This is a genomic window from Chitinophaga silvatica, from assembly GCF_003419895.1.
In the GTDB taxonomy this organism is placed as follows: Bacteria; Bacteroidota; Bacteroidia; order Chitinophagales; family Chitinophagaceae; genus Chitinophaga; species Chitinophaga silvatica.
Map to the genome: position 1 here is coordinate 172192 of NZ_QPMM01000009.1, position 57671 is coordinate 229862.

Here is a 57671-nt window from a genome sequence, read left to right on the forward strand (position 1 = left end):
GTAGTGCTATTAGGTCGTTTACTTTCCTTAAACCACCCGGGATTACTTAAAGCAATTTTATATTTTATTCTGTTGTTTTGTTTGATCATTTCCAAATCCGGAATGAGATAATTCATAATGTTTGGACATAAATAATACCTGAGGAAGTTTATTGGATATTTTTTAATCAGATAGCTGGCATATTCTTTATATATCGGAGCTACTACGCTTCTTGCGGTAAAATCATCTAACTGAAATTTTTGTGCATATAGGTCCTTTAATCCATTTAACGGACTATGAGGATCCCACATATAATAGGCCCCGGCAGCAGGTTTGGCATCCTTTATTTTGAAAAATTCGCTTCTGTAAAAATCATAGGCTAGTTTGTGAACCAGTTTACATTCCCTTGGAATACCTGTAGTATCGAAGGGTAAATATGGGAGCTGATACAAGGCATTATTAGCAAGTTGCCAGCTTCCGAATACAGAAAACTGTCTCACATTGGTTCTTTCATAAGTTTTGTTCACAGTAAACCGAATGAACATACCAATTAAAATAATCGGTAAGATTATTCCAATTATTTTAATCCACCACTTTGATGAGATCAATAGTATTGCAATTAATGAAACAACAGGATAGAATATTGCATTATACCTAATTGTAAATGCTAAAGATAAAACGAGTCCATGAATGAGAATCAGACTCAGAGAGGGCCTGTATAGTATCCATAGCAGTAATGTAAACCAAATGATACTTAAACCAATAAATAATGATTCGGTTATTATGTAATTGCTGATGAACAGAAATATTGGGTTTATAATCAGAAAGGGGAATAGGTATCGGTGAAGAAACATTTCTTCTTTAAGAATATACAGAAATGAGAAGAAGAATAAATAGGTGCTCAGCTCCAAAAAGCAATATTGGAAAGTAACTAACAGCGTTTCAGAATTCGAAAGATGATGGAAAAGCCCAAGGAATTTTGAATAGCCAATTGGCCAGAGATCTACATCAAATTTTGAAATGGCTGCAACAATGTAAGAATCACTGTCGGGGGTATAGTCGGCATGTGGGTAGAAATACTTGAATATGACAATTTTAACAATAATACTTAACAATGCAACTGCGGCCAACAACCTGTTACGATTATTGGCCAGCAGAAAGCAAAGAAAATTATTTTCATCTTTTAAGCGGAGTAGCGTCATGCAGTTATTTCTTCTCTTCGTGATATTCCTGTTCTGTATTGATAGACCAGATATTTGTTTTAGTTACAACTCCTGCAATTATATTATCAACAGCTACCATTGCGGTGAGCATAGAGTGATCTGAGTTATTGTATTTGTGCATACCGTTTCTACCAACCAGGAAAAGATTTTCGTAGGAATTAATGTAGTCCTTCAGTTCATCGAACCGGTTGTAGGTACCGAAGTATGCAGGATAGGTTTTTTCCATTCTTAATACTGTAGCATCAAGTACATCTGATTGCTGTGCCAGGCCTATTTTGCAAAGTTCTTCGATTGCTTTAATTCTGATTGTTTCATCGGATTGTTCCCAGAACTCATCACCTTTGTTGCAGAAGTATTCCATACCTACCCAGGTTGTATCGGGGTCTTTTACCATATATGGGCTCCAATTATTAAATAATTGTAACCTTCCAACTTTTACATCTTTTTCCTGAATGTAGATCCAGGTATCTTTAAGTGTGGCTGGTTTCTGTTCGCCTGTTTTTTTATCAGTAAGGCTTAGGTTTTTGAGCAGAATACCTATGGTTACGAAATCGCGGTACATGAGTCCGGCGGCTATTTCTTTTACATTAGCGGGAACATTCGCGTCTAAATCGGCAATCAGTTCCTGCATTGGCATGGTGGAGAAAAAGTAATCTCCTTCCAGCAGAACTGTTTCACCGGTTGTTTTATCTAAAGCGGTAACACCGGTAATCTGATTGTTTTGAGTATGAATTTTTACAACATCGTGTTGCATCAAAACTGTTCCACCTTTTTCAATAACCTGGCGGGCAACTTCTTCCCATAATTGTCCTGGTCCATGTTTGGGATACAGGAATTGTTCTATTAAGCTGGTTTCAACATTTTTTTGTTTTAAGTCTTTGGGTTTACCAGCATCAATAGTGGCTTTAATAGCATGTGCGATAGCTTTACCAATGGAGATACCTTTTATACGTTGAGCGCCCCATTCGGCAGAAATATCTTTACAGGCAACGCCCCAAACTTTTTCTGTATAATCCTTAAAAAAGAGATGATATAAAGTAGTTCCAAACCTGTTTATCATAAAGTCTTCCAGGCTTTTTTCCTCTTTTCTTGGAAATACCCTGGCATATAAATAGGAAAACATTATACTAACAGTGGTTACTAATCCTAATTTACTTAGTGTTTCAATAGAAAGTTGTATGGGATAGGTGAAGAACTGTTTTAAGAAGTATATGCGTGAGAGGCGTTGTCTGACCAACATTATCAGATCCGGGTCTTGTGCTACAAGGGTGTCGGAATCATTGTCTGCACGTTTAGGTTTAACCTCTCTGGTTTTGTTCTGATAGCTGATAGAGAAGATTTCAGAAGCTTCCTTATCTAATGGCATCATTGTCATCCACCAGTCCATAACGCGGTCCGATTTTGAGAAGAATCGGTGGCCACCAATATCAATACGATTACCTTTGTAATTAACAGTTTTAGAGATCCCACCAATATCTGTGCTTTTTTCCAAAACAATCGGGATAATATCTGTTCTTTGTAAGAGTTCATAGGCGGCTGTGAGTCCGGCAGGGCCTGCGCCTACGATGATAGCTTTCTTTTGCATGAGCGAATGAGGTTATTGATGAAAATGGTTTTCTGAGGTAAGTATCGAACTAAGATTTCTGTCACATTACCGGAGTGGCATTCCCCGCGTTCGAGAAAATCGGAACCTGTAAAGTAGTGGCATATCAAAATAGTTTTATTACGAATGCTCGATTAAAAACAGTCGCTTAACGGGTATATATAACGATGGGTTAGCAGCAGATAGTAATTGCTGCCTGCGTTACACAAGTATAGAAGGAGTTACTGAAATGGCATTTCAGCCAATATAATTGATGGAAATTGCAGTGTGTTATAAGGGGTTGTAAAGCATATCGAATGGTTTAAATTAAAACTTCCATTTATAATAATAGAGTGGGGCACCTTTACCTTCACTAATAGTAACATACCCGTCGTTATTGGGTAGAATACTGATCCCTTCTCCCTGTTTTTCTACCAAATAAGGAAGTTCTTTTGCAGGTTTTTTCATTGCTGCTTCTACTGACTCACCGGTTTCACGATGCCAATAATAGACATGTGTAAGCGTTTTAATTACAATATGGTGGCCATCTTTGGAAATATCGCCTGCTGTAACCCAGGTATAAGGGAGGCGAATAAGTGGTTGCAGGGTGGCAGTATCGCCATCTTTAAATAAAAGTTTTTTAGTCTTATATAGTGTTACTTCTTTTTCACGTTTGCTGACTATATAAATCTGCTTACTAATAGGGTCAATCATTAAACTCTCAGCGTCTTTTGCACCATCAGGATACTGAAGTTTAAGCTCATCAGCCTTCATTTTTATTTTGGTGTATGGCTCTATTTTATTGGGTTCAGGAAACCGATATATTTTGATATGTTTGCGTATTGCAAAGTTATCGCCAATATCTCCAACATATACGTAATGTTTACCTTTTTGAGGTCCAATGCCTTCGGCTATATCTTCCCAATCACGATTACTGGCATTGGTAAGATATACGGTTGCAATTAGTTTGGCCTGATCATCCAGCAAAAAAACTTCCGGGTCATTACCGCTATCATTATGCGTCCAATAGCAGTTTTTAAGTGGTATGCTGGAAGCAATACCAGAAGCTTCCCTGATATGTTTACTGTTCAGATAACCTAAAATCTGCGGATTGGTAGTTTGAGCAGCTACTTCCCCAATCAGCATACTTAAGACGATGTATAGAATCAGTTTACGCATCTTTGAAATTACTGAAAAGAGTTGAGATTGAATATATTAGAATTTTTTTTTGTTAATAAGCATTGTAGGTTACCATTAATTGAGATAAAAATATATCTTTAATATTAGTGGATTGACTTTTAAAGTTCAATCAGTTTTGTTAAGCCATTCCTGCATAGTGAAAGATAGCTATTGTGATAAAAGGCTATTTTAAAAAGTATGATGTTTGACCTTGATGAGTTGACCTGGCCAATATTGGAACTGAATTTTTTATTGACCCATAAAATAATTCAGTAAATACTTCATTGCGTTTTTAGTACCCTATTTCCCAATATTAAACAGTATTCTGTTAATTGTATCAATATGAAAACTAGTTTTCCCTATGCCAGACATGGTGCATTGTTTCTGGTTGGCCAGCTTATTATGTTGGTTGCTACAGCACAAAATATCCCTACTAATTCAACAAAGCCTTCTGCTATTCCTGCAACACCACCTGCCGGATATACGAATACAGCCATAAGTTTTATTCGTACCTGGGAACCTTCAATGCAAACATCCGACCCGGCTGCTGTTATGGGAGCTACAGATATTGGCGCTGTTAAGCAGAGCACTTATTATGTTGATGGGTTGGGGAGGCCTGTCCAAACTGTGAATAAAGGAATTAGTCCTTCAGGTAAGGATATAGTAACTCCATTTGTTTATGATGCTTTGGGCCGGGAGGAGTATAAATATCTCCCTTATACTGCACAAACAGGCAATAGTTCTGATGGAAAGTTTAAAACAGATCCTTTTAGTGCCCAACAATCATTTTATCAGAATACCGGTCTGAATCCCGGCATTAGTGGGGAAACAATTTTTTATCGCCAGTTAGAATACGATGCATCTCCTTTAAATCGAGTTCAGAAGTCCTATGCCCCTGGAAATAACTGGGCAAAAACAGGTGGCAATAAACCTATTATTCAAAGTCATCTTTTGAATACTGTTGCTGATGGAGTTAGAATATGGGTACTTCCTTCAAGTTCGATAATTCCTGTAAGTACACAAGTTTACGAGGGGGGGCAGCTTTTTAAAGAAATGACTATAGATGAACGTGGAAATAAGGTCATAGAATTTATAGATAAAGAAGGCCGTCCTATCCTGAAAAAGGAAGAATTGGTTTCCGGAGCAGCAGATGGACATAATAATTGGTTATGTACCTATTATGTATATGATAATGTTGGTAATGTCCGTTGTGTGATTCCGCCTAAAGCAGTAGAGCTAATTAAAAGTAACTGGACATTAACGTCTGATGTTTTGCAGGAGCTTTGTTATTTATATAGATATGATGGAAGAAACAGATTGATAGTAAAGAAAATACCGGGAGCTGATTCTACTGAATTTGTATATGATACAAGAGACAGGCTGGTATTTAGCCGGGATGGGAACTTGAAGTTGGGTACTACTCCCCAGTGGATGGTTACATATTATGATGTGATCAACAGACCTTCTATGACAGGATTCTATAAATCTAATGCTACAAGAGAAGTTCTGCAAACGACAATGAATGTAATTACTGCATCTAATCCGCAGCCTAATATTTCTACATCGGATCTTACTCCATTAACCTATACTTATTATGATAATTACAGTTATAGTGGAGCAATTAGTCCGGTAACCTCAGATTATTCCAAACCGCAGGCAGGAACAAATCTTTATGCCGAGCCTACTACGGCTGCCACCACCTTCACAAGAGGTTTAATTACTGGTTCTAAACAAAGAGTATTAGGAACTGAAACATGGTTGACAGCAAGTAATTATTATACAGATAAGGGTAGGCTGGTTCAAATGGTATCCAATAATATTAATAATGGGCAGGATGTTACAACAAATCTTTATGACTTCAATGGTAAATTGCTAAGTCAATATCAGAGACATAATAATATTAAAAGTACGCTTACTCCGCAGTCTACCTTGCTTACTTCCATGAACTATGATAAGGTGGGTCGATTAACTCAGGTCTCCAAACAGTTGAATGATAATGCAGCTACTCAAAGTATAATCGCAATGAATAATTATGATGAGTTGGGGCAGTTGAAAGATAAAAATCTGGGAGTAAAAAGTGGTGTGCCAATTGAAACATTGAATTTCGAATATAATATTCGTGGGTGGGTAAAATCGATCAATAAGAATTTTGTAAATACTTCAGGTAGTTCAAGCAATTGGTTCGGGCAGGATTTAAGTTATGACGAAGGGTTTCAGGCAAACCAATATAATGGTAATATCGCTGGAATAAAATGGAAAAGTAAAAGTGATGGAATTGCACGAGCTTATGGCTACAACTATGATCCAACCAACCGATTAATGAAGGCCGATTTTACACAGAATAACACAGGCAGCTGGAGCAACTCAGTTGTGGATTTCAGTGTGAAAATGGGTGATGGTATTGATCCTGCATCTGCATATGATGCAAACGGTAATATTCTTTCGATGATGCAGCGTGGATTAAAAGGAGGGGCAAGCACTACAATAGATCAGTTGACTTATAGTTATCTGCAGAATCAGGTAAGTAATCGCCTGCAAGGAGTAGCTGACGCCTTTAACGATCCTTCCTCTACATTGGGAGATTTCAAGGAAATAAATGGATCGGGCCTAAGTGATTATAGCTACGATTATAATGGAAATCTTACAAGTGATTTTAATAAAGGAATTAATACAATAACCTACAATCATTTAAATTTACCTAGTACCATCACCGTTACCGGAAAGGGAACCATCAGTTATCTTTATGATGCAGCAGGTAACAGGTATAGGAAGATTGTGACTGATAATACCGTTACTCCGGCAAAGGTTACAACTACTGACTATTTGGGAGCATTTATTTATCAGAATGACACACTGCAATTTGTTAGTCATGAAGAAGGCAGAATCAGGGCTATTTATAAATCGGGGCAACCAGTTGCCTATACAAACGATTATTTTATAAAAGATCATTTGGGAAATGTAAGAATGGTATTGACGGAGCAGAGCGATTTTAGTATGTATGCAGCTACAATGGAAACTGGTAACGCAATAAATGAAACTGCATTGTTTAGCAATATCGATGAAACCAGGGCAGCAAAACCTGTAGGATTCCCTTCAGAAAATGCTAAAACAAATCAGTCAGTAGCTAAGCTCAGCGCGGCAGCTAACGGAAAGAAAATTGGTCCGTCGCTGGTTTTGAGGGTAATGGCAGGAGATACTATACAGATAGGGACAAAAGCATTTTATAAATCTAACGGCCCTAATTCTGAAAACAATAAAATGGCTACTGCGGAGAACATGCTGGCAGATCTTATATCTGCATTTAACTCCGGAGCTAAACAGGGAGGAGATCATAATGTGTTGGCTGATAATAATTCAACTCCATTTACTGCCGGGTTCTATAATAACGATTACCAACGTTTGAAACAGAAGGAGAAAGATCAAGTGAAGGTTGACAGACCAAAAGCGTATTTAAATTTTGTGCTTTTTGATGATCAATTCAATTTAATTGAAGAAAATAGTGGTGTAAAACAGGTAAAGGCTGAACCAGATCAGCTTCAAATACTTGGCCAGGATAAAATGACCATGAAGAAATCAGGTTATCTTTATGTATATACCAGTAATGAGAGTGTTCAGGATGTTTATTTCGATGATCTGGCTATTCTGGCTACGCCAGGCCCTTTATTGGAGGAAACCCATTATTACCCGTTTGGACTGATAATGGCAGGGATAAGTTCAAGTGCGTTAAGAGGAAAGGCCTATCCTGAAAACAGAAAGAAGTTTAATGGCATAGAACACACAACGGAGTTCGATTTAAATACTTATGATGCATTTTACAGAACGCTTGATCCGCAGATCGGAAGGTTCTGGCAAATAGATCCTAAGCCTACAGGAAATATAAGTTTGTATGCAATGATGGATAATAATCCTATCAGTAAATCTGATCCACTGGGCGATTCTATCCCCAAAGCAGTTGATCAGAGAATTGCCGCAAGGATTGAGAAATCATTAAATACTCAAATGGACGAAAATAATCAATCGAGCCAGGACTCACAAACTAAAATAGCTAATAATAACAAGGAAATTGAACAGTTGAAAAATGATATTGGATCGGGTAAGATTGCTGGTAGGAAAGATGTTAAGAAAGCCAATAAAAGAATTACCAAATTAGAGAGGTCTACTAACTGGAATATTAATAATATAGTTGAAATGTGGACCAGAAATAACTTATTATCTCAGTCTTTAGCTGATATTAATTCACTGCGTACCGATGAAAATTACAATTATACATTTGAAAAGCCTGGTAATGGAAGTATTATGCATACAGTTTATAAACGTGAGGCAGAAAATGGAATTGAGAATAAAGATGTTGTGATTCAGGGTAGTAATGATGGATTATATATTCATGAAATAAGACATATAGGACAAAGTCTGGCTGCAGGTGGATTAAGCTTTTCGGAAAGCCCCAATACTAAGGGTAGGTTAAAATATGCAAGTGTAGGTAGAAGACAAGAATTAGAGGTAAATGCCTATCAAACACAGTTTTCTCTTGATCCACTTGGTTATCCGGCAACCAGAAGAGCTTTTATGTTAAGCGATATTAATATAGAATCATTAAAATCAATTCTTGGAGAAGATGGAAATGCGGCTTACTAAAAATCATTTTTTGAAAATTTTAGCTTTACTGCTGATGGGCATAATTCTTTTCTCCTGTGCCCATCAGCAGGTAATCTACGCATCAAAATTTGGAATAGAAGGAAAGTATCAGAAGGAAAATGGAAAGGAGCTATTAATTTTTAATGCCGATAAAACTTTTTATTGTCTGAGAAACTATATACCGGCAAATGATGTGCTTATTCCGATGTGTGATACTATAGCTAGTGGTATCTGGAACCAACGTGCCGGGTTTATAGAATTACACAATAAACCTGATTTTAATAAGATAAACTACTCAATTGTTGAAAGCCTGAGAGGTACTAAAGATTCTGTTTACTTCAGGATAATATTGCCGAAAGATGATGCATTGGATTATAAAAATTTTGTTTTCAATTTAATTCCCTATTCGAAATATGATCAGGTATTAAAAATTAACAAACCTGAATTTGCAATTCCAAATGTGAGAATACCGAGAATCAATTTTGGTTTGAGCCTCCAGAATATTGAGCCCAATGTAGATTTTGGAAAAGGAAATTTTCAACGCACCAATTTTATGATTTTTGAGAATTATCAGGCTAAAGATAATAATGCAAACTTCTTTACAATCACGCTCAATAACTTTAACCAATGTTTTTATGAGGCAATGGATATGGAAGGACAGATAATTGGAATTGAAGGGAAAAAGTTGGTCTGGAGAGGTAACAGGTATGAAAAAATTAATTAATTTTTTCATGAGTTGGATATAAAGAGAATAGTGATCATTAACTCTTCCTGAAATCTGAAGGCCTCGAATTGGTAAACTCATGAAAAGCATCACTAAAAGAACTAATAGATGTATATCCAACATTATAAGCAATCTCACTAATTGGCTTATTGCTTTTGAGTATCAATTCTATCGCCTTTACCATGCGTAGTGTTTTTAAATATTGCAGAAAGGAAATGTGAATTGATGATTGAAAAAGCCTTGATAATGATCGTTCACTGATATTGAATTTTTTGGAGACATCTTCTAATGTTAACTTTTCTCCAATATTTTTTTCCAGAAACCTGATAATCGGTTGCATTTGTTCATTATCTGTAGTTGGAAGAATAATGGGTAATGCCTTGTTGTTTAACTGCGGTAATAGCTTTTTTAAGGCTACGAGAAATTCAAAGTTATCATCCTTCGGTGTTACGTGCTTGCCATCCCAGCGCTCAGAATAATTGATCATTTGTATTAATAACTCACTGGCCGGATAAATTCCCAGCTTTTTATAAAAAGGGTTGCTTTCATCGTCATGGGCATAGAAGTAAAGCGACCTAAGCACTGTTGCAGAGTTGCCAATTCGTAAAATATGAGGCATACCCTGTGGAATCCAGAAATAATGTCTGGCAGGTACTACATATGTTTTATAGTCGATAGTAATGTAGGCAATTCCTCCTTCTACATAACTAAGCTGTCCTTTATTATGAGTATGTAAGGGAATTAGTTTCTCCGATTTTTCATGCATAACAAACACTGCGTTACGCTGCTTATTTATTTCCGGTAATGATGCTATCAGCCCCATGTTTTTAACTTTTTTTGACCTGAAATGCTTGCCAACAAAGGTATGGATAATTTTGGCCGGAATGATGAAAAGAATGACTATTTATCTGAAATGACAAATCAACGGGCGATTTAATTTTGCATCACAGATACTGAACTCAGGTTCCCAATTATATGAATTATAAAAATAGGATCGTTGTCATGTGTGTATTACTGGCAGTTTACCCGATCCAAATTTATGCGCAACAAGTAAATGATACACTCACCATTTCATTGGCGCAAACATGGCAAAAAGCTGAAATATACAGCCGGAAAATAGCCATCAGTAAAAAGGCAACAGCTATTGCCAGTACTGAAATCCTGGATGCCCAAAGAGAAAGGCTACCCGAACTGGAAGTAATGGGGAGCGCTGAAAAAGCAACCAATATTCCTATTTATGGCAATGGTGTCTTCACAAAACCTACTTCTCAACATGAGGTAATTCATAATTTATATAAAGTAGGGGCCGACCTCTACATGAATATTTACAATGGAAATAAGCTTAATCTTAAAATAGAGGAAGATAAAATCCTGCATCAACTGGCAGGTATACGCGAAGCCGAAACAATATCCGGTATCCGCTACCAGGTAGCGGCCCGGTACCTCGAATTGCAACAGGCACTGATCTTTAAAGAGCTTATATTAAAAGATATTGCAGATCAGGAGAAGCAGCTAAAGGAGATTCAATCGTTTTATCGAAACGGCACTGTTCTGAAAAGTGACGTGCTGCGGGTGGAACTGGATTTATCGAAACGCCAGCTTACACTGGTAAAAATTGAGAACGACATCCTTATAGCCAATCAGAAGCTGAATATTATTATTGGCGAGCCGGATGAAAAAGTAGTAAGACCGGAATTAACCCAATTGCCAGTTGATGTAGGTGTATATTCCGATTATCTTGCTCAGGCTTTACAACACTCTTATGCCTGGCATATTTCGGAATCAGAAACACATCTGGGTGAATTGCATGTTCAACAGGTAAAGTCGAATGTCAGGCCTAAAGTCGGGTGGTACGGTGATTTCTCCTATGCTAATCCACAAATCTTTTTATATCCATACAACCCTTCCTGGTACTCATTGGGAGTTACAGGAGTAAAGGTATCTTTCCCCATTTCATCACTTTATCATAATACCTATAAACTTCAATCTGCGAAATTAGAGCTGGAGAAGGAAGAAGAAGCGCATCACGATACTGAAGATAAGGTAAGGCAGCAGGTGAAAGAAGCATTTCTGCGTTATAAGGAAGCATTGGTGCAGATAGATGTAGCCGGAAAGAATGTGCAAAGGGCAGAAGAAAATGCCCGCATAATAAAAGTCTCCTATTTCAACCAGGCTTCTCTGGTAACAGATCTGCTGGATGCAGATGTTAAGTTGTTAGAATCCAGATTTGAACTTGCCGCCGCAAAAGTTCTTGCACAAAATAAATACTACTTACTCCAACATATTACAGGTATCCTTTAATAAAATGAAAAAGAAATATATCGTAACAGACAGACTGATTACAAAAATCACAGGCTGGATGGCAGGCCTTATTGTATTGGCATTAACCATTTGGGGCGGTGTTACAATCTGGCATTACTATAAGTATGAAGAAACCAACGATGCACAGGTACAGGAATATGTAAACCCGGTTATTTCCAGAGCAGGTGGATTTATCGTAGCTGTTAAATTTGAAGAGAACCAGCATGTGAAAAAAGGAGATACATTGCTGATCATAGATAACCGCGAATATATACTGCAACAAGAGCAAACAGCATCTGCTCTTCGCAAATCACAGGCCCAGTTGGAGGTATTGGAAAGTAACATTCATACATTGGAGAAAACTGCCGGTGCTGCAAATGCCCAGATAGCCGGGGCAAAAGCTAAAGTTTGGAAACAACAGCTCGAGTACGACCGTTATAAGCAGATGTATAAGGAAGAAGCAGCTACCAGGCAGCAATTGGAGAATATCGAAGCTTCACTGGATGTTAATAACAGCGAATACAAATCTGCTGAAGAAAATTATAGTGCTGCCAATTCTCGCATCACAGACGTGAAGGCTGAGAAAGAAGTAGTACAGGCAGAAATTCAACGCTTGCATGCCTTGCTCGACCGGCATAAACTGGATGTAAGTTATACCGTCATTACCGCTTCCTATGATGGACGGATGGGTAGAAGAACGATAGAAGCGGGGCAGATGATTGATGCCGGTGAAGTGCTGGCATATATCGTCAATAATGAAACAGATAAATGGGTGGTGGCGAATTTTAAAGAAACGCAGGTTGCCAATATGGAGATAGGTGATACTGTTGAAATTATTGCGGATGCATATCCCGACAGGAAGTTTAAAGGCACTATAATAAGTCTTTCTCCAGCTACCGGTTCCAGTTTCTCTTTATTACCTCCCGATAATTCAACAGGCAACTATGTGAAAATTGTACAGCGTATTCCGGTAAGAATACGTGTGGATGGGAGTCGTACGGCAACAGACAGATTAAAAGTAGGGATGAATGTAAATGTTTATCGCCCCAAAAAACAGTATCATGGATAGTGGAATTCCCATATTCAAACATTGGGCACCAGAGTGGTTGATAAGGGCCAGTCTTTTTCTGCTGATTCTGCCTAATATAGTTTTATTTTTTTTGCCGTTGGCCAACATCAATGCGGCTGCCGGTTTTTATGGCAGTGAGCCGGCCGATATTCAGTTTGCCGTTGCATTATTTTATGCCGGATATGTAGGTTTTTACAATTTGGAAAGACGGTTCTTTGTATTCCTGGCCACAAGGGAGTATTTTATTATTATTACCTTTCTTCAAATCCTTAGCTGCTTTATCTGTTATCAGGTTCATGAACTTTATATATTTTTTCCGATAAGATTCTTGCAGGGATTATTATTTGCATGCACTGTAAACCTATCTTTATCGCTGATGTTTACCCGCTTGCAAAGTGAAAGGGCAAGAGAAGTGGGCTTCTCGGTATTCTTTGGATTTTTGTTATGCGCAGTTCCGTTCAATAACTTCGTGACAGCAGATTTGATAGATGCTTACAATTTTGGAGTAGTTTATAAAGCTACCTTATTTGCCTATGCTCCCTGCCTGTTTCTGTTATTACTTACAATGAATAACGTCAGGCTAAATGTTCGTTTCCCTTTATGGAACCTCGACTGGCAAAGCTTTGCATTATATACAATAGTCCTGGTATTATTGGGGTATATCATGATTTACGGGCAGGAATATTATTGGTTACAGGACCTCCGAATTCGAAATAGTGTAATGGTGATCGGAGTATTGGCAGTGATATATCTTGTAAGACAATGGAAGATGAGGCGACCCTACCTGCATTTACAGGTATTCAGGTATAGGAATTTCAGAATGGGATTAGTCGTTTTATTTGTGATGTATATATGTCGGTTTGCTTCGGGGATTACCAACTCGTTTTATACTACAGTACTGGGGTTTGATCCGTTTCATGTTTCTTATATCAATTTGCTGAACATGGGAGGAATTGTTGTAGGAGTAATCATAGCATGTTGTATGGCCTTACAAAAAATGAGGATTCGCAGAATGTGGATTCCCGGTTTTGTTTGCCTGTTGGGGTTTCATGTTAGTATGTATTTTTTGTTTGATGTGCAGGCAGATGAATGGAAATACTTTATTCCCTTATTTGTCCAGGGCCTTGGGGTGGGTATGATCATGGTGCCAACAATTATATACATTATTTCCTCAGTGCCTGTAGCAATTGGAGGGTCGGCTGCCTCTATAGGGCTGTTGATCAGGTATCTTGGTTTCTGTGTAAGTATTGCATTGATCAATTATTTTGAATTATTAGGTAGAAGCAGGCATTATAATGCCTTTCAGGACCATCTTACGAAAATTGACCCGGTAGTACGGGCCACTTTGCATAAACAGGCTCATATCTTAGAAACTAAAGGAATGCCGGCCAGCCGGGCTATTAAAGGAGCCAATAAAATGCTGGTTGCCTCGCTCAATAAGCAGGATCAGATACGTTTTGCGATGGATTATTATGAATTGATCAGTTGCCTGATTGTTGCAACCCTACTATTAATAGCACTTTGGCCTTACCTGAATAGAACCGTAGTTTACCTGCGTTCCCGAAGATTAAGCCCGGCTTAATGAAAATATTTTGATACATGAATCTATTTCCTTTATTTTGCACTGCATTTTGCCCGATAGTATAATGGTAGTACGACAGACTCTGACTCTGTTTGTCTTGGTTCGAATCCAGGTCGGGCAACAAAAGAAGGATAAATCCTAGTATTACTGAATTGGGAGACTACATCTAAAAATGTAGTCTCTTTTTTGTTTCTCCATCAGATTAGTTCATTTAATCTAGACAAAGTCGGATATTTAAAAAGCTATGAATAATCAAAAAATACTTCTATTTTGGTTCCATAGTCTTTATTAGTACTGTAGTTAATTTACCCTAAAACGAAATTTAGACTATTTGTATTCCACGTAAAAAATTGGCCCTAATACTATTAATTATGATGTTTAAGCAAGTAATTGTTTGTGCAGCTTTATATGTGTCCATAAGTTTGTCTGTATCAGCACAAGTTGTATTTCATAAGCAACAGAGTGGCGCAGTAGGAAGCCCACCAGTAATGGCCGATCTGAATTTAGGCTCCACTGTAGATCAGGTCAATTATCAAACAGGTACAGTAAATATTAACATACCTATTTATGAAATCAAGACAAGAGGGCTGAGTATTCCAATATCCATTAGTTATCAATGTCAATCTTTCCGAGTCGGGGAAGAAAATGGGATGTTAGGGTTAGGTTGGTCATTAAATACGGGTGGTGGAATTACTCGTCAGGTAAATGGGTTGCCAGATGAGAGTATTACAGGTATCGCAAAGAATCCTTTCCCTAATTCAACTTTCAGTTTTTCCAACTTAGCCTGGCTTTCATATTTGTACAAAGTACTTAATGCAGAAACGGATGGATCCTGGGATATATTTAATTATAATCTGCCAAGCGGAAATGGTCAGTTTGTTTATGGGGGAATGACTTTTCCTTACGACCCGGCAACCAAAATATTTGCAGATATTCAGGGTAGCAGTTATCAACTGTATGTATACGGAAAAGATGGTTACGAATATAGTTTTAAAGAAGGAGTGAGAAAGAATATGCGCAAGAGGAAATGGTATAATGAAAATTCATCCGGAGCTCCTGACTGGAATATTAGCACAGATCCATATGAGGCGGGAATAGTGCATACTACGGACTGGGTTATCAATGGAATTAAGTCGAGAAAGTTTCCAAATGATGATATAACTTATAATTACTATACCGTTACAGATAATACTACGAGGTATTATACTTCAGAGACTTTGCCTTATTCTCACAAGGTACAGGTAGATCCAAGTGGAAATATAATTTATGATAATGGTTATCAGGTGGATCAACCAATACTTTCTAAAACCAAGACGATACAGGTTTCACACGAGCAATTAAGCACCATTAATTTTCCTGAAGGAAGACTTTATTTTGTGTATGATGGAGCTTTGTTGAGGGAAATACAGATTCAAAAAAAATTGTTTACCATCACAGGGAGTCCATTTTATGAAACGGTTAAGAAGTATGTTTTTGAATTAACTAAACCCAGTGGAAGTGCCTATTATCAGTTGTCTGCTGTTAAAGTGTTGGGGGGCGATGGTAAGGATTTATACTCATGGCTTTTTAACTATAATGAAAATCATTTTCTGCCTGATCCGCAATCAGATAGCAAAGCCCAGGATTGGTGGGGATATTATAATGGAGCAATAGGTAATAGAACTTTATTATCAAGTATTTTTAACCCCTTTTTATTAGCAAATTCGAATAGTTTACCATCATCTGATATCCCAATATTAAGAAGAGAAGCATATGAAGTATATGGTGAGACTTGGATTCAGGCCGGATATAATGGTATTCCTAAATATATCCCAATGGCCAACAGGGATTATAATTTTGATTATGCTACGTCACAGCTCCTGAATAAAGTAACCCTCCCAACGGGAGCACTTGTCTTATATGACTATGAACCGAATCAATATTCTCAAATCAGGCAAGGGTCTTCTAGTAGTAAGGTGAACGGAGCAGGTATACGGATTAAATCAGTTAAAACGTATGGAAGTAATGGTAATTTTATTAGCAGAAAGGATTATAGATATGGATATGGTGATCCAGAAGGGGCGCTCTACCAATATGTAGAATCAGGAGTAGGATTTATTACAGTTCCTGGCAATATAATGGGTGTTGATAGAAATTATATAGGGGTTGGTGGGCAAATCCAGTATACAATTCAGGATATAAATCTCCTATCCCATCCGGTTAATAATATTGTACGATACAATGGAAGCTGTGTGACCTATCAGGCAGTCACTGAATTAACAAGAGGATCTAATGATGAATATGGAGGGAAGAATGTTTATTGTTTTTTCCCTGCAACCAGTACACTGGAATGGAATGTTACCAGCAACAACCCAAATGGAAGACTACTGGTACCTTCTTTTTATATTAATTCCGGTATTAAAGACAATTTACTACTCAGTACTCCCAAAACGATTTATACTTATACGAGTAACTTGCTGAATGCCGAAGCGTATTCAATAATTAAGAAGGTAGAAAACCACTTTATTACATTCGATAATCCGAAAACCGATAAAGGTCCTGTTTCCTTCTTCGTTGCAATCCAGGCCATGCTTGCCGGAATGGAAAATATTGTAAGTCAGTATTGTTATTTCCCGCCGGGTGCAAATACCGATCTGGTATGCCATAATTATTATTTTATGCCAAATATGGATGATAATGGTGTGAGCCGGTACCTGGCAGAGAAAGATGCTAACAACCCAATGAATAAGTACTTTACAGGAAAGTATGGTGTATCAATAACTGGTTCTAATGAATTGGGGCTCGGATCTTATTGTAAATTATTAGATACCACTACTGTTACTGAATATGACAGGTATAGAACAGATGGTCCTGTCATCAAAAACATTATGAAGTATGAAAATAAGAGTCATCTTCTGCCTACATGGATTGGTACTATTAACTCTAATAAGGATACTCTTATTCAACATTTACGTTATCCATACGACTATCCTTTAGTAGGTGGACGAATTATCGGAAATGGAGTTAAGACAGATCCCATTGAAAAAATCCAGACTATCCACAGGCCTGGTTATGATGAACAGTTATTGGGTGGAGAATTACGCACTTATAAGCTGCATGCTGGAACAGGCATATGGAATATTGATAAGATCTTTACTTTAAATCTGCAAGAAACAAGCCCTCTGTTATCAGGTTATTTATATTATAACGGAGATACAACCAAAGATAGTCGTTATGAAATGAGGCAATATAACGAGGTGTTTGATGATTATGGTAATCTCACTCAGTTTATAGTGGATGGTAAACGAACGGCTATGTTATGGGGATATAATGACCAACAGGTTATAGCATCTGTATCCAATGCATATAGCAGTGAAATTGCATATACAGACTTTGAAACATCATCCAGAGTTGATGAAGGCTCCTGGGTAAGGTCTATGACCTCAGGTACTACTGGTACAGTACCGGGTGGAAAGATAGTAACCTTAAGTAGTTTGGCTAATGGTATACAGAAAGGAAATATCAACTCTTATAAGGAGTATATAGTTTCGTATTATTCAACAAGTACAACTCCATATAAAATTGCTGGTACTTTTAATGTAGATAAAACCCCAACCGGTGGGGGGTGGACTTATTACCGTCATATGATAAGAGGGGTTAATTCTATTAATATTCAAAGTCCTACAGGAGATACTAATTCACAAATTGGAGAATTAAGACTATACCCTGCAGGTAGTTTGATGATAACGGCTTCCTATTTACCATTGTTTGGAATACGTAGTACCGGAGATGCTACAGGGCGTATTAAACACTATGAGTTTGACAGCGGGGGTAGATTGGAAAAGGAAAGGGATGAGTATACTAATATCCTGAATTTTTATCAATATATGTTTAGAGTTACCCCTTGATTGTTAATCTGAAAATACCTGTACTGTTATGAAATTTAAGAGGAATATCTATAAGTTTAATATAGTTCTGATATATGCCTGTATGTTAATATGCAGTCAATTATTTGCACAGGTAAAGCCTGTACCTGAAGTATTGCCGGCACCTACACGAACAGAAGCTGTAACTGATGAACGTAATGTATTTAATTATATTCGGAACAATGCTTTTTTGCGCCCTGTTCATTATGAAGATAGTAATTTTATAAGGAGCGTAACTCCATCACCAAATGATGTTGTACAAACAACTCAATACTTCGATTATGGAGGCAGATTATTGCAAACAGTAAAGCGCCAGGCCACTCCTGGAGGAAAAGATATGGTTTCTACGCTTCATTATGATATGCATGGTTATCTGCAATACGAGTTTATGGAATATCCTACAGATTCAGAAAATGGTAAACCTGTTGTATACGGTTTCAGGGCTCAGCAAAAAAGTAAATTGCAATCTTTTTTTGGGAATCAGTTTTTTTACAAAGAAACAGTTTATGAGAACTCGCCGTTGGGAAAGCCTTTTAATGTTATGGCACCTGGTAATGCATGGGTAGGTTCTGAAAGAGGTGTTTCTACTGAATATGAGGCATCTAACAATTTCGATTCTGTATGTATTTGGCGAGTAAATATTAGTTCTGGAAGTCTGCCGGTGTTTGGAGGTTATTATGCTAATCGGGCATTATATAAGTATACAGTAAAGGATGAGAATGGTCAGAAAGTAGTTACGATTAAAGAAGCAACAAGCGGCAGGCTCATATTAAAACAGGTAATATTAAATCAGACCACCAGCGGACAAGCTTATGGAGGTAGATTATCTACTTATTATATTTATGATGATAGAGGACAACTCAGATGGGTATTACCTCCTATGGCCATAGAAAAAATAAAGAGTAACTGGCAATTAACTGATCAAACGGTAATAAAGGAATTATGTTTTAGATATGAATATGATGGGAGAGGAAGGAATATTGCTAAATATTTACCAGGGGCAGGCCCGGTGTATATGGTGTATGATATTCGTAATAGGTTGGTTTTTTCTCAGGATTCTACCCAGCGGAAAGATGGTAAATGGTTGGTAAACTATTATGATAGTGATGATCGGATTGTTAAAACAGGGTTATATAGTTCTATTTCTTCCAGGGAGCAATTACAGCAGCAAGCAAATAATTTTTCAATTCAACAGGTGAGCGTCGGATTACCTGAAAATCTGAGTGTAAATTATCGTGATTCATATACCTATTCCTATATTGCTTCAAATAGCATCGTATTTGAACCTGGTTTTGATAGTGGTACTCAGGATAGTTTTGATTCATATATTTGTCCTGACTGTACGGTATATAATAATATAGCCGGGAATAATCCTTTACCTAACCTTCCTGAAACATCTCTGACCTGGCTGACTTATAATTATTATGATAACTATGACTGGCCAGGACATCATGACTTTAATCTGGCTTATTATAATAAACTAACCAATGGGGGTAATAATAACGCTGAAATGCTGAATCCTAATGCTGGCCTTAATGATAAGAGTAGCAGCAGATCAAATGGATTGGTAACTGGAACCCGAATTCGTGTACTTAAAAGTGGTCCGGAACAATGGCTTGCTACTACTTCATATTATGACGAACGTGGTCGTGTTGTTCAGGCATTGACAGATAATGTAAATGGCGGTATAGACGTAGTTAGTAGTAAATACGATTTCTCAGGTAAACAGTTAAGTAATTACAATGTGATACATAACCCTCAAAGTCTTCTGCAGCCAGAGTTACGAGTTCTAACAGAAACATTGTACGATAATCGTGGCAGAGTATTACAAATTAATAAAACGTTGAATGATGTTGTAAATGATAAGAGAACACTGACAAAAAATTTCTACAATGAATTGGGGCAGTTAAAGTCTACTCATCTGGGCTTAGTGAATAATGTGCCTATTGATTCTTTGGTATATACTTATAATGTAAGAGGATGGCTAACAGGAATAAATAAGGATTATCTGGAGAATAATGTTATAAATCATTACTTTGGAATGTCTTTGGACTATGACACAGGATTTAATCAGGTTCAATACAACGGGAATATTGCAGGTGTAAAATGGAAGAGTAAAAGTAATAATAAGCTTTTTGCATATGGCTATACTTATGATAACTCTAACCGCCTGTTAAAAGCTGATTTTACACAATATACAGATGGAAGCTGGAATACAAGTCAGAATATTGATTTTAGTGTTGGGGGAAGTGCTACGGCATTGAGCCGGAACAATACTGTGAATAATGCAATAGGGTATGATGCAAATGGTAATTTGTTGAATATGCAACAACTAGGCCTTATTAATTTGACATCCGGAGTGGTGGATAATCTAATCTATAGTTATTTATCAAGCAGTAACAAATTATCTGCAGTCAGCGATAATGGGGGAACCCCGGTAGTACTAGGTGATTTCAAAGATGGTCATACAGGCCTGGGCGATTACGATTATGACGGGAATGGTAATTTAATAAAGGATTTAAATAAATCAATTACAAGTATAACTTATAATCATTTGAACCTCCCTGAGTTAATAACTATAACGGGTAAAGGAACTATTAAATATTTGTATGATGCAACCGGAGTAAAACATCAGAAAATAGTGACTGATCAAACGACTAATCCAGTAAGAACAATACGTACAACTTATATTGGAAATACAGTGTTTGAAACATCGGCTACATCTGATACGTTACGTCTTATAGGTACAGAAACAGGACGAATACGTTATTTACCATCCAGCAAAGGTTATGCTTATGATTATTTTGAAAAGGATCACTTAGGTAATACCCGTATAGTTATAAGTGACGAACAAAATTATGCAGTATATGCTGCAACGATGGAAGTACCAGTGGCAGCTACTGAGGAAGTTTTGTTTAGCAATTTGGAAAATACCCGTGTAGACAAACCAGTAGGTTATCCGGACGGTAACGTATCAAATAAACAGGTTGCCAGGCTAAATGGAGCGAATAAGCAAACGATGATAGGGCCTTCTCTGGTATTACGGGTTTCGCCAGGGGATTCTATCAGAATATCGGCAAAAGCATTTTACAAATCACAGTCTCCTGCTTCATCTCAGAAACAATCGTTACCAGAAGATATGGCCGTTGCATTAGCGGATGTGTTTTTAGGGAATCAGCCTTTAAATGGTGGACATGGACAAGGTCCTGAAAGAAGGGTATTTGGGAATGACTTTTACAACAACCAATACCGTCAGCTAAAGGAAAAAGATTCAGACAATAAAAAGGATGGTAAGCCTCACGCTTATATAAACTATGTATTATTTGATGATAATTTTAAAATGGTAACATCTAATAGTGGTGTAAAGCAAGTCAGTAATATTCCCGATGTAATACAAACATTAAATGTAGATGAGATGGAAATTAAATCGAGTGGCTTTTTATACATCTATACGAGCAATGAGAGTACGCAAGATATTTATTTTGATGATGTTTTAGTGGGGTTTGGCTCTGGGCATATGTTGGAGGAGACACATTATTATCCATTCGGGCTGACGATGCAAGGGATTAGTTCGAATGCATTAAAAGGTACAGGTTATCCTGCAAATAAGTACAAGTATAATGGCAAAGAAGAACAACTAAAAGAGTTCAGTGATGGGAGTGGATTGGATTGGTATGATTATGGGGCTAGGATGTATGATCAACAAATTGGGAGGTGGACAGCACTTGACCCGTTAACAGAAATGATGCGTCGATTCAGTCCTTACGTTTATGGTAACAATAATCCGATTAGAATGATTGACCCGGATGGGATGTTAGCGACGTATAATTGGGATACTAAAAAATATGAGGATGGTGATAATAAAGATGTTTCCTGGAGTGAGGTTCAAAAGCAGTATGGAATAGGTAACAAACCGGTACCTAAGCCTAATATTATCTCAAGAAAACAATGGGGGGCAAAAGATCCGATCTTAGCAACAGGACGTGAGTGGCAACCAATTTATGGCAACTTGTCTGTTTACTATGATGAAATAACAGTTCATCATTCCGGGAATCGTGATAATTATTTGACTATTCAGGAGTTACAAAAGAAAGAACAAGGGGATGTTTATGCAGATATTCCATATCATTTTGCAATTGATAAAGATGGTAATATTTATGAAGGCAGACCTATAAATATTGTAGGATCTCATGTATTAGGAGCTAACACTGGAAATATTGGAATCGTGCTTTTGGCAGATTTGGATTCAGAAAATAAAGGACTGACAATGCTACAATCATTAGTTGAAAGTATCACAGGCAATGGTAAGGCAACTGATCCGATGGTTGAATCATTGTTTAGGTTGACACAATATCTAAAATCCGAATATGGGATTAAATATTATGGAGGACATCAGGAGGTCCTAAATACTCGATTTTGTCCTGGAAACATCGGTATGGAGTGGGTAGAAAGAATTAGAAGAACATTTAAGTTCCAATCACCTTCAAGTAAAAAATTATGAAGATACTTTCATTTACGCTAAATATAATTATTGTAATAGTTATCGCTCTAACTCCAAGTGGATTTCATAATGATGATACGCGACATTTTGATTGGATAATACTTTTCTTTGTAGTAGTGAATAGTTATTTTTTGATAAAAAGTAATAAAGGAAAGATTATTAGAGGCTATTTATTATGTACGTTACTAGAATTAGTTTACTGTTTAGTAACTGTATCAGCAAATGATGAAATTGGGTATTACATACCAAGATTACGCGCTTTGGGTATAAAGGTTGAATTTATATCGAAAAGTAAACTCGATATACTTGAAGCAATATCAGTTATTATTATCCTGATATTAATTGTGTCGGAGTTAGTACTAATTTGGAGAACTATAAAAGATAAATAGACTTTAATAAGAAGGTCATCTATTAGTAATAAAATTTTCATTCTTAGCAACTTATAGCGGTGTAAGTTACCTGTCTATAGAATTGCCCAAACTTGTAATTATTCTCAAATATTATCACCAGATATTATTAAACGTTATAAAGGAAAAATATATATCAGATTCCCCGATGATAATTTTATGAAATCCATTCTATCTGTAAATCAAAAATACAGTTAGTATACCAAATAAAATAATAAAAGGTTAATTACATTTTTGTAATTAACCTTTTCACTTTTCTATCTGGGGTTACCATTAATTATTTATTCCAAAATACTTCAACACGGCATCATAATCATTGAAGTCTACTCCGGCCATTCTTGCCTTTACTCCACCAGGGATAAGGATATATCTATATTGGATGGATGTACTGAAGCCAAGAGATCCGCTGTTGTCATATGTGAATCTTGTTAAAATTAGCTTACCTGTTGCCGGAATAAAGTTGAGCGTATTTGCTTTACCGCCTGCATAAGAGGTATAAGGCAATGGATAAACAGTACTGATAAAATTCATATATACCAGTATGGTGCCGGATTGAACTATATCGCTGGTGAGTTTGGGCGCACTAATATAGCAGACTTTCAAATTTGAACCATCTATTGCGGAATCTTTGGCAGTAGTGGCAGATAGCCAATCTGAATAAATTACATTGGCAGTTCCTGTAGCGCCGGTTGCCCCAGTAGCCCCTGTGGCACCAGTAGCTCCGGTGGCACCATTCGTACCATTTGTGCCAGCTGCACCAGTGGCACCTGTAGGTCCTGCTGGCCCTTGAGGTCCTTCTTTCGAGCAAGAGGTAAAACTAATTAGGATTACTGTTAGCAGTGCAAGTGTATAGATTAGATGTTTTCTCATAATTATAAAATTGACAAGGGTAATAGTGAGACAACAAAAATCCAGAAAAATGTATCATTTGGTTTTATGAAATGATTGTTGGTTGAATTTTTTTCGTAAGTGGTATAATTAATTGAAAAATCGATTATACCTTAAGGCATTTTCTATTTAAAATCATTCGTTTTTTTACTATTTTTTACCTATGAAAGTCTCATTAAAGACAATTGTCATTCCTGTTATTATTGCACTTCTTTTTCGCTTCGCTTTTGGCATAAACTCATTAGACTCAATTTATTCTGTTATGTCTATTGCTTTCCTGGTTGGAGTACCAGTAGGGATTGGGGTGCTAACTGTTTATCTGTCGCCTTTGCATTTGGTAGAAAAACCTTATTATAAAATATTAATGCCCTGGATACCAATACTTTTATTTTGTTTGATAACGCTTTTGTTTTTTATTGAAGGATGGGGGTGTTGGATAATGATCTTACCTGTTTTTTTATTATTTGCCTCAATAGGTGGTTATATCGGTGGGAAATTGAAACTTAGAAAGAAGAAGAGAGAAGAAGATATTTTTGTTTCCCTGATTGTATTGTTGCCCCTTATTATTTCACCGCTTGAACAATGGATTGGTTCAATACCAGGTACTTATAAAGCATATACGTATATTGATATCAACGCGCCAGCCGATAAGATATGGTCTAATGTAACCAGGGTAGGTGAAATACCTGAATCAAAAAATAAGGCTTCCATTACTAAGTTTCTTCAATTTCCCAGACCTATAAAAGCAGAGCTGAATTATGAGGGTGTTGGAGCCTCCAGGTCCGCTATTTTTTCAGGCGGATTAGTTTTTCATGAAACGGTACTGGAGTATGAACATCAACATAAAATGACATTCAGCATAAAAGCATACCCTTATGAGATTCCTTCTACTACACTAGATAATCATATTGTTATCGGGGGGCAGTTCTTTGATGTGCTTAACGGAACATATGAACTAGAGAAGTTGAGTGAAGCTACATACAGGCTTCACCTTTATAGTTACTTTAAACTCAATACTACTTTTAATTTTTATGCAAGCTATTGGGCAAGATGGATTATGAAGGATATTCAGAATAATATTTTACAGATAGAAAAAGAAAGGGCGGAGAATATGGTGCAAAAATAAATCTGATTATCTTTGACACCAATTAAATATACAGTAAACCCGTTTTTACTATGAAATATATGTTATCCCTTTGCCTGCTTGCTGTACTGTTTGTAGTAGCTGCTTGTCAGAAGGAAATGTCTCATGCCGGAACTTCCAATCTTGGTTCTAATACTGGTACAGCTGTTGGAACTCTGAAAAATGATAATAATAATTGTTTACCTGCCAATGTAGTCGGTACTTTCACTACAGGAACCCCCGTAAGCAACGATTCTTATATTGAAGTTAGTGTAAATGTAGCTGCTACAGGAACCTATGTAATTTCTACAAACACTGTAAATGGTGTTTTTTTCTCAGCTAAAGGAACTTTTTATCAGACTGGTATTCAAAAGGTACGACTTATAGGAAGTGGTACTTTCATCGGCGTTGCAGAAGTTCCATTTACCTATACATTCAACAAAGCTTCCTGCACCATTGGTATTCCTGTTGCTCAGGGTAGCAATGGAAATGGTGGAGATCCTAGTCCAGGAGGCGGTACTAGTGTAGGGGCAGGGCAATGGTCTTTAACCATCGATGGAAAAACATATAGTGGTAATAACTTACAGTATACTACAGTACCAAATATGCCGGTTGCCAGCATAACTGGGATGTCGAGCGATAATAAGTATGTTCTTATACTTTCTATTCCTCTAAAAGATGGTAAAGCAGTAGTAGGAGAATATTCTACAAATTCCTCAGCAGCAGTTTTCGGATTCAGCGATGTAAGTGGCAAATTTAATTATACCAATGGAAGTGGAGAAAATCAGGAAATAAAAATCAAAATAACAAGTGTAAATGGTACTCAGGTTGCTGGTACTTTCTCAGGAGGAGCTGAGGATTTCATAAACGACAAGACGGTAACTGTTACCAATGGTCAGTTCAAAACAAAATAAATACTTGCCATAATAATTTTAAAAAAGCCGCCTTAGCTTAGTAGAGGGCGGCTTTTTTGTTAGCACCTAAAGAATTGTATATTTAGCCCGTTCAACTAATGATCTAAATCGCAAACTAGAGGTGTGGCTATGTCTTTTGACGCGGAAAACAAAAACTACTGGGAGAATCTGAGAAAAGGTGAAAAACAGGCACTGTTTGCACTGTACAATAACACCTATTCCCATTTATTGCGATTTGGATTGAAAACCTGTGCAAACGACGAATTGGTAAAAGATTGTATTACCCAGCTATTTCTACAGCTATGGAACAAGCACAAACAACTAAACCCCGTTACTAACGTTACTGCCTACCTGTTTACTGCCCTGAAACACCAACTATTAGACCAGCTGGAAATAGAACAAAAAATCCATAGTGCTATAGACAACCTGGCTGCCGAATCATTCGGTCAGGAATTATCGTATGAAGATATCATTATTCAGGGCCAGCACGATGAAGAACAAAAACATCGCTTACAACTGGCTATGAAAATGCTCACCCCCCGACAAATGGAAATCGTAAGGCTCAAGTTTTTCGAAGGACTGTCTTATGACCAGATTGCTGCCCAAACTTCTCAATCGGTTAAAACTACCTACAATACTATCTATGACGCAATCAAAATCCTGAGAAAACATCTCAAATAAAAAAAGTTTGTTTTTTCCTAGGAAAAAGTCCGGAATTTCCCGTCTGTATATTTAAAGGCTGTTTCCTGCATGAATTTTACCGATTATACAGTTGAAGACTTTGTATGTGACGAATCTTTCCAACGATTTTGCCTGGAAGATCCGGTTGCCGATTATCATTTCTGGAATAACTGGATTACTAGTCACCCTACCCGCAAAGAAACCATCGAAGCAGCAAAACAACTTGTACTGATCCTCTCTGCCCAGCAAGGCGGGAGACTAACACATTTACAGCACCTGAAAGATGGAGTTGAACGACATGATTTCCTCCAGGCTGCAATTGGTAATACTTCCTCCCGAACTGCCAGATGGAAATACTGGGCTGCAGCTGCTATACTGGGAATGCTTTTAGGAACCGCCTGGTTAATCAATCATACCACCACACCACTTACCCCACTTTCACAAGAAAAGAGCAACATTATCAGTTCCGGAGCTATTCCGCGCAAATCGATGGTATTACCCGATGGCACTACTGTTGTATTAAGGTCGAATAGCGCACTAACCTTAGCTCCTGAATTTAATAAGACTAACAGGCAGGTAACATTAACGGGAGAAGCATTTTTCGAAGTTTCCATGCATTCGGGATTTCCATTTACAGTTCATACCACTGCAATGGATATAAAGGTATTAGGCACTATTTTCAATATAAGTGCCTATCCTAATACCACAATTACTGAAGCATCCCTGTTTAAAGGCAAGATAGCTGTTCAGATAGCTGATCCTTCCACTCCACCTGTTATTTTAATGCCCAACCAAAAAATAGCCATTGGCAATATCAAACCATACTCAATTTCCACATTGGCGGCCGATCCTGTTAGCCATAAAGCTACTGAAATCGCGTGGGTACGTAACCGTCTGGAAATTGAAAATGAGCCACTGGCCACCATCGCTGTTAAGCTAGGGAAGTGGTACGGTATACCTATCCAATTTGCTGATTCCTCAGTAAAGCAATACCGTTACTCCGGTACCTTCGAAAGCGAAACCATATGGAAGGCATTAGATGCATTGCAATTATCTTATCCATTCAGTTTCAAAATGGTAGATAGCACAATAATCATAAGTAAGTAATCAATCAACCAAAATAAAAAGAGAGGTGCTGGCACACCTCTCCCGAAAATTGGCCTAGTAAACATCTGGAATGAATTATTAACTAAACCAAACCAAAGGTATGTTAAAACTTGTAATCCCGTCGAGGAAGGGGCATCCTGTTCCTGTCGGTAAACTGCTGCTAACTATGAAATTGACGGCCTTTCTTTTTTTACTCAGCTTACAGGTTCAGGCCACCTGCCTTGCACAGGAAACAATCACCGTGCAGGCAAAAGAAGTAAGCATCAGACAACTCCTCAAAACTGTGGAGCATCAATCTTCTTATCGGTTCGTATTTCATGATAAGACCTTGCCGGATAATAAAAAAGTAACTGTCACTGCTAAAGAAGCTTCCCTGGATGCTATTCTTTCCCAGGCTTTTGAAGGTACAAATCTGGCTTATTCTCTAAAAGATGATGGACTGGTTGTTGTATTTGCAGGGAAACCGATCGAACAAAGCAAAGCCGCTATTACCATAAAAGGGCTTGTTACAGGTGCAGGAAATTTACCTCTGCCTGGTGTAACAGTTCGTGCTTTAGGTACTACTATTGGTACCAGTACCAACAATGATGGTACTTACTCACTGGAGGTACCTGAAAGTACAGAATCTTTACAATTCTCGCTGGTTGGTTATATTACTCAGACGGTTGCCATACGCTCCCGCCAACTGATTAATATTTCCATGGAGGAGGATGTAAAAACACTGAATGCTATTACAGTTACCGGATATACCAACTATTCCAGAAATAAATCTGTAGCCGCTTCCGGAGTTGTAGGTGCTGAAAAAATTACGCAGGTACCTATGGCTTCCTTCGATCAGATTCTTCAGGGGCGCGTACCCGGAATGGTAGTTGCCGCAGGTTCCGGACAACCAGGTGCCAGCGCAGCTGTTACAATTCGTGGGGTGGGAACACTCGGAGGTAGTTCCAGCGTATTATATGTAATGGACGGAATTCCGATTGAAGCTCAACAATTTCAAAGTATTAACCCTTCTGATATTGCTTCCGTTACTGTGTTGAAGGATGCCAGTGCCAAAGCTCTTTATGGTTCACGAGGCTCCAATGGTGTAATCGTTATTACTACCAAAAAAGGAAAATCCGGAAAAGTAGCGGTAGACTATAAATCACAATATGGCTTTTCTAATATGACCACTCCTAAATTCAAAATGATGAACTCCGCACAACGGATGCAATTTGAGGAGGAAATAGGATTGGAAAGTGGCGAGGATATTGGCCCGGGTTGGACTTATTCCAAAAAAAATCCGGATTATGCTAATATGACACCTGAAGAACAAAGAGAGGCCGATCACATTATCGATAGCCTAACTAATCATAATACCGACTGGCGTAAGATATTTCTTCAGAATGGAAAATTTCAGGAGCATCAGCTTAGTGCAAGTGGTGGAAATGAATTCGTAAAATTCTATAGTGCTGTCAACTATTTTGATCAGCAAGGTATTGCCAGAACCACCGGATTAAAAAGATATAGCCTCAAGAATAATCTCGACTTTACTGCCGGTAAATTAACCGCGAATCTAAATGTAGGACTGGCTTACTCCCAATCTACCTATATAGAGAAAGAAGCTACCAGCAGAGGTACCAATCCACTCGCCGCTGTTTATTATGCACTCCCTTACGAGTATCCGTATGCAGCAGATGGAACATTGGTAACAGGCTATAATGACGACATCTACCCGGTACTCGATTATCGTGAAGGTAGTAATGCACTGGAAGCGATGCTGAATTCCTCCAATAAAATGGATCAGCTGAAAAGTATTATTGGGGGCTCATTAAACTACACTCTGGCAAAAGGACTAATCGCTAAAACCAGGGTAGGTATTGATTATGGACAGAATACAACTGTTCGTTTCGTGAACCCGGATTCTTATGCAGGATATAAAGAAATAGGTAAGAAAGGTAGTTATGCGGAAGGTGTAGCCAGCAATTTTTCAATTATCAGTACCTCCGGACTTACCTATTCCAATGTAATAGATAAGCATGATTTTGAAGTTTCTGCATACTATGAGTTTCTGAAGAAGAACTACCGCTCTTCTAAATTCACCGGTTATGATATTGATGCAAGGTTGCCAAATACTCCTGCGGGTATCAATCCCGGATCTTCATATCGTCCTGTAATTGGTGGTGGCCGTACTCAGAGTGCCCTGGCCAGCTATATGGGTGTTGGCCGGTATACCTACAATGAGAAATATACCTTCAATGCCAGCTATCGTTATGATGGTTCTTCAACGGTATCGCCGAATCACCGCTGGCATGGCTTCTATTCTGCCGGTCTGGGCTGGGAGGCTAAGAAAGAAGGTTTCCTTCAGGATGTTGGGTTTATTAATGATCTGCGTTTCAGAGCCAGCTATGGTACTTCTGCCAATCCTTTCTATGGAGATGGCCCTTATACTTATTTCGCTACTTATGTTGCCAGACAGTATGGTGGACAAGCATCTATTATTCCTGAAACTCCTGGAAATCCTAACTACGATTGGGAATATGCTAAAGAATTTAATGTCGGTTTCGACCTTGCCATCCTGAATAACAGAATTCGAATTGTAACGGATGTTTATAATAAGATTACTAACAACCTGTTTGTGAGTCAGCCTCTTTCTATTACCTCCGGTTTCTATACCCTGCCATTAAACACTGGCGCTATGCGTAACAGAGGTATTGAAATGGATGTACAGGCAGATGTATTAAAATTGCGCGACTTCACCTGGAACGTAGGATTCAACTTTGCCTATAATAAGAATGTGATCACCGATTTAGGGGATGCAGATGAATATCCACAGGGAACTACCCAGATTGTAAGAGTAGGACTACCTTATGGCTCCCACTACGCACCTAAATGGGCAGGAGTTGATCGCGAGAACGGAGATCCATTATACTACGACAGAAAAGGTAATAAAACCACAGAGTATAATGAAACAGAACTTAGCGTAGCTGAATTCGGAACATATATGCCTCCCTTTACAGGTGGATTTAATACCGGATTTACCTATAAAGGTATTTATCTGAATGCCTTCTTCACTTTCGTTGATAAAGCAATGCGTTATCTGAACGAAGATTATTTCAACGAAAACAATGACTTCGTTACCAGTAATCAAACTACCAGAATGTTATATAATCGTTGGAAAAAGAAAGATGATGATGCTTTGCTTCCACGTTATGGTACCGATAGAGGTTACAGTTCAAAGGATATACAAGATGCGTCTTATCTGCGCCTTAGAAATGTAAACATTGGATATAACTTCCCTAAATCTGTTATGTCGCGTATTCGTTGGGTACAGGGAATACAGGTATTTGCACAAGCTCAGAACCTGATTACATGGACTAAGTGGAAAAGCTTTGATCCGGAAGGGAACAATGGAGATGGCCGTTTCGATTACCCAAGCGCCCGTACCTATACATTTGGTTTAAATGTTAATTTCTAAAACTGACTGCAATGACTATTCGATATATAAAAAACAGCCTGATATTGGCAACATTGTTCCTGTCGGGTATTTTCGTTTCCTGTAATAAACAACTCGATTTATCACCAATTGATCAGATAGATCCTTCCAAAGCATTCAGAAATGTTGCTGATCTAAATGGTGGATTATTGGGTGCCTATGCGGGATTGAAAAATAACACTATTTATAACGTTTCATTAATTACAGATGAGTGCACCCGGCCCACCGAAAATAATACAGGTGGAGGTATTGCAACTTATCGCTGGCAGATCCATCCAAGTAATACTACTGTTACTTCTTCCTTTGATGAAAATTATATTGCAATAGACAGAGTAAACAGAGTGCTATCTGCTATTAATAAAGTAAAAGTAAAAGCCGATGAGGAAGAGCTGAGAAAGCAGTATCATGGCGAATTACTGGCACTTAGAGCTTATTGCCATCTCGAATTACTGCGTAGTTATGCCGAAACATATGAGCCACAAGCAATGGGCATTGCATATATGGATAGCTCCTACATTGGCAAGCCTTCACGCAACAGTGTTGCTGAAGTAATATCATTCATAGAGCGAGATCTGATTGCAGCAAAAAAATTAATTCCTGCATCATTTGATGATAATTCAAGAATTACATTAACTGCTGTATCGGCCATACAGGCTCGTGCAGCCTTGTATGCAAAAAAATGGAATGATGCCATTACATATGCTACCGAGGCAATAGATGCCATCCCATTAGCTACATCTGCTCAGTTTCCTGAGATATGGAAAGATAATTCACAAGCCGAAGTGATTTGGAAATTAAAGCAGGTAGCCGGTGATGATCTTATCGGAAACCTTTATACCAATTCTGGTGATGTTGTTTTGTATGCTCCTTCTTTTGAACTGATAAATCTGTTCGATAAAACCAATGACGTAAGATACAAGAGCTATATAAACGACGATCCTCGTGCTCCGGGTAAATCGCAGTACCGTGTTAACAAATATAAAGGAACTACACAGGCAAATCTTGCAGATATCAAATTATTCAGAACCGGTGAAATGTACCTGATTCGTGCTGAGGCTATGGCAGAGGCAACAGGTGTTTCTGCAGGTACTAATGATCTGAACGAATTAAGAGCTATTCGTATTAATGGTTATACCAATCAAACATTTGTTGATAAAGCAGCTTTAATCCTTGCGATATACGACGAACGCTTTAAAGAGCTTGCATTTGAGGGTCACCGGATGTTCGATTTACGCAGACGCAATCTTCCTGTTACCCGTAACCCGGAAGACGCTATTAACGCCTCCGGAGCGGTGCTTATGAACCCAGGCGATAAAGGCTACGCTTTCCCGATCCCGGATTGGGAAACCAAAGCCAATAAAAACATGAAACAAAATCCTGCTTATCTTAAATAGAACCACTTATGAGGAAAGTAATAATAGCGGCAGCCGGCTTATTGACAGCATTCTCCTGCCATCAGGCGCCGAAGGCTAAGATTGTGGCTGGTCGACCTGCTTCTATGGGATTTATTGGGGATACGGCGGATGTTGTAACTCCAACAAAAGGTGGAGTTGTATTGATTGGAGGAGGAGGAAATGTTGATGGTGCTTTTAGATGGATGATAGACAGGAGTGGGGGTGGAGATGTAGTTGTTTTAACTGCTTCCGGAAATGATGGATATAATATTGATATCGACTCACTCGGCAAGGTAAATTCTGTTGAAACGCTAAATATCACCAGTAGGGAATTAGCCAACAACGATACTGTTGCGCATATTATCAGAAATGCAGAAATGCTGTTTATTGCGGGTGGAGATCAGTCGAGGTACATGAACCAATGGAGAGGCACTAAAGTAAATGAGGCTATCAACTACTTACTCCGGGAAAAGAAGGTTCCTGTTGGTGGCACCAGTGCCGGATGTGCAATTCTAACTGGCTGGTATTATAGCGGCGAAAACGGCAGCGCAGTTTCCGATTCTGTACTGGCTAACCCGTATGCCGATTTAGTTACAGTTTACAATAATGATTTCCTTCACGCTCCATTTTTAGAAGGAGTGATCAGTGATCAGCATTACCTGAAAAGACATCGGGAAGGCCGCCATGTAACCTTTATGAGCCGTATCATTAAGGATGCAGGCATTTACCCTAAAGGGATTGCGCCCGATGAAAAAACGGCTGTTTGTATAGATGAAAATGGAATGGCAACTATTTACGGAGTGAGCAAAGCCGTGTTTCTGACAACCAGCAATGATAAGGCACCTGAATATTGCGAAAAGAACCGACCTTTGGAATGGAACCATGCCGGCACTGCTATTAAAGTTTATGAGATTCAGGGCAGTGCAGACGGTAACGGAACATTTTCAGTTGCAGATTTCGATCCGGCCAAAGCTACTGGTGGTAACTGGTATTGGTGGTGGATCGAAAACGGACAATTAATGAAGAAACAAGCGTTATAAATTTTATTTGATATGAAAGGTTTTGGTTTTTGTTTTCTAGCTATGCTGATGTTGCATTGCTTTATGCCTGCAACAGCTCAACAGTCCTCTTCTTATGTGTTAGTGGTTCATGGAGGTGCTGGTACTATTCTTAAAAAGAATATGACACCGGAAAAAGAAGCTGCTTATAAAGCTGCACTGACTAAAGCATTGCAAACCGGGTATAAAATTCTAAATAGCGGTGGTAGTAGTTTAGATGCTGTTGAAGCAACTGTAAGAGTACTGGAGGATGATTCTTTATTCAACGCAGGTAAAGGCGCTGTATTTACACATGAAGGTCGGAATGAACTGGATGCGGCAATAATGGATGGTAAAACCCGCTCTGCCGGAGCTGTTGCTGGTGTGACAACTGTACGTAATCCAATCAGTGCTGCCAGGGCTGTAATGGAAAAATCTGAGCACGTAATGATGGTGGGTCCTGGCGCCGATAAATTTGCTAAAGAAGCCGGACTCGAAATCGTTGATCCATCCTATTTCAGAACCGAAAGCAGATGGAGAGATCTTCAAAGAATACTAAGAGAGGATTCAATTAAAGCCGCTCATTCCAATGCTACAGTTCAGCCAGAAAAATTGGGCATCAAAAACAGAGATTACAAATTCGGAACTGTTGGTGCTGTAGCTTTAGATAAGAATGGAAACCTTGCTGCTGCTACCAGCACAGGAGGTATGACCGATAAGAAATTTGGCAGAATTGGGGATTCCCCTATCATTGGTGCAGGTACCTACGCTAACAACAATACTGTTGCAGTTTCCTGTACCGGTTGGGGCGAATTCTTTATCCGTAATGTTGTTGCTTACGATCTTTCGGCCATGATGGAATACAAAGGTCTGAGTGTTCAACAGGCAGGTAAAAATGTGATTAAGAAAGTTGGAGATATGGGTGGCGATGGAGGGTTAATTGCACTTGATAAGAAAGGTAATATGGCAATGCCTTTCAATACTGAAGGTATGTACCGTGGCGCAGTTACCAAAGATGGTAAGATAGAGATAGGTATTTATAAATAGTTGTACAACAATATTCAAAAGGGCTGATCGAATTTATTTTGATCGGCCCTTTCTGATTTTAGAGCTTTTACAACAGGTTATTTCTATTATGTTTTGGTTAAGGTCTTTTATGAAGTTTTAGAAATTTGTACTTTACCATCCCCACGTATAGTCATCAACGTTTTAATTTAACAGAACTATGAAAAAATGGATATCAATTTCCCTATCGTTATTGGTGGGCTTTTTCGCGCAGGCACAACTTCCAAAGCATGTAGTGTTGATAACTATCGATGGGTTCCGGCCCGATTTCTACAAAGATGCAGGCTGGGGAATGGTTAACCTCCGTTGGATGAAAGAAAATGGGGCATATGCAGAAGGTGTAAACAGCGTATTCCCTTCTGTAACCTACCCTAATCATACTTCCCTGATTACGGGAGTAAGACCTGGCAAACATGGTGTTTATAACAACACACCATTTGAAGAAAACGGGCAAACAGGCAAATGGTTTTTCTATTACGACAGTATTAAAGTGCCTACTTTGTTTGATGCGGTAAAGAAAGCCGGTAAAACATCTGCCAATGTTATATGGCCGGTTTCTGTAAATGCACCTATCGACTACAATATTCCTGATATGTGGGAGGTTGGAGTAAAAGACAGAAGAGCATTGATGAAACGTATTTGTAGTCCTGTTACCTTATGGGATGAGGTGGTAGCTAATGCAACCGGGCAGCTCAACTGGCAGGATTTTACAATGGAAGGAAATGAGCTGATCCTTGATGAAAATGTGGCCCGTATGGCAGCATATCTTATCAAAACATATAAACCTACTTTTACAACGTTGCATCTGCCATGTGTAGATCATTTTGAACATGAAGAAGGAAGAGACGGACTAATGGTAAGAAAAGCCGTAAGTGGAGCAGATAGGGCATTGGGAACTATTATTGAATCACTCAAAAGAGCCGGAATATTTGATAGCACCGCCATTATTATAACTGGCGATCATGGCTTTATAGATGTGAATACTACATTCTCTCCAAATGTTTTGTTGGCACAAGCCGGATTGTTTCATACAATGAAAGACTGGAAAGCAAGGTTCCATTCTTCGCTCGGTTCTACATTCCTCTATCTAAAAGATACTTCGGATAAAGAAACACTTAATAGTGTGGTAAGCATTTTAAAGAAACTTCCAGCTGCTCAGCAAAAGATGTTCAGGATTCTGGACCGTGATAAACTGAATGCAGTGAATACTAATACTTACGCAGTTTTGGCTCTGGCTGCCACTCCGGGTATTATTATAGATGATGCCACTTCAGGCCAGGTTGTAAGACCTGCTAAAGGCGGTACTCATGGCCAGTTCCCTGATACCAAAGAAATTCAGACAGGTTTTGTGGCCTATGGCGTTGGTATCAGTAAGGGTGGATATGTTAAGGAGATGGGTGTAATAGATGTAGCTCCAATAATAGCTAAACTATTAGGACTCTCATTTGAACAGGTAGAAGGAAAAGTACCTCCTGGTATTATTAAGTAAGTAAAGCAGGCAAACCTTCATATACTGCTGGTGCTATTACGCTGGAATCGTCGGGTTTTACTTTCCTGACAGAGTTAACAGGCCAGAAGTCGAGCAGTTGTGAAGGTTGTTCGTAATGCAGTACAGATAATATCTCTTCGTCTGTCAGATTAGGGTTCAGCCATTTTTCGGCCAACTCGTTGGTGAGCATCATTGGCATTCTTCCTGCATTATCACCACCATTATGTATTTGGGCCATTATATCGTTGGCTTTACGGGTAAGTATGGTGAAGGTAGGAATGCGATCTGGTTTATCGGCATCCCATGAATTGGAGAGCGCCCATAAACCGGCGATGAAGAAAATTTCCTGTTCTTTAGACTTGATGTAATACGCTACTTTATTTTTCCATCCTGGTATTTGTCGGTATTCAAAGAAACCGGTTGCGGGAACCAGGCAGCGCTGGTGTCTTATAGCATGCCATAAGGTGCCTGGTTCCAATACTTTCTCACTACGTGCGTTTAGAAACAACTGTCGCTGTTTTTTCACTTTCTCTATTGTATTCAACATTTTAGGAATTGGACCCCAAACAAATTTATTCAGTTGAAAACCATCCTGGTAGGTGATTACAGGCCATTGAGGGAACGACATCCCTATTTTATGCCAGGTTGCATCGAAATTGAGATTCAAATCTCCCGCTGCTTTTAGCTGGGGAAGATATTGATGTATGCTTTCTATATTGGCAGTAAAGGCAATGTCGTAACACATAGTAATTAGTATTTGTCGATCTCCGATAAAGGTACTTTTATTTCTTCATGCAGATATTGTAAGGTAACACACAAATCGCCATAGTGTAATATAAATCCTGTTTTTACATTATCCAGGCCTTCCTGCCCCCATTTCGTTCTGCGAAGTATATATGCCTTGATTTTAGGCTGCAACATATGCAGAATCTGATCTATAGGTTCCTGTATTACAGCTGCATATATTTTATATCCGGCTGGTTGTTCTGCTGCCACATAAAGTTTCTCTACTTCTTCAGGATGATGAGTCTGGTAGATATATTTTCTATTATCGAAACGGATATGTTGAAAATGCATATTAGCCTCACCTATATTGGTATAGGGAGTGATTAAAAATACTTCTCTTATGTTGGCATCTGCAAAGGTTCGCCCTGCGGGATAGCTTTGCCTTACGAATAAGGTAAAACCACTCTCCAGCATGGCTTTTAATATGGCCACTGATAATAGTGCTAACGGCTGGGTCATCTTTCTGTATTTTCTCTAAATGCTCACACTATTATTTACGGATATCTACAATTACAGCGGTTATTACACCCAATACCTGGAAGTCGGTGTCTTCTGTTACTACAATTGGTTTGTAAAATTCATTTTCAGGGTGTAAAACCCAGGTACGGCCGGATTTTACAAGTCGTTTTACCGTATAATCGCCATCCAGGGCAGCAACAATAATATCGCCGGTAGAAGGGCGTAAGGAGCGGTCTACAATAGCCAAACAGCCATCCGGAATATTAGCTCCAATCATACTATCTCCTTTTACCCTGATAATGATAGTATTGGTGGGGTTGGGTTGAAAAATGCGGGAAAGATCTATTTCATCTTCCTGATAATCAAGGGCGGGAGTGGGGTAACCTGCCGGAATACCGGTGTTAACAAATGGTAGGGTTACATTCAACTCACTCAACTTCAATGCTTCCATCTTTTTACTATATTTTTTGTGAATACTAATAATATTAGCAAAATAAAGCTAAAAATATTAGTTTGAAAAATACCTTAACAGATCATTTGCAAATGAATTGATTTGATCCCAAAAGTTGCGGTGATAAAGGACTTCAGATCAATAAATTGATTTTTCCCACTGTTAAACAGGCGCAGCAGAAAATTTTTAAAGAAATTTCAGCACTTGAAATTATTCTTATCTACCTATCAATTGAATATTTGCATCAATGTTGAATTATTATATTGTATAATAATCCTTAAACCAAAATGAGAATCAATTTACTGCTGGTATTAACCCTCTGTTTATTTACAACAGAAAAAACGCTTGCTCAAACCTGTGATTGCAAGGCTAATTTCGAATGGGTAAAGAAAACTTTTGAAGAAAATGATGCAGGTTTTCAATATGCCCTTAACATGAAAGGAAAAGATGCATTTGAAGCCCATAATCAAAAGATTGCTGAAAAAGTAAAAACAGCCAAAACCACAACAGAATGTGCCAATGTCTTAGATGAATGGTTGCGCTTTTTCAGAAACGGGCATAAATATCTGGTTGCCAAAAATCCTTCACCTGCGCCTATTCAAATAACCACAGGAACTATCCCAGCCAATTGGGAAACGCTGAATATTGATGTCAATGATTTTAAAAAAGAAATTGCAAAGAAAAAAGATCCTGAGTATGAAGGTATCTGGAAAACTCAGGGATATGAATTAGGTATTACCAAAAAGGGAAATGAATACATTGCTTTTGTAATCAATTCTGAAGCTCCCGGATGGACTTCGGGAAAATTAAAATTCAGAATCAATATTGCTACTAAAGATGCTACCTATTACAAATGGGGTTTTGATGAAGTGAAAACCCGCAATGTGGAGTTTCTGGGAAAAAATCATTTGATTGTTAACAACGTATCATTTAAAAGAGTATTCCCTGAAAACTTAAAAGATGAACCTAAATTTGAAGAGTTCGATAAGGCCATTAATGCATCTTCACCATACTTCGTAAAACGCAATGCTACTACCTGTTATCTGAGAATACCTTCTTTTCATGAAGAAAATATACCTATTATAGATAGTATTCTTAATGCGAATAAAAAGCTATTACTAAATACTAAAAATCTGATCATTGATGTTCGTAATAATGGAGGAGGAAGCGATTTTACTTATAACAGCATTATTCCATATCTCTATACCAATCCGATCAGAAGAATGGGTATAGAATTTTTTTCTACCAAACTAAATAACCAGAGAATGCTGAAGTTAATTGAGAATGAGTATTTCTCGGCAAGTGAAAAAGAAAGATTTAAAAGGTATTATGAAGTGTTGGAAAAACATATAGGGGAGTTTGTGAATCTTGATAACAAAGTTGTAAATATAGATACGCTTAAAACTCAATATAAATATCCGCAGAATGTAGGAATAATTATCAATGGAGGCTGTGGAAGTGCAACAGAACAGTTTTTGCTCGAAGCTAAACAAAGCAAAAAAGTGAAACTCTTTGGTGTAACTACCTTTGGCTCTCTTGATATTTCCAATATGAATATGGTAGTATCGCCTGATGGGGAATTTGAATTGGGTTATTGCTTAAGCCGTAGCCTGAGAATTCCCGGTTTTGCGATAGACGGAAAAGGGTTGCAGCCCGACTATTTTATGGATGATGTCATTGAGGAGCCGGATTGGATAGATTTCGTCAATGACACATTAAATAAATAATAAGACAAAGATTAATTTATTGTAATCTTGTTAAAGATTCTGGAAAAAAACTTTGATTTATCATTTTACTTAGTATTTTTGCACTCGAAATTATGATTAACAACATACATATACATCATCACCATCATATCTTACCGAAGCGGTAGGCAGGGGATGATTTGTGTATCCAACATATTACATCATCACAAGGGCTTACCGAAGAGGTAAGCCCTTTTTTATTTTAATCCGGGATGAAACTCAAGATCGCAATCCAGAAATCCGGCCGCCTCCACGAAGATTCCATCAAACTCCTGAAGGAATGCGGCATCGACATCAACAACGGTGTTAATAAGCTGAAAACAGAAGCCAGCAATTTCCCGTTGGAAGTATTTTTCCTGCGCGACGATGATATTCCTCAATACATTGAGGATGGAGTAGCTGATATTGGTATTGTGGGCGAAAACGTTGTACTGGAAAAACAAAAACAGGTCAACATCGTACAAAAATTGGGATTCGGTAAGTGCCGCTTATCTATGGCAGTCGAAAAATCGTTCGACTACACCGGCATCCAGGACCTGCACAACAAAAGGATTGCTACCAGTTATCCGGTAATTGTTGGTGATTTCTTAAAAAGCAATGGTATTTCAGCCGAAATCCATGAAATCAGTGGTTCTGTCGAAATCGCCCCAGGCATCGGACTGGCTGATGCGATCTGCGACCTCGTTAGCAGTGGCTCTACTCTTTTCATGAACGGATTAAAAGAAGTAGAAACCGTGTTGAAATCTGAAGCTGTTTTGGCGGCTTGTCATGATCTTCAGCCTGCTCAACAACAATTGCTGGATAAGTTATTGTTCCGCATTCAGGCTGTTAGGAAGGCAAAGAATACCAAGTATATTTTGCTCAACGCACCAAACGATAAACTTACTGAGATCATTGGATTGCTGCCTGGTATGAAAAGTCCTACAGTACTGCCTTTGGCCGAAGCCGGATGGAGCTCGGTACACTCTGTATTAAGTGAGAATGAATTCTGGGATATCATTGAAAGCCTCAAAGCTGCTGGTGCTCAGGGAATTCTGGTTGTACCGATTGAAAAAATGGTGATCTAAAAAGAAGAGTCATGCAAGTAATTAAATATCCTGATACTTCAACATGGGCGGGTATTGTACAAAGGCCTGTAATGGATACTTCTACTTTGGAAGCTAAGGTTTCTGCTATCCTGGCTGAAGTACGTGCTACCGGTGATGAGGCTATCAGGAAATTCGCCGCGGAATTTGATAAGGTGAATTTAACAGATCTCCAGGTTCCTGCATCAGCTTTTGCTGCTGCTGCTGCCACACTGGATCCAGCTTTAAAAACGGCCATACAACAGGCTGCAAGTAATATCACCAAATTCCATAGCGCTCAGAAGGAACAATCACAGGTTATTGAAACAATGCCTGGAGTTCAATGTTGGCGCAAGTCGGTGGCTATTCAGAAAGTAGGGTTATATATTCCCGGAGGTTCTGCCCCGCTGTTCTCTACTATTCTGATGCTGGGAATTCCGGCTAAGCTGGCGGGTTGTAAAGAGATTGTTTTGTGTACACCTTCCCTGCATCCGGCTATTCTATATACAGCTCAATTGGTAGGGATCAATAAGGTATTTACTATTGGTGGTGTTCAGGCAATTGGCGCAATGGCTTATGGTACCGAATCTGTACCACAGGTATACAAGATTTTTGGGCCGGGCAACCAATATGTAACCTGCGCCAAGCAGTTGGTAAATAAAAGCGGAGTAGCGATAGACATGCCTGCAGGTCCTTCTGAAGTGGCGGTATTGGCAGATGATACCTGTGTGCCTGATTTTGTAGCTGTCGATTTGCTCTCGCAGGCCGAACACGGGCCTGATAGCCAGGTGTTGCTGGTAACAACCAGCGAACAGGTGATCACCAATGTTACTAATGCCTTGGATGCCCAATTGGCAAAGCTTCCGCGTAAGGATATTGCAACCGGAGCTTTAGACAATAGTAAGATGGTGCTGGTAAAGGATATAGATACCGCAATGGAGCTGTTAAACACTTATGCTCCTGAACATTTAATCCTGGCTTGTATGGATGCTGCAGATGTTGCAGGAAAAGTAACAGATGCAGGTTCTGTTTTTATCGGTAACTACACTCCCGAAAGTGCCGGTGATTACGCTTCAGGAACTAATCATACATTGCCAACAAATGGATATGCCAGAGCGTATAGTGGGGTATCATTAGATAGTTTTGTAAAAAAGATTACTTTTCAGCAAATATCACCTTCCGGTTTGCAGGCCATTGGTGCGACTATTGAGGCTATGGCTGCGGCAGAAGGACTGGATGCCCACAAAAATGCTGTAAGCATCCGTTTATCTACTATTTGATCATCTCTAAACAGCAATAGAATGTTTGATTTAAACGCCCTTACAAGGGATAATATAAAAAAACTGGTTCCTTATTCAACCGCTCGTGACGAGTTTAAGGGCAAAGCAGAAGTTTTCATGGATGCCAATGAAAACAACTTTGGTTCTCCATTACCGGTAAATTACAATCGCTATCCCGATCCGCTGCAATGGAAGCTCAAATACAAGATGGCGGATGTAAAAGGAGTTCCTCCTCCAAATATTTTCATCGGTAACGGAAGTGATGAAGCTATCGATCTGTTATATCGTTGCTTCGTTAATCCGGGTGTGGATAACGTAATCCTTTGTCCTCCCACTTATGGCATGTATGAGGTAAGTGCACATATCAATGATGCTGTAATCCGTAAAGTGACTTTAACACCGGAATTTCAACTGGATATTCCTGCTTTACAGCAAGCCATTGATGAACATACTAAACTGATCTTTATTTGCTCTCCTAACAATCCTACCGGTAATACTATCAACAGATCAGATATTGAGCTTTTGTTGAATAATTTTGATGGGATTGTGGTGGTGGATGAGGCGTATATTAATTTCTCCCGTCATAAAACTTTCATTCAGGAATTGACGGAATACCCTAACCTGGTAGTACTTCAAACGCTGTCGAAAGCCTGGGGATTAGCCGGATTACGTATTGGGATGGCTTTTGCCGGAGAAGATATTATCAACACCTTTAACAAGGTGAAAGCACCGTATAATATTAGTCAGGCTACGATGGAACTGGCTATGCAGGCGCTGGATAATGTAAGTCAGGTAAATGAATGGATCCGTGAAATTGTAATTGAGCGTGATCTGTTATCGGCTGCGCTGATTCAGTTGCCTATGATTGTTGATATCTATCCTAGTGATGCCAGCTTTATTCTTGTTAAAACAACCGATGCTAAGGGTATTTACGAATATTTGGTAGAACAGGGTATTGTAGTGCGCGATCGTAGTAAAGTGGAGTTATGCCTGGGGTGCCTGCGTATTACTATCGGCACAGCTGAAGAAAATGTACGCTTACTGGAAGCCTTGAAATCTTTTCATCTATCAAAAGAAACATCTGTAACTGCATGAAACGAGTGCTCTTTATAGACCGTGATGGCACGCTAATCAAAGAAGTGCCGCCAACTTATCAGATCGATAGCCTGGAGAAAGTGGAGTTCTATCCAAAGGTATTTGTAAACATGGCAAGGATTGCAGCCGAGCTGGATTATGAACTGGCGATTGTTACGAACCAGGATGGCTTAGGTACTGCTTCTTTCCCGGAAGATACCTTCTGGCCCGCCCAGAATTTTATCATGAAATCGTTCGAAAATGAAGGTGTGAAGTTCGATGAAGTGTTTATTGATCGTTCACTGCCGGCCGATAATGCGCCTACCCGCAAGCCTCGTACCGGTATGCTCACTAAATATCTGAATGGTGATTATGACCTGGCTAATTCTTTTGTAATAGGAGATCGTATTACAGATGTGGAGTTGGCAAAAAACCTGGGTGCAAAAGCTATCTGGCTCAATGAAGGAACCGGACTTGGAGGTGCTGAGATCAGCGATTCAGTAGCGATGCTGAAAGAGGTAATCGCACTGGAATCGACCGATTGGAACCGGATTTACGAATTCCTGAAATTGGGTCTTAGAACTACAACGCATATACGAAAAACAAACGAAACTGATATTAGCATTTCACTGAATCTGGATGGTACGGGTAAAGCTAATATTCATACTGGTTTGGGTTTCTTTGATCATATGCTCGATCAGATAGCAAGGCATGGATCTATTGATCTTAATATTACCGCCAAGGGAGATTTGCATATAGATGAGCATCATACTATTGAAGATACAGGTATTGCCTTGGGAGAAGCCATTGCGAAAGCACTGGGCGATAAGCGCGGTATCGAGCGTTATGGGTTCTGCCTGCCAATGGACGATTGTCTGGCACAGGCTGCTATCGATTTCGGTGGCCGCAACTGGCTGGTATGGGATGCCGAGTTCAGGCGTGAGAAGATAGGAGAGATGCCTACAGAAATGTTTTATCATTTCTTTAAATCCTTCTCAGACGGTGCTAAAGCTAACCTTAATATTAAGGCGGAAGGGGAAAATGAGCATCACAAGATAGAAGCTATCTTCAAAGTATTTGCCAAGGCAATTAAAATGTCTGTGAAGCGCAATCCGTATAATATGCAGCTTCCTTCAACAAAAGGGGTTTTATAGCTCGCTGGCTTGCTTTTCACGCAAAGTGTCAAAGATTAATATTAAGGGGCATAAGGATCGGAGCGAATCTTTTAAGATCTTCTAATAGATTTCAATAATAATAGAAATCATTCAGAACCCTTGAAAATACATTCGCTCCGATCTTTATGCTCTATAAAAAAACTCTTATACTTCTTAATATTAATCTTTGCGCCTTTGCGAGAAACAACAAAAAAAAATTTGCATTTATAAGAAAATTGTTACAAATTTGTTCTCGTTATGCAAAATATCAATACAAATATCAACAAACATTGGTGGTGGCACGGAATCAATCCTTGATCTGTGTTACAGTGCCATGTTTCGTATAGAAATATATTTTGTCAGAAGGCTCGCTGTTACACAGCGGGCCTTCTGCCTTTTTAGGCCATTCTCAATCAAAAAAACTAACATTTCACCCAATACATCATGCGTACCATCCAAGTAAAAACGAGATCCAAGAAGATGTTGGCAGATATATTTACTCCAGTGGGAATATATCTACGACTCAGAGATAAATTTCCAGGTTCTATTCTGCTGGAAAGCACCGACTACCGGGCAAGTGAAAATAGTTATTCTTTTATCTGTGTAAAACCAATAGCGGGTATTGAAGTTACCTCTACTACTAAGTTTGAGTTTAAATACCCTAATCTGCCAGTTGAAAGAAAAGAATTAAATAACAGACAACAGGTGTTGGATGAATTGGGGAAATTCCTGGGTAATTTTTCCTATGAAGGAAAACACCCGGTAGCAGCGGCTCAGAGCTTATTTGGATATACTACCTTCGATGCTGTACAACTGTTTGAAACCATCAACTTTAATAAAGATAAAAAAGGTGGAAATGATATTCCACTAATGCGATACCGGTTCTATCAATACGTCATCGCTATCAATCACTTTAAAGACGAACTTTATTTATGTGAGAATCAGATAGACGGACTGGATAGCGACTTTGATCTGATAGAATCTCTCATCCGCCACAAAGACTCACCAGGGTATCCATTCCAGGCTGTCGGAGAAGAGCAAAGCAACATGACCGACGAAGAGTACAAACAAATGGTCGAGAAAGGCAAGCAACACTGTTTCCGCGGCGACGTTTTCCAGGTAGTACTTTCCAGGTCTTTCCAACAATCCTTCAAAGGCGACGAATTCAACGTTTACCGCGCTCTCCGCTCCATCAACCCCTCTCCTTATCTTTTCTTCTTCGATTACGGCGATTACAAATTAATGGGCTCCTCTCCTGAAGCGCAGATAGTAATTGCTAACGGAAAAGCTACCATACATCCAATTGCCGGTACTTTCAAAAGAACCGGGGATGACGCACAGGATAAAATGCTGGCAGACAGATTACTCGAAGATCCTAAAGAAAATGCCGAGCATGTAATGCTCGTAGATCTGGCCCGTAATGATCTTAGCCGCAATGCAACAGAAGTAGAAGTAGCCTCTTACAGAGAAGTGCATTACTACTCTCACGTTATTCACCTGGTTAGTGAAGTAATCGGAAAGGTAGATCCTACTCTCAATCCATTCCTACTACTGGCTTCTTCTTTCCCGGCCGGAACACTTTCCGGAGCTCCGAAATTCAGAGCTATGGAAATCATTGATCAGTACGAACCTACTGCAAGAGGATTCTATGGTGGATGTATCGGTGCTGTTGGTTTTGATGGCAACTTCAATCATGCAATCATGATCCGCTCTATCCTCAGCAAAATGAATACACTTTATTATCAGGCTGGTGCTGGTGTAGTTGCAAAATCTGTTGCACAGTCAGAGCTGGAAGAAGTGAACAATAAACTAAATGCATTAAAACAAGCCATTATCCTGGCACAAAACATCTAGTATGAAGATTCTTGTTTTCGATAACTACGACTCATTTACATATAATCTCGTTCACCTGGTAGAAAAAATCATCAATGGTAAAGTAACCGTTGTACGCAACGATGAAATTCCTTTGGAAAAAGTGAACGACTACGATAAAATAATTCTGTCGCCCGGTCCTGGTATCCCTGAAGAAGCCGGACTATTACTACCACTCATTAAAGAGTATGCTGCTACTAAATCCATCTTTGGGGTATGTTTGGGTCAACAGGCAATAGGACAGGCATTTGGAGCTTCTCTTATCAATCTGAAAGAGGTATACCACGGAGTAGCAACAGATGTAAATATTATTTCCGACAATGGCAGATTGTTCAAAGGATTACCTAAGCAACTTAAAGTAGGTCGTTACCATTCATGGGTAGTTGACGAAGCTACTATACCCGCTGAATTGCTGATTACAGCTAAGGATGCAGAAGGTTATGTAATGGCAGTTCAACATAACAAATACGATGTAAGCGGAGTACAGTTTCACCCCGAAAGCGTACTAACTCCGCAGGGTGAACAGATTGTAAGGAACTGGTTAAATAACTAAGGGAAGGTTATTGAATAGTAAGACTTATAAAAGTTGCAAACATGAAAAAGATACTGAATTATTTATTCGAACATAAAACATTTAGCCGTGAAGCGGCAAAAGATATCCTGACAAATATCTCAAAAGGGATCTATAACGAAAGTGAGCTGTCGGCATTCATGACTGTATTCCTGATGCGCAGTATTACGATCGACGAATTACTTGGCTTCCGCGATGCGCTGCTGGAGCTTTGCGTACCGATAGATCTGAATGGTTACGACGTTCTTGATATTGTAGGAACAGGTGGAGATGCAAAAAATACATTTAATATTTCTACTTTGTCGTGCTTTATTGTAGCCGGTGCTGGTGCTAAAGTTGCCAAACATGGTAATTACGGCGTATCATCGGTAAGCGGAGCTTCAAACCTGATGGAAACAGCAGGATATAAATTCAAAAACGATGATGCTAAGCTGAAGAGCGAGCTGGAAGAAGCAGGTATCTGCTTCCTGCATGCACCATTATTTCATCCGGCATTGAAAAATGTGGCAGGGGTACGTCGACAGCTGGGTGTTCGCACTTTCTTCAATATGCTGGGTCCATTGGTGAATCCTGCATTTGCAAAGCATCAGCTGATTGGGGTATACAACCTGGAAATGGGAAGAGTATACAACTACCTTTTCCAACAGACAGATAAGAAGTTTGTAATTGTGCATAGTCTGGATGGCTACGATGAAATTTCACTGACTGCCGATACTAAGGTAATTACAAACGACGGAGAACAAGATTGGACGCCTGAGCAATTAGGTAAACGTAAAGTTCATCCTGAGGATATTTATGGGGGCAACTCTGTTGAAGATGCAGCCAAAATATTTATGAAAATATTAAAGGGCGAAGGAACCTGGGCTCAGAACTCTGTAGTATTAGCCAATGCGGCCATGGGCCTTTATACCCTGGGCAAGCATGAATCATACGACGATTGCTTTGCTGCAGCAGTAGAATCATTGGAATCCGGTAACGCACATAATGCATTTAAAAAACTGATTGCCCTGCAATCATAGTCTGAGAATCATTCATGAAAAATATTTTAGCAGAAATAGTAGCACATAAGAAGATAGAAGTGGCTGCACGAAAATTAGAGAGAAGTGAAGAAGTGTTACGCCAATCGCCAGCTTTCAAACGTACAGCTTTATCCTTACGTGAGTTTTTGCAAAACCCTGAAAGAACCGGCATAATTGCAGAGTTTAAACGCCGTTCACCTTCAAAGGGAATGATCAACGGAAATGCAACTGTAGAAGAAGTAACTACTGCATATGCCCGTTACGGAGCTTCCGGTTTATCTGTACTGACAGATGAGAAATATTTTGGCGGCTCTTCTGCCGACCTGATTGCAGCAAGAGGTGTAAATCAGATACCGATTCTGCGGAAAGATTTTGTAGTAGATGAATATCAGATTCTGGAGGCTAAAGCTATTGGCGCTGATGTGATTCTATTGATTGCAGAGTGCCTTGAAGCTGATGAAGTAGCCCGACTGGCAGCTTTTGCCCATAACCTGGGATTGGAAGTTTTGCTGGAAGTACACAGCGAACCTCAATTGGAAAAAATCACTGCACACACACACCTGGTAGGTGTAAATAATCGTGACCTGATTACCTTTAAGGTAGATTTTAATCGCTCCTGTGAATTGGCACCTAAAATTCCTGATGATAAGATAAAGGTTGCGGAAAGTGGAATCAGTGATCCGGCAGCAATTGTTACTTTAAAACAAGCCGGTTTCCAGGGATTTCTGATAGGGGAGTGTTTTATGAAAGAGAGCAATCCGGCACACGCATTTGAGCAGTTTGTGACTACAATGAATGCATTGCAACAGAAAAAATAAAGTATGCAGATTAAAGTTTGCGGTATAACAAAAATTTCGGATCTGAAATCGTTGGTCGATAACAAAGTAGATTATGCAGGCCTGATTTTCTACGAAAGATCACCACGTTTTGCTGGTAATAAAATTGATGCCCGTTCGGTTCGTGAAACTACCGATATCAAAAAAGTAGGGGTATTTGTAAATGCCTCGCTCGAACAAATCCTTAGAACGGTAAAAGACTACGGATTGGATATGGTACAGTTGCATGGCGACGAATCGCCTGAGTTTAGTGCTGCAGTAAGAGAGCATGTAAAGGTGATCAAAGCATTCAGAATAGGAGAGGATATGGAGTGGGAAGCAATGCTGACACCATTTTTACCAGTAACAGATTATTTTTTGTTTGATACGGCGGCTCCTAATTCGTATGGTGGAACAGGCAAGCAATTTAATTGGCAACTCTTGTCTGATTATCCGTTTAATCATCCGTTTTTGTTAAGTGGAGGTATTACTCCCAACCAGGCTGAAGAACTATTGTCGTTAGATCTTCCTGCCATGTTTGCAGTAGATGTGAATAGCAAGTTTGAAGATAGCCCGGGAGTAAAAAACATCCCACTGGTTACCCATTTTGTAAAACAAATTCAATCATCAACAACTAAATAACCGGTCATGGATATTGCGATCAATACTGGCAACTCCAAATATCATGTAGATAAGAATGGCTATTATGGTAGGTTTGGAGGTGCATATATCCCTGAGATGTTGTATCCTAATGTAGAGGAGTTACAAACTCAATATTTTCAAATCCTGAGCGATCCGTCTTTTCAACAGGAATTTGATGCGCTGCTACGTAATTATGTTGGCCGCCCATCTCCTTTATATTTAGCACAACGATTATCTGAAAAATATCAGGCTAATATCTATCTCAAAAGAGAAGATCTGAATCATACAGGTGCACATAAAATCAACAATACCATTGGTCAGATATTACTGGCAAAGCGTTTGGGTAAAACCCGTATCATCGCTGAAACCGGTGCAGGGCAACATGGTGTGGCTACTGCTACAGTTTGTGCGCTCATGAACATGGAATGTGTAGTATACATGGGAAGCATTGACATTGAACGTCAGGCTCCGAATGTAGCCCGTATGAAAATGCTGGGTGCTACAGTAGTTCCCGCTACCAGTGGAAGTCAGACCTTGAAAGATGCTACCAACGAGGCAATCCGCGACTGGATTAATAATCCGATAGATACTCATTATATCCTCGGAACAGCATCCGGCCCTCATCCATACCCCGATATGGTTGCCAGATTTCAGTCTGTGATCAGCGAAGAAATCAGAAAACAACTTAAAGAGCAAACCGGGAGCGAATTGCCGGATTACTTAATCGCCTGCATTGGTGGTGGTAGTAATGCTGCTGGTACATTCTTTCATTACCTCGATGAACCTTCCGTGAAAATAGTGGCAGTAGAAGCAGGAGGAAAGGGCGTACATAGTGGTTTCTCAGCTGCAACCACTCAACTAGGCCATCTGGGTATCATTCATGGAGCCAAAACACTGCTGATGCAAACCAGCGACGGACAAATCATTGAACCGCATTCTATTTCTGCGGGATTGGATTATCCTGGTATTGGCCCTATGCATGCACACCTCTACGAAACAGGAAGAGGCCAGTTTCTGTCGGCTACCGATGATGAAGCTTTGGCTGCAGCATATGAACTGAGTAAACTGGAAGGAATTATTCCAGCTATGGAATCGGCCCACGCATTGGCAAAACTGAAAGATCTGCCACTGCAGAAATCAGATAATGTTGTACTCTGCCTATCTGGCCGTGGTGATAAAGATCTGAATACCTATATCAGTCACATGACTAAATAAAATTAGATTATGCAGAACCGTATTGATCAACTTTTTGCCAAAAAGCCTAACGGCGTTTTAAATATATATTGCACAGCCGGATTTCCTGAGCTGAATTCTACGCTGCCAATTATGAAATCCTTACAGGACGCAGGCGCAGATGTAATTGAACTGGGTATGCCTTTCTCTGACCCTCTGGCCGATGGCCCGGTGATTCAGGATAGTAGCACCCTGGCTCTGAAGAACGGCATGAGCATCCCCGTATTATTTCAACAGTTGGAAGGCTTCAGAAAAGAAATACAGGTACCAGTTATTCTTATGGGATATCTCAATCCCGTTATGGCATATGGAATTGAAGCATTTTGTAAAAAATGTTCAGAACTAGGAATTGATGGTGTAATTTTGCCAGACCTTCCGATGGCCGAATACGAAAGTGAATACAAAACCTTATTTGAAGAACACAACCTTCACTTTATCTTCCTGGTAACTCCGGAAACAAGTGAAGCCAGAATAAGAAAGATCGATAGTCTGAGCAGAGGATTTGTATATGCAGTTTCTTCTTCTTCTACCACCGGTAAAGATAAAGACATGGGCGATCAGAGTGCCTACTTCAAACGTCTGAAAAATCTTCAACTCAAGAATCCGATTCTGATAGGGTTTGGGATTAAAGACAAGAAAACATTCGATGCTGCTGCCGCCAATGCAAATGGTGCCATTATTGGAACTGCCTTTATTAAAGCAGTAGCAGAAAGTAAAGACATCAATAAGACGATTAAGGATTTTATTGGTAGTATCAGGTAGTAAATTTGATATGAAAACAGTTATTGTTAAATATAATGCCGGTAATATACGCTCCCTGCAATTTGCATTGGAGCGTTTAGGCGTCAATGGTATTGTTACTGATGATCATGAAGAAATCAGAACTGCCGATAAGGTGATTTTCCCAGGGGTAGGAGAAGCTAGTACTGCCATGAACTACCTGAAGGAAAGAAATCTTGATAAAGTGATCGCCGATTTAAAACAACCGGTACTGGGTATTTGTCTGGGTATGCAGTTGCTTTGCAAATACTCAGAAGAAAATGATACTCCTTGTATCGGTGTATTTGATACAGAGGTAAAACGTTTTCAATCTCCTGTTGAAAATCTGCTTAAAATACCTCAGATAGGATGGAATAATATTGCCGGTTTACACAGCGTATTATTTGAGCATGTACCTGAAAACTCCTATATGTATTTTGTGCATAGCTACTATGCCGCTTTATGCTCCGATACTGTGGCCATCACTAATTATGTGATCAACTACAGTGCTGCATTACAGAAGGATAACTTTTATGCGGTGCAGTTTCACCCCGAGAAATCGGCGGAAGATGGAGCCCGTATTATTCAAAACTTTCTGAATATTTAGTATGCAAATACGATCAATTAGTGCAGATGATACCTTGCAGCTGAGAAGAGATGTATTATATCCAGGCCATTCATTAGATGCAGTAAAAGTGGAAGACGATGAAAATGGTCTTCACTTTGGTGTTTTTGAAGGTGGGGAATTGGTAACAGTTGTATCACTGTTTTTGGGGAGAGGTACGGCACAGTTTCGGAAACTGGCTACCACTCCTGCTGCTCAGGGTAAAGGTTTTGGCAAAGCGATCCTGGCTCATCTGACCTCCATTTGCAGCAACGAAAATATTTCATTGCTCTGGTGCAATGCCCGGGATACTGCAGTTAGCTTCTACGATAAACTAGGCTACACCAAAAATGGTGATTTCTTCATTAAAGACGGTATCTCCTTTATCAGAATGGAATACCAGGTAAACAGACCAATGACTTCTAAAAAATTTGAAATAATACCAGCCATCGATATTATCGATGGTAAATGCGTTAGACTAACACAGGGAGATTATAATCAACAAAAGATTTATAACGAACATCCTTTGGAAGTAGCAAAGGAATTTGAAGATCTTGGAGTAAAACGTTTGCACCTGGTAGATCTTGATGGCGCTAAAAAAGGTGCAGTGGTAAACTGGAAGGTGTTGGAAAACATAGCCGGTAAAACAAACCTGATCACAGATTTTGGCGGAGGAATCAAAACCGATAAGGATATTGATATCGTATTTGAATGTGGAGCTGCCTTAGCTACTATTGGAAGTGTAGCAGTGAAGAACCCAGAGATTTTCTTTAGCTGGGTAAATAAATATAGTGCCGATAAAATATTCCTGGGAGCAGATGTAAAAGAGGAAATGATTGCAGTAGGAGGTTGGTTGGAAACAACTTCTTTGTCTGTATTCGATTTTCTAAAAAGTAATATAGCTGCCGGAGTAACAAATATTTTCTGTACAGATATTGCAAAGGATGGCCTGTTACAAGGACCTTCAACCGATTTGTATAAAAAAATATTAGAGCAGTTTCCTGCAATCAATTTTGTTGCGTCAGGTGGAGTAAGCAATATTGGAGATGTAGCAGCTTTGCAGGAAATTGGTTGTAGTGGTGCCATTATTGGTAAAGCCATTTATGAAGGCAAAATTTCATTGAACGAATTAAAAACATTCCTGTAAAACATTGAGATATGTTGACAAAACGTATTATACCGTGTCTGGATATTAAAGACGGGAGAACCGTTAAAGGAATTAATTTCGAAAATATACGCGATGCTGGTGATCCGGTAGAATTAGGGGCTTTATATGCAGCACAGGGAGCAGATGAACTGGTGTTTCTGGATATCACTGCAACAAATGAACGCCGTAAAACGCTTGCAGAATTAGTAATAGATATTGCACGTCATATTAATATTCCTTTTACTGTAGGTGGAGGTATTTCTTCAGTGGCAGATGTAAGCGTGCTATTACAATCGGGCGCAGATAAAATTTCGGTAAATACTTCTGCATTTAAGAATCCTGAACTGATCGATCAGCTGAGCCGGGAATTTGGTAGCCAATGTATCGTGTTGGCAATAGATACCAGGTATGAAGATGGGGATTGGTATGTTTACTTAAATGGAGGAAGAGTAAAAACTACTGTGAAAGCTTTTGATTGGGCTAAAGAAGCTGTTGATAGAGGAGCTGGTGAAATACTGCTTACTTCTATGAATAATGATGGTACCAAGAAAGGCTTTGCACTGGATATTACCGCGCAGTTGGCACAAAATTTAAATGTACCTGTAATTGCATCAGGTGGTGCCGGAACGATGGAGCATTTCCAGGAAGTATTTGATACGGCCCAGGCGGATGCAGCTTTGGCGGCAAGCATTTTCCATTATAAAGAAATTGAAATACCTGCGTTGAAAACCTTTTTGTATAACAATGGGGTGAATATTCGCTTTTAACTCTTAACAGGTAAACATGCAAATAGATTTTCAAAAATCATCCGATGGTTTGGTTCCTGCCATTATTCAGGACGATAAAACCAGCAAAGTGCTGATGTTAGGATTTATGAACCAGGAAGCCCTGGATAAAACCATGACCGATAGTAAAGTGACGTTTTTTAGCAGAACTAAGAACCGTTTATGGACTAAAGGAGAAACCAGCGGCAATTTCCTGATAGTAAAAGACCTTAAAGTAGATTGTGACCAGGATACAATTCTCATAAAAGCTACTCCGGTTGGTCCGGTATGTCATACCGGTGCCGATACCTGCTGGGATGAAGTGAATGTAAGCAACGATTTCCTGTCAACCCTCGAAGGTATTATTGCCGACAGGAAGAATAATCCATCAGAGAAATCGTATACGGCAAGTTTGTTTGCCAAAGGCATAAATAAAATTGCACAGAAGGTAGGAGAAGAAGCAGTAGAAGTAGTGATAGAAGCAAAGGATAGTAATGATGACTTGTTTCTGAACGAATCGGCAGATTTACTTTTCCACTACCTGATTCTTTTACAGGCCAAAGGCTTTCAATTGTCGGACGTTATAAACGTGTTAAAAAACCGACATAAATAAGATAAGAGGATTAACTGGTTTTTTATATTGAATTGGTTCCTAACTCATTGGAAGAGTAACCATTTGAACTAAAGGTATAAAAATCAGTTAATCCTTTCTTGTGCTCCGGAATCTCTTCGTATATTACACCCCGCTAATCAATTTAAATTAATTCTTAATGAAACAGCTTTCTCTGTTTGCTGTTTTGGCGTTGTTGGCATTTAGCGCTCACGCCCAGCAGGTTACTGGTGTTGTTAAAGGAGGAAATGGTAAGACAATTTACCTCTACGATGATAGGGATAATAATCCTGACGATTCTGTGAAAATCCAGAACGATCAATTCACCTTTAAGGTGAAGCATGGTAAAGAACCTTCAGTTTATGCACTGATTCTTGAAGGAATTCCATATCCAATGTTATTTGTAACAGGAGAAGCTCCAATTCACTTCACTACAACTTTGGATACATATCCCATTGCTTCGAGTGTAAAGGGAAATGATAATACATTGGCGATGCAGGAATATCAGAAAGCATTGGCGCCGATGATTAAACGTGCACAGAGCTTAAATGCAGAAGCTAAAGCAATTAATCCGGAAGATGAACCATCCAAGAATGCTTTCCGTAAAAAAGCGGAATCGTTTAACGAAGATTTGATTAAGACCGGGAAGGATTTTGTGCAGGGGCACCCTCGTAGCTTAGCCAGTATCTGGCTGATGATGAATGAATTACGTGGCAGAATGGATATCAGCGAATTTCAGTTGTTATATAATACTTTGGATAAAAGTATTCAGCAAAGTATGTACGGACAGGGAGTAACGGCTTACCTCGCATCTGTAAAAGCAAATAGTCTTAATATTCTGGCTGATGATTTTTCGCAGCAGGATACCAAAGGACAGCAAATTAAATTGTCATCTTTCCGTGGTAAATATGTGCTGGTCGATTTTTGGGCTAGCTGGTGTGGTCCTTGCCGCCAGGAGAATCCTAATGTGGTAAAGGCTTATAATAGATATAAAGATAAGAACTTCACTGTTCTGGGGGTATCATTAGACGATAACCGCGACAGATGGTTAAGAGCTGTAGATCAGGATGGGCTGGTATGGACGCAGGTTTCTGACCTGCAAGGTTGGGGAAATGAGGTTGCACTACAATATGGAGTACAGTCTATTCCTACCAATTTCCTGGTAGATCCTTCAGGGAAAATAATCGCCCGTAACCTTCGTGGGCCTGAACTGGAACAGAAATTACAGGAGTTACTAAAATAGCCGCTTATCAAAATCAGGTTGCCTTTAAGCAGCCGATTCTACAATTTTGTTATTGTAAAACAAAAACCAATGAAAAAATTAATCGTAGGTATTGCGTTGTTGGCTCCAACAGTGATGTTTGCTCAAGAGAAGAAAAGCCCTGTTGGCAAACCATTTACCATACAAGGAACAGTGACCAACCAGGATAACCCGGCTACCGTTTACCTCAGAATGCGTAAGGCTGGAGAGAATTATATAGATAGTTCAGTTGTAAAGGATGGAAAATTCTCTTTCTCAGGTAATCTGGAAGAGGCTAATATGGCCAGCCTGATGCTGGTGCGCCAGGGATCTGAAAAAGTATCCATGGGCCGCGATATGCTGGCTTTATTTATCGATAAAGGCAATATTACCGTTAATACTACCGATTCTATTAGTAAAGCTACTGTTAAGGGTTCTAAGGCAAATGACGATTATCAGAAGCTGAACGACTTACTGAAAGATGTAAACGAAAGAGCATCTGCATTGCAAAAGGAATACAGAGAGCTTTCCAAGAATAAGGATGAGGAAGGAATGAAGAAGCTGGAACCTCAATTTGATGAATTGGATGCTGAAGAAAAGAAAATTGAAAGCGACTTCTTTAAAAAGAATACATCTTCTCCAATTTCAATGTTTTTGCTGAATCAACTGGCCGGATATGATCTTAAACCGGCAGAGGTTACTCCATTATTTAAGAAACTGAGCAAAGAAGCAAAACATTCCCCTTCAGGTAAAGAATTCGCAAAACGTCTCGAATCTGCACGTAAAACCGCAGTTGGCCAGACAGCTTTGGAATTTTCACAGGCAGATGCCACTGGAAAAGATATCAGCCTGGCTTCTTTCCGTGGAAAATATGTATTGGTTGATTTCTGGGCTAGCTGGTGCGGTCCATGCCGTGCAGAAAACCCGAATGTGGTTAAAGCTTACGACAAGTTCAAATCAAAAGGCTTCGAAATACTTGGTGTATCTCTCGATGATAAAAAAGAGAAATGGCTGGCTGCTGTAGATGCGGATAAGCTTACCTGGACTCACGTTTCTGATCTCAAAGGCTGGAAAAACACAGTTGCAGATCTTTATGGTATCAGAGCAATTCCTCAAAACGTATTGATCGATCCTAACGGAAAGATTATAGCCAAGAATCTTCGGGGTGAAGATCTGGCAGCTAAACTGGAAGAAATTCTGAAATAAACTCGCGTTGCTCGTTTTTTTTTTCTCGCAAAGGGGCAAAGAAGCAAAGACGCAAAGAAATTTTATAAGAAGCAAAGGATCTAAGCGAGTGTTTTTAAGAACTGCTGAAAGGTTTTTTATTAAAAAAGAAACCAATCAGAAATCCTTAAAAACATTTGCTTAGATCCTTTGCTTCTTATAAAATTTCTTTGCGTCTTTGCTTCTTTGCCCCTTTGCGAGAAACTCAAAAAAAAATTTGTTTAATTACGAAATGTTCGTAGATTTACGAAAGTTTCGTAATTGAAGTAATCATGGAAAAACTAACACAACAGGAAGAGCTTGCAATGCAAGCCATTTGGAAGATGGGTAAAGGGTTTGTGAAAGACTTTTTAGAAGCCCACCCGGCTCCGGTTCCTCCATATACCACTTTAGCCTCAACCATTAAAAATCTGGAGAAAAAAGGATTTCTTGAAAGCAAGAAAATAGGGAACGTGTATGAATACACGCCACTGATAGCTGAAGAGGCATACAAACAGAAATTTATGAATGGTTTTGTGAAAAACTATTTTGAAAACTCATACAAAGAGTTGGTGACATTTTTTGCGAAGGAAAAGAAGATTAGTCCGGATGAGTTGAAGGAAATAATAAATATGATAGAGAAAGGTAAATAACAGTACTATGATTCCTGCTATTTTGATTTATCTGCTAAAGGCCAACATTGCATTATCATTGTTCTTTCTGGCCTATCGTCTGGGGCTCCGACGTCTTACATTTTATACGCTGAACCGTCTGTTTTTGTTAGGTGGGATATTGTTTTCGGCTGTTTATCCATTTATTGATGTAAATGCATTTATAAACAAACATGAAACCCTTACCGGAACTGTTATGGTATATATTCCGGATTTGAGTCGATTTAAAGCCTCTTCTGAGCAATTTAATG

General features: G+C 39.0%; 44 protein-coding genes and 1 tRNA gene (2 of these 45 only partly in view). 37 read left to right on the plus strand and 8 right to left on the minus strand.

The window, feature by feature from the left end:
• From DVR12_RS17075 to DVR12_RS17085, 3 genes are all read right to left on the minus strand, one after another.
• Window positions 1-1181, minus strand: partial view of a hypothetical protein gene (locus DVR12_RS17075; RefSeq protein ID WP_116977002.1) — the 5' portion only. It extends 304 nt beyond the left edge of the window; only the first 1181 of its 1485 coding nucleotides appear in the window; its start codon is at window positions 1179-1181; its stop codon lies off the left edge, out of view.
• Between the two features lie 4 nt (window positions 1182-1185).
• Window positions 1186-2787 carry an NAD(P)/FAD-dependent oxidoreductase gene (locus tag DVR12_RS17080; RefSeq protein WP_116977003.1) on the minus strand — a complete coding sequence of 534 codons (1602 nt, stop codon included), beginning with the start codon at window positions 2785-2787 and terminating at the stop codon, window positions 1186-1188.
• Between the two features lie 324 nt (window positions 2788-3111).
• Window positions 3112-3963 carry a hypothetical protein gene (locus DVR12_RS17085; protein ID WP_147323473.1) on the minus strand — a complete coding sequence of 284 codons (852 nt, stop codon included), beginning with the start codon at window positions 3961-3963 and terminating at the stop codon, window positions 3112-3114.
• A gap of 342 nt (window positions 3964-4305) precedes the next feature.
• Here DVR12_RS17085 and DVR12_RS17090 point away from each other — a divergent pair, with 342 nt between their 5' ends.
• Both DVR12_RS17090 and DVR12_RS17095 read left to right on the plus strand, forming a co-directional pair.
• Window positions 4306-8598: a DUF6443 domain-containing protein gene (locus DVR12_RS17090; protein WP_116977005.1), complete on the plus strand. Its 4293-nt coding sequence runs from the start codon at window positions 4306-4308 to the stop codon at window positions 8596-8598.
• A 10-nt stretch (window positions 8599-8608) separates the two neighbouring features.
• Window positions 8609-9322: a hypothetical protein gene (locus tag DVR12_RS17095; protein ID WP_147323474.1), complete on the plus strand. Its 714-nt coding sequence runs from the start codon at window positions 8609-8611 to the stop codon at window positions 9320-9322.
• Between the two features lie 37 nt (window positions 9323-9359).
• On the opposite strand, the gene DVR12_RS17100 is transcribed toward DVR12_RS17095, so the two are convergent.
• Window positions 9360-10145, minus strand: coding sequence for a helix-turn-helix domain-containing protein (locus DVR12_RS17100; RefSeq protein WP_116977007.1), 786 nt, complete (start codon window positions 10143-10145; stop codon window positions 9360-9362).
• A gap of 179 nt (window positions 10146-10324) precedes the next feature.
• Here DVR12_RS17100 and DVR12_RS17105 point away from each other — a divergent pair, with 179 nt between their 5' ends.
• The 6 genes from DVR12_RS17105 to DVR12_RS27605 all read left to right on the plus strand — a co-directional run bounded on the left by DVR12_RS17105 (window position 10325) and on the right by DVR12_RS27605 (window position 22680).
• On the plus strand, window positions 10325-11623 hold the full coding sequence (locus DVR12_RS17105; RefSeq protein ID WP_233522416.1) for a TolC family protein: 1299 nt from the start codon (window positions 10325-10327) through the stop codon (window positions 11621-11623).
• 4 nt (window positions 11624-11627) lie between these two features.
• Window positions 11628-12692, plus strand: a complete 1065-nt coding sequence (locus tag DVR12_RS17110) for an HlyD family secretion protein (protein ID WP_116977009.1) — start codon at window positions 11628-11630, stop codon at window positions 12690-12692.
• Window positions 12685-14274, plus strand: coding sequence for an MFS transporter (locus DVR12_RS17115; protein ID WP_116977010.1), 1590 nt, complete (start codon window positions 12685-12687; stop codon window positions 14272-14274). The genes DVR12_RS17110 and DVR12_RS17115 overlap by 8 nt, the downstream gene beginning before the upstream one ends.
• 50 nt (window positions 14275-14324) lie before the next feature.
• Window positions 14325-14395: transfer RNA gene (locus tag DVR12_RS17120), tRNA-Gln, on the plus strand.
• Between the two features lie 250 nt (window positions 14396-14645).
• Window positions 14646-18161 carry a hypothetical protein gene (locus DVR12_RS17125; protein ID WP_147323475.1) on the plus strand — a complete coding sequence of 1172 codons (3516 nt, stop codon included), beginning with the start codon at window positions 14646-14648 and terminating at the stop codon, window positions 18159-18161.
• Window positions 18162-18189: 28 nt separating this feature from the next.
• Entirely contained in the window at window positions 18190-22680 is a 4491-nt protein-coding gene (locus DVR12_RS27605; RefSeq protein WP_158563292.1) for a DUF6443 domain-containing protein, read from the plus strand.
• 680 nt (window positions 22681-23360) lie between these two features.
• On the opposite strand, the gene DVR12_RS27820 is transcribed toward DVR12_RS27605, so the two are convergent.
• On the minus strand, window positions 23361-23957 hold the full coding sequence (locus tag DVR12_RS27820) for a hypothetical protein (protein ID WP_116977013.1): 597 nt from the start codon (window positions 23955-23957) through the stop codon (window positions 23361-23363).
• Window positions 23958-24237: 280 nt separating this feature from the next.
• Between DVR12_RS27820 and DVR12_RS17145 the strand changes: the two genes are divergently transcribed.
• The 9 genes from DVR12_RS17145 (at window position 24238) to DVR12_RS17185 (ending at window position 36257) form a co-directional block, all read left to right on the plus strand.
• A complete protein-coding gene (locus DVR12_RS17145) occupies window positions 24238-25101 on the plus strand; it encodes an SRPBCC family protein (RefSeq protein WP_199417135.1) in 864 nt (287 codons plus the stop codon).
• Window positions 25102-25151: 50 nt separating this feature from the next.
• Window positions 25152-26012 (plus strand): hypothetical protein, encoded by an 861-nt coding sequence (locus tag DVR12_RS17150; protein ID WP_116977015.1) that lies wholly within the window; start codon window positions 25152-25154, stop codon window positions 26010-26012.
• 129 nt (window positions 26013-26141) lie between these two features.
• Window positions 26142-26693: an RNA polymerase sigma factor gene (locus DVR12_RS17155; RefSeq protein ID WP_116977016.1), complete on the plus strand. Its 552-nt coding sequence runs from the start codon at window positions 26142-26144 to the stop codon at window positions 26691-26693.
• Window positions 26694-26762: 69 nt separating this feature from the next.
• Window positions 26763-27800, plus strand: a complete 1038-nt coding sequence (locus DVR12_RS17160) for a FecR family protein (protein WP_116977017.1) — start codon at window positions 26763-26765, stop codon at window positions 27798-27800.
• Window positions 27801-27900: 100 nt separating this feature from the next.
• Window positions 27901-31254: a TonB-dependent receptor gene (locus tag DVR12_RS17165; protein WP_199417136.1), complete on the plus strand. Its 3354-nt coding sequence runs from the start codon at window positions 27901-27903 to the stop codon at window positions 31252-31254.
• An 11-nt stretch (window positions 31255-31265) separates the two neighbouring features.
• The gene (locus DVR12_RS17170; RefSeq protein WP_116977018.1) at window positions 31266-32666 is read left to right on the plus strand and encodes a RagB/SusD family nutrient uptake outer membrane protein; all 1401 of its coding nucleotides are present in this window, start codon (window positions 31266-31268) and stop codon (window positions 32664-32666) included.
• Window positions 32667-32674: 8 nt separating this feature from the next.
• On the plus strand, window positions 32675-33706 hold the full coding sequence (locus tag DVR12_RS17175; RefSeq protein WP_116977019.1) for a cyanophycinase: 1032 nt from the start codon (window positions 32675-32677) through the stop codon (window positions 33704-33706).
• Window positions 33707-33718: 12 nt separating this feature from the next.
• Entirely contained in the window at window positions 33719-34750 is a 1032-nt protein-coding gene (locus DVR12_RS17180; RefSeq protein ID WP_116977020.1) for an isoaspartyl peptidase/L-asparaginase family protein, read from the plus strand.
• A gap of 178 nt (window positions 34751-34928) precedes the next feature.
• Window positions 34929-36257, plus strand: coding sequence for an alkaline phosphatase family protein (locus DVR12_RS17185; RefSeq protein ID WP_116977021.1), 1329 nt, complete (start codon window positions 34929-34931; stop codon window positions 36255-36257).
• On the opposite strand, the gene DVR12_RS17190 is transcribed toward DVR12_RS17185, so the two are convergent.
• From DVR12_RS17190 to DVR12_RS17200, 3 genes are read right to left on the minus strand one after another with little or no spacing between them, the layout of a single operon-like run.
• The gene (locus tag DVR12_RS17190) at window positions 36250-37002 is read right to left on the minus strand and encodes an SOS response-associated peptidase (protein ID WP_116977022.1); all 753 of its coding nucleotides are present in this window, start codon (window positions 37000-37002) and stop codon (window positions 36250-36252) included. The two genes, DVR12_RS17185 and DVR12_RS17190, sit on opposite strands and share 8 nt — an antisense overlap.
• 5 nt (window positions 37003-37007) lie before the next feature.
• Complete coding sequence (locus DVR12_RS17195; RefSeq protein ID WP_116977023.1) at window positions 37008-37502, minus strand: hypothetical protein; 495 nt, start codon at window positions 37500-37502, stop codon at window positions 37008-37010.
• 31 nt (window positions 37503-37533) lie between these two features.
• Window positions 37534-37953 carry a LexA family protein gene (locus DVR12_RS17200; RefSeq protein WP_116977024.1) on the minus strand — a complete coding sequence of 140 codons (420 nt, stop codon included), beginning with the start codon at window positions 37951-37953 and terminating at the stop codon, window positions 37534-37536.
• A 287-nt stretch (window positions 37954-38240) separates the two neighbouring features.
• Here DVR12_RS17200 and DVR12_RS17205 point away from each other — a divergent pair, with 287 nt between their 5' ends.
• The 20 genes from DVR12_RS17205 to DVR12_RS17300 form a co-directional block, all read left to right on the plus strand.
• A complete protein-coding gene (locus DVR12_RS17205; RefSeq protein ID WP_116977025.1) occupies window positions 38241-39680 on the plus strand; it encodes a S41 family peptidase in 1440 nt (479 codons plus the stop codon).
• 230 nt (window positions 39681-39910) lie between these two features.
• Window positions 39911-40765: an ATP phosphoribosyltransferase gene (hisG, locus tag DVR12_RS17210; RefSeq protein ID WP_116977026.1), complete on the plus strand. Its 855-nt coding sequence runs from the start codon at window positions 39911-39913 to the stop codon at window positions 40763-40765.
• 11 nt (window positions 40766-40776) lie between these two features.
• Window positions 40777-42042 carry a histidinol dehydrogenase gene (gene hisD / locus DVR12_RS17215; RefSeq protein WP_116977027.1) on the plus strand — a complete coding sequence of 422 codons (1266 nt, stop codon included), beginning with the start codon at window positions 40777-40779 and terminating at the stop codon, window positions 42040-42042.
• Window positions 42043-42063: 21 nt separating this feature from the next.
• A complete protein-coding gene (gene hisC, locus DVR12_RS17220) occupies window positions 42064-43137 on the plus strand; it encodes a histidinol-phosphate transaminase (RefSeq protein ID WP_116977028.1) in 1074 nt (357 codons plus the stop codon).
• Entirely contained in the window at window positions 43134-44270 is a 1137-nt protein-coding gene (gene hisB, locus DVR12_RS17225) for a bifunctional histidinol-phosphatase/imidazoleglycerol-phosphate dehydratase HisB (protein WP_116977029.1), read from the plus strand. Before hisC ends, hisB begins: the two co-directional genes overlap by 4 nt.
• A 444-nt stretch (window positions 44271-44714) precedes the next feature.
• Window positions 44715-46124 carry an anthranilate synthase component I family protein gene (locus tag DVR12_RS17230; RefSeq protein ID WP_116977030.1) on the plus strand — a complete coding sequence of 470 codons (1410 nt, stop codon included), beginning with the start codon at window positions 44715-44717 and terminating at the stop codon, window positions 46122-46124.
• 1 nt (window position 46125) lies between these two features.
• Window positions 46126-46695, plus strand: coding sequence for an anthranilate synthase component II (locus DVR12_RS17235; protein WP_116977031.1), 570 nt, complete (start codon window positions 46126-46128; stop codon window positions 46693-46695).
• Between the two features lie 41 nt (window positions 46696-46736).
• Window positions 46737-47732, plus strand: coding sequence for an anthranilate phosphoribosyltransferase (gene trpD, locus DVR12_RS17240; RefSeq protein ID WP_116977032.1), 996 nt, complete (start codon window positions 46737-46739; stop codon window positions 47730-47732).
• Window positions 47733-47746: 14 nt separating this feature from the next.
• The gene (gene trpC / locus DVR12_RS17245; protein WP_116977033.1) at window positions 47747-48550 is read left to right on the plus strand and encodes an indole-3-glycerol phosphate synthase TrpC; all 804 of its coding nucleotides are present in this window, start codon (window positions 47747-47749) and stop codon (window positions 48548-48550) included.
• 3 nt (window positions 48551-48553) lie between these two features.
• Complete coding sequence (locus DVR12_RS17250; protein ID WP_116977034.1) at window positions 48554-49189, plus strand: phosphoribosylanthranilate isomerase; 636 nt, start codon at window positions 48554-48556, stop codon at window positions 49187-49189.
• Window positions 49190-49195: 6 nt separating this feature from the next.
• Window positions 49196-50404 (plus strand): tryptophan synthase subunit beta, encoded by a 1209-nt coding sequence (trpB, locus tag DVR12_RS17255; RefSeq protein WP_116977035.1) that lies wholly within the window; start codon window positions 49196-49198, stop codon window positions 50402-50404.
• Between the two features lie 9 nt (window positions 50405-50413).
• Entirely contained in the window at window positions 50414-51184 is a 771-nt protein-coding gene (gene trpA / locus DVR12_RS17260) for a tryptophan synthase subunit alpha (RefSeq protein WP_116977036.1), read from the plus strand.
• A 10-nt stretch (window positions 51185-51194) separates the two neighbouring features.
• A complete protein-coding gene (gene hisH, locus DVR12_RS17265) occupies window positions 51195-51788 on the plus strand; it encodes an imidazole glycerol phosphate synthase subunit HisH (RefSeq protein ID WP_116977037.1) in 594 nt (197 codons plus the stop codon).
• Between the two features lies 1 nt (window position 51789).
• Window positions 51790-52932 carry a 1-(5-phosphoribosyl)-5-[(5-phosphoribosylamino)methylideneamino]imidazole-4-carboxamide isomerase gene (gene hisA / locus DVR12_RS17270; RefSeq protein WP_116977038.1) on the plus strand — a complete coding sequence of 381 codons (1143 nt, stop codon included), beginning with the start codon at window positions 51790-51792 and terminating at the stop codon, window positions 52930-52932.
• Window positions 52933-52943: 11 nt separating this feature from the next.
• The gene (gene hisF / locus DVR12_RS17275) at window positions 52944-53699 is read left to right on the plus strand and encodes an imidazole glycerol phosphate synthase subunit HisF (RefSeq protein ID WP_116977039.1); all 756 of its coding nucleotides are present in this window, start codon (window positions 52944-52946) and stop codon (window positions 53697-53699) included.
• 16 nt (window positions 53700-53715) lie between these two features.
• Entirely contained in the window at window positions 53716-54309 is a 594-nt protein-coding gene (gene hisIE, locus DVR12_RS17280) for a bifunctional phosphoribosyl-AMP cyclohydrolase/phosphoribosyl-ATP diphosphatase HisIE (protein WP_116977040.1), read from the plus strand.
• 157 nt (window positions 54310-54466) lie between these two features.
• Window positions 54467-55549, plus strand: coding sequence for a TlpA disulfide reductase family protein (locus DVR12_RS17285; protein WP_116977041.1), 1083 nt, complete (start codon window positions 54467-54469; stop codon window positions 55547-55549).
• Window positions 55550-55618: 69 nt separating this feature from the next.
• A complete protein-coding gene (locus DVR12_RS17290; protein WP_116977042.1) occupies window positions 55619-56752 on the plus strand; it encodes an AhpC/TSA family protein in 1134 nt (377 codons plus the stop codon).
• A 290-nt stretch (window positions 56753-57042) separates the two neighbouring features.
• Window positions 57043-57402 carry a BlaI/MecI/CopY family transcriptional regulator gene (locus DVR12_RS17295; RefSeq protein ID WP_116977043.1) on the plus strand — a complete coding sequence of 120 codons (360 nt, stop codon included), beginning with the start codon at window positions 57043-57045 and terminating at the stop codon, window positions 57400-57402.
• Between the two features lie 7 nt (window positions 57403-57409).
• Window positions 57410-57671, plus strand: partial view of a M56 family metallopeptidase gene (locus DVR12_RS17300; protein ID WP_233522417.1) — the 5' end (the start) only. The gene runs 1322 nt beyond the window's last position; 262 of the gene's 1584 nt are visible here — the first part of the coding sequence; it begins with the start codon at window positions 57410-57412; the stop codon falls past the right edge of the window.

Excerpts from the sequence above, each read along its gene's own strand:
- DVR12_RS17080 (WP_116977003.1), bottom strand. The coding sequence starts at position 2,787 with ATGCAAAAGAAAGCTATCATCGTAGGCGCAGGCCCTGCCGGACTCACA.
- DVR12_RS17085 (WP_147323473.1), bottom strand. The coding sequence starts at position 3,963 with ATGCGTAAACTGATTCTATACATCGTCTTAAGTATGCTGATTGGGGAA.
- DVR12_RS17090 (WP_116977005.1), top strand. The coding sequence starts at position 4,306 with ATGAAAACTAGTTTTCCCTATGCCAGACATGGTGCATTGTTTCTGGTT.
- DVR12_RS17100 (WP_116977007.1), bottom strand. The coding sequence starts at position 10,145 with ATGGGGCTGATAGCATCATTACCGGAAATAAATAAGCAGCGTAACGCA.
- DVR12_RS17105 (WP_233522416.1), top strand. The coding sequence starts at position 10,325 with ATGTGTGTATTACTGGCAGTTTACCCGATCCAAATTTATGCGCAACAA.
- DVR12_RS17110 (WP_116977009.1), top strand. The coding sequence starts at position 11,628 with ATGAAAAAGAAATATATCGTAACAGACAGACTGATTACAAAAATCACA.
- DVR12_RS17115 (WP_116977010.1), top strand. The coding sequence starts at position 12,685 with ATGGATAGTGGAATTCCCATATTCAAACATTGGGCACCAGAGTGGTTG.
- DVR12_RS17125 (WP_147323475.1), top strand. The coding sequence starts at position 14,646 with ATGATGTTTAAGCAAGTAATTGTTTGTGCAGCTTTATATGTGTCCATA.
- DVR12_RS27605 (WP_158563292.1), top strand. The coding sequence starts at position 18,190 with ATGAAATTTAAGAGGAATATCTATAAGTTTAATATAGTTCTGATATAT.
- DVR12_RS27820 (WP_116977013.1), bottom strand. The coding sequence starts at position 23,957 with ATGAGAAAACATCTAATCTATACACTTGCACTGCTAACAGTAATCCTA.
- DVR12_RS17145 (WP_199417135.1), top strand. The coding sequence starts at position 24,238 with ATGTCTATTGCTTTCCTGGTTGGAGTACCAGTAGGGATTGGGGTGCTA.
- DVR12_RS17150 (WP_116977015.1), top strand. The coding sequence starts at position 25,152 with ATGAAATATATGTTATCCCTTTGCCTGCTTGCTGTACTGTTTGTAGTA.
- DVR12_RS17155 (WP_116977016.1), top strand. The coding sequence starts at position 26,142 with ATGTCTTTTGACGCGGAAAACAAAAACTACTGGGAGAATCTGAGAAAA.
- DVR12_RS17160 (WP_116977017.1), top strand. The coding sequence starts at position 26,763 with ATGAATTTTACCGATTATACAGTTGAAGACTTTGTATGTGACGAATCT.
- DVR12_RS17165 (WP_199417136.1), top strand. The coding sequence starts at position 27,901 with ATGTTAAAACTTGTAATCCCGTCGAGGAAGGGGCATCCTGTTCCTGTC.
- DVR12_RS17170 (WP_116977018.1), top strand. The coding sequence starts at position 31,266 with ATGACTATTCGATATATAAAAAACAGCCTGATATTGGCAACATTGTTC.
- DVR12_RS17175 (WP_116977019.1), top strand. The coding sequence starts at position 32,675 with ATGAGGAAAGTAATAATAGCGGCAGCCGGCTTATTGACAGCATTCTCC.
- DVR12_RS17180 (WP_116977020.1), top strand. The coding sequence starts at position 33,719 with ATGAAAGGTTTTGGTTTTTGTTTTCTAGCTATGCTGATGTTGCATTGC.
- DVR12_RS17185 (WP_116977021.1), top strand. The coding sequence starts at position 34,929 with ATGAAAAAATGGATATCAATTTCCCTATCGTTATTGGTGGGCTTTTTC.
- DVR12_RS17190 (WP_116977022.1), bottom strand. The coding sequence starts at position 37,002 with ATGTGTTACGACATTGCCTTTACTGCCAATATAGAAAGCATACATCAA.
- DVR12_RS17195 (WP_116977023.1), bottom strand. The coding sequence starts at position 37,502 with ATGACCCAGCCGTTAGCACTATTATCAGTGGCCATATTAAAAGCCATG.
- DVR12_RS17200 (WP_116977024.1), bottom strand. The coding sequence starts at position 37,953 with ATGGAAGCATTGAAGTTGAGTGAGTTGAATGTAACCCTACCATTTGTT.
- DVR12_RS17205 (WP_116977025.1), top strand. The coding sequence starts at position 38,241 with ATGAGAATCAATTTACTGCTGGTATTAACCCTCTGTTTATTTACAACA.
- hisG (WP_116977026.1), top strand. The coding sequence starts at position 39,911 with ATGAAACTCAAGATCGCAATCCAGAAATCCGGCCGCCTCCACGAAGAT.
- hisD (WP_116977027.1), top strand. The coding sequence starts at position 40,777 with ATGCAAGTAATTAAATATCCTGATACTTCAACATGGGCGGGTATTGTA.
- hisC (WP_116977028.1), top strand. The coding sequence starts at position 42,064 with ATGTTTGATTTAAACGCCCTTACAAGGGATAATATAAAAAAACTGGTT.
- hisB (WP_116977029.1), top strand. The coding sequence starts at position 43,134 with ATGAAACGAGTGCTCTTTATAGACCGTGATGGCACGCTAATCAAAGAA.
- DVR12_RS17230 (WP_116977030.1), top strand. The coding sequence starts at position 44,715 with ATGCGTACCATCCAAGTAAAAACGAGATCCAAGAAGATGTTGGCAGAT.
- DVR12_RS17235 (WP_116977031.1), top strand. The coding sequence starts at position 46,126 with ATGAAGATTCTTGTTTTCGATAACTACGACTCATTTACATATAATCTC.
- trpD (WP_116977032.1), top strand. The coding sequence starts at position 46,737 with ATGAAAAAGATACTGAATTATTTATTCGAACATAAAACATTTAGCCGT.
- trpC (WP_116977033.1), top strand. The coding sequence starts at position 47,747 with ATGAAAAATATTTTAGCAGAAATAGTAGCACATAAGAAGATAGAAGTG.
- DVR12_RS17250 (WP_116977034.1), top strand. The coding sequence starts at position 48,554 with ATGCAGATTAAAGTTTGCGGTATAACAAAAATTTCGGATCTGAAATCG.
- trpB (WP_116977035.1), top strand. The coding sequence starts at position 49,196 with ATGGATATTGCGATCAATACTGGCAACTCCAAATATCATGTAGATAAG.
- trpA (WP_116977036.1), top strand. The coding sequence starts at position 50,414 with ATGCAGAACCGTATTGATCAACTTTTTGCCAAAAAGCCTAACGGCGTT.
- hisH (WP_116977037.1), top strand. The coding sequence starts at position 51,195 with ATGAAAACAGTTATTGTTAAATATAATGCCGGTAATATACGCTCCCTG.
- hisA (WP_116977038.1), top strand. The coding sequence starts at position 51,790 with ATGCAAATACGATCAATTAGTGCAGATGATACCTTGCAGCTGAGAAGA.
- hisF (WP_116977039.1), top strand. The coding sequence starts at position 52,944 with ATGTTGACAAAACGTATTATACCGTGTCTGGATATTAAAGACGGGAGA.
- hisIE (WP_116977040.1), top strand. The coding sequence starts at position 53,716 with ATGCAAATAGATTTTCAAAAATCATCCGATGGTTTGGTTCCTGCCATT.
- DVR12_RS17285 (WP_116977041.1), top strand. The coding sequence starts at position 54,467 with ATGAAACAGCTTTCTCTGTTTGCTGTTTTGGCGTTGTTGGCATTTAGC.
- DVR12_RS17290 (WP_116977042.1), top strand. The coding sequence starts at position 55,619 with ATGAAAAAATTAATCGTAGGTATTGCGTTGTTGGCTCCAACAGTGATG.
- DVR12_RS17295 (WP_116977043.1), top strand. The coding sequence starts at position 57,043 with ATGGAAAAACTAACACAACAGGAAGAGCTTGCAATGCAAGCCATTTGG.